Annotated in this window: 39 protein-coding genes, 1 tRNA gene and 1 rRNA gene (2 of these 41 running past the window's edge); 20 read left to right on the top strand and 21 right to left on the bottom strand. The window is 65.7% G+C overall.

The genetic code is table 11. The annotated features are described in order from the left end of the window. The 3 genes from BcFMB_RS02415 to BcFMB_RS09470 form a co-directional block, all read right to left on the bottom strand. Window positions 1–1,140, bottom strand: partial view of an amino acid permease gene (locus BcFMB_RS02415; protein WP_232513854.1) — the 5' portion only. The gene continues 351 nt to the left of window position 1, outside the view; only the first 1,140 of its 1,491 coding nucleotides appear in the window; the start codon lies at window positions 1,138–1,140; its stop codon lies off the left edge, out of view. 98 nt (window positions 1,141–1,238) lie between these two features. Further along, a complete protein-coding gene (locus tag BcFMB_RS02410; RefSeq protein WP_099721697.1) occupies window positions 1,239–2,312 on the bottom strand; it encodes a phosphotransferase enzyme family protein in 1,074 nt (357 codons plus the stop codon). Between the two features lie 72 nt (window positions 2,313–2,384). Next, a complete protein-coding gene (locus BcFMB_RS09470; protein ID WP_024540172.1) occupies window positions 2,385–2,771 on the bottom strand; it encodes a hypothetical protein in 387 nt (128 codons plus the stop codon). Between the two features lie 425 nt (window positions 2,772–3,196). On the opposite strand from BcFMB_RS09470, the gene rsmG reads away from it, so the two are divergent. The 3 genes from rsmG to BcFMB_RS02390 all read left to right on the top strand — a co-directional run bounded on the left by rsmG (window position 3,197) and on the right by BcFMB_RS02390 (window position 6,549). Continuing rightward, a complete protein-coding gene (gene rsmG / locus BcFMB_RS02400) occupies window positions 3,197–3,970 on the top strand; it encodes a 16S rRNA (guanine(527)-N(7))-methyltransferase RsmG (RefSeq protein WP_099720949.1) in 774 nt (257 codons plus the stop codon). A 259-nt stretch (window positions 3,971–4,229) separates the two neighbouring features. Continuing rightward, window positions 4,230–5,174, top strand: coding sequence for a ParA family protein (locus BcFMB_RS02395; RefSeq protein WP_198405435.1), 945 nt, complete (start codon window positions 4,230–4,232; stop codon window positions 5,172–5,174). 1 nt (window position 5,175) lies between these two features. Beyond that, window positions 5,176–6,549 carry a ParB/RepB/Spo0J family partition protein gene (locus BcFMB_RS02390; protein WP_099720947.1) on the top strand — a complete coding sequence of 458 codons (1,374 nt, stop codon included), beginning with the start codon at window positions 5,176–5,178 and terminating at the stop codon, window positions 6,547–6,549. 127 nt (window positions 6,550–6,676) lie between these two features. Here BcFMB_RS02390 and trxB read toward each other — a convergent pair whose 3' ends face one another. The 4 genes from trxB to BcFMB_RS02370 form a co-directional block, all read right to left on the bottom strand. After that, complete coding sequence (gene trxB, locus BcFMB_RS02385; RefSeq protein ID WP_024540175.1) at window positions 6,677–7,627, bottom strand: thioredoxin-disulfide reductase; 951 nt, start codon at window positions 7,625–7,627, stop codon at window positions 6,677–6,679. A gap of 133 nt (window positions 7,628–7,760) precedes the next feature. Next, window positions 7,761–11,696 carry a murein biosynthesis integral membrane protein MurJ gene (locus tag BcFMB_RS02380; protein ID WP_099720946.1) on the bottom strand — a complete coding sequence of 1,312 codons (3,936 nt, stop codon included), beginning with the start codon at window positions 11,694–11,696 and terminating at the stop codon, window positions 7,761–7,763. Beyond that, a complete protein-coding gene (locus BcFMB_RS02375; RefSeq protein ID WP_099720945.1) occupies window positions 11,693–13,942 on the bottom strand; it encodes a DUF6049 family protein in 2,250 nt (749 codons plus the stop codon). Before BcFMB_RS02375 ends, BcFMB_RS02380 begins: the two co-directional genes overlap by 4 nt. 1 nt (window position 13,943) lies before the next feature. After that, a complete protein-coding gene (locus BcFMB_RS02370; RefSeq protein ID WP_024540178.1) occupies window positions 13,944–14,609 on the bottom strand; it encodes an NUDIX hydrolase in 666 nt (221 codons plus the stop codon). Between the two features lie 126 nt (window positions 14,610–14,735). Between BcFMB_RS02370 and BcFMB_RS02365 the strand changes: the two genes are divergently transcribed. After that, on the top strand, window positions 14,736–16,160 hold the full coding sequence (locus BcFMB_RS02365; protein WP_024540179.1) for a CCA tRNA nucleotidyltransferase: 1,425 nt from the start codon (window positions 14,736–14,738) through the stop codon (window positions 16,158–16,160). 177 nt (window positions 16,161–16,337) lie between these two features. On the opposite strand, the gene BcFMB_RS02360 is transcribed toward BcFMB_RS02365, so the two are convergent. The 8 genes from BcFMB_RS02360 to BcFMB_RS02325 form a co-directional block, all read right to left on the bottom strand. Continuing rightward, entirely contained in the window at window positions 16,338–16,964 is a 627-nt protein-coding gene (locus BcFMB_RS02360; RefSeq protein ID WP_024540180.1) for a LytR C-terminal domain-containing protein, read from the bottom strand. Window positions 16,965–17,070: 106 nt separating this feature from the next. Next, on the bottom strand, window positions 17,071–17,964 hold the full coding sequence (locus BcFMB_RS02355) for a 4-(cytidine 5'-diphospho)-2-C-methyl-D-erythritol kinase (protein ID WP_099720943.1): 894 nt from the start codon (window positions 17,962–17,964) through the stop codon (window positions 17,071–17,073). After that, the gene (rsmA, locus tag BcFMB_RS02350) at window positions 17,961–18,932 is read right to left on the bottom strand and encodes a 16S rRNA (adenine(1518)-N(6)/adenine(1519)-N(6))-dimethyltransferase RsmA (protein WP_099720942.1); all 972 of its coding nucleotides are present in this window, start codon (window positions 18,930–18,932) and stop codon (window positions 17,961–17,963) included. Before rsmA ends, BcFMB_RS02355 begins: the two co-directional genes overlap by 4 nt. Before the next feature lie 133 nt (window positions 18,933–19,065). Continuing rightward, window positions 19,066–20,616 (bottom strand): aggregation-promoting factor C-terminal-like domain-containing protein, encoded by a 1,551-nt coding sequence (locus tag BcFMB_RS02345; protein WP_024540183.1) that lies wholly within the window; start codon window positions 20,614–20,616, stop codon window positions 19,066–19,068. Window positions 20,617–21,117: 501 nt separating this feature from the next. Next, window positions 21,118–21,191 (bottom strand) — tRNA-Thr (locus BcFMB_RS02340). Window positions 21,192–21,325: 134 nt separating this feature from the next. Beyond that, window positions 21,326–22,288 (bottom strand): DsbA family protein, encoded by a 963-nt coding sequence (locus BcFMB_RS02335; RefSeq protein ID WP_099720941.1) that lies wholly within the window; start codon window positions 22,286–22,288, stop codon window positions 21,326–21,328. A gap of 104 nt (window positions 22,289–22,392) precedes the next feature. Further along, a complete protein-coding gene (locus tag BcFMB_RS02330) occupies window positions 22,393–24,525 on the bottom strand; it encodes a serine/threonine-protein kinase (protein WP_099720940.1) in 2,133 nt (710 codons plus the stop codon). A gap of 38 nt (window positions 24,526–24,563) precedes the next feature. After that, a complete protein-coding gene (locus BcFMB_RS02325) occupies window positions 24,564–25,601 on the bottom strand; it encodes a potassium channel family protein (protein WP_198405434.1) in 1,038 nt (345 codons plus the stop codon). Between the two features lie 343 nt (window positions 25,602–25,944). On the opposite strand from BcFMB_RS02325, the gene BcFMB_RS02315 reads away from it, so the two are divergent. Both BcFMB_RS02315 and BcFMB_RS02310 read left to right on the top strand, forming a co-directional pair. Further along, entirely contained in the window at window positions 25,945–27,081 is a 1,137-nt protein-coding gene (locus tag BcFMB_RS02315) for an ABC transporter ATP-binding protein (RefSeq protein WP_024540187.1), read from the top strand. A 128-nt stretch (window positions 27,082–27,209) separates the two neighbouring features. Then, window positions 27,210–28,637, top strand: a complete 1,428-nt coding sequence (locus BcFMB_RS02310; protein WP_099720938.1) for a DUF4032 domain-containing protein — start codon at window positions 27,210–27,212, stop codon at window positions 28,635–28,637. Between the two features lie 117 nt (window positions 28,638–28,754). On the opposite strand, the gene rlmB is transcribed toward BcFMB_RS02310, so the two are convergent. Then, window positions 28,755–29,744, bottom strand: coding sequence for a 23S rRNA (guanosine(2251)-2'-O)-methyltransferase RlmB (gene rlmB, locus BcFMB_RS02305; protein WP_024540189.1), 990 nt, complete (start codon window positions 29,742–29,744; stop codon window positions 28,755–28,757). Between the two features lie 270 nt (window positions 29,745–30,014). Between rlmB and BcFMB_RS02300 the strand changes: the two genes are divergently transcribed. Then, complete coding sequence (locus BcFMB_RS02300) at window positions 30,015–33,005, top strand: cation-translocating P-type ATPase (protein WP_099720937.1); 2,991 nt, start codon at window positions 30,015–30,017, stop codon at window positions 33,003–33,005. A gap of 163 nt (window positions 33,006–33,168) precedes the next feature. Here the strand turns inward: BcFMB_RS02300 and BcFMB_RS02295 are convergent, their stop codons facing one another. After that, complete coding sequence (locus BcFMB_RS02295) at window positions 33,169–33,921, bottom strand: alpha/beta hydrolase (protein WP_026644965.1); 753 nt, start codon at window positions 33,919–33,921, stop codon at window positions 33,169–33,171. Between the two features lie 183 nt (window positions 33,922–34,104). Here BcFMB_RS02295 and dcd point away from each other — a divergent pair, with 183 nt between their 5' ends. Both dcd and BcFMB_RS02285 read left to right on the top strand, forming a co-directional pair. Then, window positions 34,105–34,686, top strand: coding sequence for a dCTP deaminase (gene dcd, locus BcFMB_RS02290; protein ID WP_024540192.1), 582 nt, complete (start codon window positions 34,105–34,107; stop codon window positions 34,684–34,686). Between the two features lie 104 nt (window positions 34,687–34,790). Next, window positions 34,791–36,524: a hypothetical protein gene (locus BcFMB_RS02285; RefSeq protein WP_099720936.1), complete on the top strand. Its 1,734-nt coding sequence runs from the start codon at window positions 34,791–34,793 to the stop codon at window positions 36,522–36,524. Between the two features lie 101 nt (window positions 36,525–36,625). On the opposite strand, the gene BcFMB_RS02280 is transcribed toward BcFMB_RS02285, so the two are convergent. After that, window positions 36,626–38,698, bottom strand: a complete 2,073-nt coding sequence (locus BcFMB_RS02280; protein ID WP_024540194.1) for a Na+/H+ antiporter — start codon at window positions 38,696–38,698, stop codon at window positions 36,626–36,628. Between the two features lie 189 nt (window positions 38,699–38,887). Here BcFMB_RS02280 and tadA point away from each other — a divergent pair, with 189 nt between their 5' ends. Next, window positions 38,888–39,364, top strand: a complete 477-nt coding sequence (tadA, locus tag BcFMB_RS02275) for a tRNA adenosine(34) deaminase TadA (protein WP_232513853.1) — start codon at window positions 38,888–38,890, stop codon at window positions 39,362–39,364. A 157-nt stretch (window positions 39,365–39,521) separates the two neighbouring features. Beyond that, complete coding sequence (locus BcFMB_RS02270) at window positions 39,522–41,762, top strand: alpha-galactosidase (RefSeq protein WP_099720935.1); 2,241 nt, start codon at window positions 39,522–39,524, stop codon at window positions 41,760–41,762. Here the strand turns inward: BcFMB_RS02270 and BcFMB_RS02265 are convergent, their stop codons facing one another. Next, entirely contained in the window at window positions 41,763–42,965 is a 1,203-nt protein-coding gene (locus BcFMB_RS02265; RefSeq protein ID WP_024540197.1) for an ROK family protein, read from the bottom strand. Between the two features lie 155 nt (window positions 42,966–43,120). Between BcFMB_RS02265 and BcFMB_RS02260 the strand changes: the two genes are divergently transcribed. The 8 genes from BcFMB_RS02260 to BcFMB_RS02225 all read left to right on the top strand — a co-directional run bounded on the left by BcFMB_RS02260 (window position 43,121) and on the right by BcFMB_RS02225 (window position 53,411). Then, the gene (locus BcFMB_RS02260) at window positions 43,121–44,416 is read left to right on the top strand and encodes an ABC transporter substrate-binding protein (RefSeq protein WP_033491502.1); all 1,296 of its coding nucleotides are present in this window, start codon (window positions 43,121–43,123) and stop codon (window positions 44,414–44,416) included. 73 nt (window positions 44,417–44,489) lie between these two features. After that, window positions 44,490–45,443, top strand: coding sequence for a carbohydrate ABC transporter permease (locus BcFMB_RS02255; RefSeq protein ID WP_051354818.1), 954 nt, complete (start codon window positions 44,490–44,492; stop codon window positions 45,441–45,443). Window positions 45,444–45,447: 4 nt separating this feature from the next. Next, a complete protein-coding gene (locus tag BcFMB_RS02250) occupies window positions 45,448–46,335 on the top strand; it encodes a carbohydrate ABC transporter permease (protein ID WP_024540200.1) in 888 nt (295 codons plus the stop codon). A gap of 377 nt (window positions 46,336–46,712) precedes the next feature. Beyond that, on the top strand, window positions 46,713–48,539 hold the full coding sequence (locus BcFMB_RS02245; RefSeq protein WP_198405433.1) for a Sip1-related alpha-galactosidase: 1,827 nt from the start codon (window positions 46,713–46,715) through the stop codon (window positions 48,537–48,539). A 66-nt stretch (window positions 48,540–48,605) separates the two neighbouring features. Then, window positions 48,606–50,459 carry a glycoside hydrolase family 13 protein gene (locus tag BcFMB_RS02240; RefSeq protein ID WP_099720933.1) on the top strand — a complete coding sequence of 618 codons (1,854 nt, stop codon included), beginning with the start codon at window positions 48,606–48,608 and terminating at the stop codon, window positions 50,457–50,459. Between the two features lie 400 nt (window positions 50,460–50,859). Further along, window positions 50,860–52,125: a threonine ammonia-lyase gene (ilvA, locus tag BcFMB_RS02235; RefSeq protein ID WP_099720932.1), complete on the top strand. Its 1,266-nt coding sequence runs from the start codon at window positions 50,860–50,862 to the stop codon at window positions 52,123–52,125. 267 nt (window positions 52,126–52,392) lie between these two features. After that, a complete protein-coding gene (locus tag BcFMB_RS02230) occupies window positions 52,393–52,866 on the top strand; it encodes a LytTR family DNA-binding domain-containing protein (RefSeq protein ID WP_024540204.1) in 474 nt (157 codons plus the stop codon). A 68-nt stretch (window positions 52,867–52,934) separates the two neighbouring features. Continuing rightward, entirely contained in the window at window positions 52,935–53,411 is a 477-nt protein-coding gene (locus tag BcFMB_RS02225) for a DUF3021 domain-containing protein (RefSeq protein ID WP_024540205.1), read from the top strand. Window positions 53,412–53,500: 89 nt separating this feature from the next. On the opposite strand, the gene BcFMB_RS02220 is transcribed toward BcFMB_RS02225, so the two are convergent. Beyond that, window positions 53,501–54,262, bottom strand: coding sequence for an SIR2 family NAD-dependent protein deacylase (locus BcFMB_RS02220; RefSeq protein WP_024540206.1), 762 nt, complete (start codon window positions 54,260–54,262; stop codon window positions 53,501–53,503). A 200-nt stretch (window positions 54,263–54,462) separates the two neighbouring features. Then, a complete protein-coding gene (locus tag BcFMB_RS02215; RefSeq protein ID WP_157775031.1) occupies window positions 54,463–55,962 on the bottom strand; it encodes a DHA2 family efflux MFS transporter permease subunit in 1,500 nt (499 codons plus the stop codon). A 756-nt stretch (window positions 55,963–56,718) separates the two neighbouring features. Between BcFMB_RS02215 and BcFMB_RS02205 the strand changes: the two genes are divergently transcribed. Beyond that, window positions 56,719–57,671: ribosomal RNA gene (locus BcFMB_RS02205) — 16S ribosomal RNA — on the top strand; it runs 590 nt beyond the window's last position.

Genomic DNA, 57,671 nt, shown 5'->3' with positions numbered 1-57,671 from the left:
GCCGCCGTATGCGATGATGAACAACGCGGCGAAGCCGATGATTGCGCCGACCACAAGACCCCAGTACGGCGTCTTCCTCTTGCCGGTGAGCGAGAGGAACGCCGGATAGTAGCCGGCGCGGCTCAGCGAATAGAGATTACGGCCATAGGCGAAGGTGATGCCCTGCACGGAGGCGAGCAGACCCACAAGCGCGAAGGCCGAAAGCACCGCGGCCAGATTGCCCGGCAGAATCGCACGGAATCCGTCAAGCAGCGGTTCGTCGGAGCCGCCGAGCGCAGCGGAACCCAGGACCGCCGGATTGAGGAAGACGACGATGAGCGCCGAGATGCCGAGCGTCATGATGCACAGGCGCGACGCCTTCGGGATGTTACGTTCCGGCTCACGAACCTCCTCGGCGGCCAGCGGCAGCTGCTCGATGCCGAGGAAGAGCCACATCGCGAACGGCATCGCGAAGAATATCGCCCCGACGCCGAACGGCAGGAAACTGCTGTTGCCGGCGGTGGCCTTGATGTCGAGCAGCGACGAGAAATCGACCTTGCCACTGAACAGGGCATAGACGCCGAAGAAAGCGACGATCGCAAGCGCGGCGATCGAGACGACCTGCGCGAAACGGAACGACGTCTCGGCGCCGGCCCAGTTCAGGGCCACGAAGATCGCGTAGATGCCGAGCCACCATACCCATTGGTAGCCGGCGTCAGTCAGTGAGAAGCCGGTGAGATCCATCAGGATCGAATCGGCATAGGCGGAGGAGAAGTAGACGATCGTGGCCGCCGTCATCACGTATTCGACCGTTTCGGCCAGACCGGTGAAAAAGCCGCCCCATGGTCCCATCGCGGCGCGTGCGAACGAATATGCGCCGCCGGTGTGCGGCATCGCGGAGGCCATTTCGCTGATTGCGTTGAGCATGAGGACGTACATCGCGTAGACGACGACCGCCGCAATGAGGAATCCGCCCCATCCGGCTTGTGCGATGCCGCCGTTCCATCCCGAGAAGTCGCCGGAGACGACGGCTGAGACGCCGATCGCCCATAGGCCGAACGCTCCGGTTGTGCGTTTGAGCTGCCGTTTCTTGAAGTAGTCCTTCTCGGTGGCCACGTATGTGACCGATCCCAGACCGTTTCCCGACACTGTGCTGGACATGATCGTTCCTCTTTTCTCCGATGGTGTGCTGGTCGTGTTGGTATGTCGATGCGGCTTCCTGTGTTGATGCGGTCGTTGACGGTGCGTCGGTCGCGGCGTCAACGCATGAGCCAGAACGAGTCGTCAAGATAGCGGCGTGCGCACATGACGCTTCCCGGCGCCTGCTCGCGCGCGAGGCCGTCGGGAAGTGCATCTTCGCGGTGGTTCGTCGTCCATCCGAGCATCTGCAGACGCCGGATCATCGACAGTGCGGACATGATTTCGCGCTCGACGTCGCTGAAGTCGCCCGCGACGTGTTCGTAGCCGCGGATCCACGCCTGTGCGAGCTGCGGCGCGTACTCCTTGTGTTCGATGAAGCTCAGCGACGATGCGTAGTCGTAGAGATACCAGCCGTATCCGGCATCGTCGAAGTCGATGACGGTGAGCGTCCCGTCGGCGCCGCGGATGATGTTGCTCGGGCGCAGGTCGGCGTGGATGAGTCCCCATGTCCGTGATGTGCGTGGCGCATCGGACATGACGGCGAGTGCCTTGTCGAGCGCGGCCGTGCACAGCTCACGTTGCGCGTCCGTCAGCAGCGCGGTCTCCCATCGCCCCCAGCGCGGCGAGATCCCGACCATGTCCGACAGGTCCCAGTTGAAGCGCTTGAATCCGTATGGTCGTTGCCATGCGCGTGATTGCCGATGGAATTCCGCCGCCCATGAGCCGATGGTCTCGTAGTGGGAGCTGGGGTCGTCAAGATCCTCGAGCACGGTGCCTTCGACGAATTTCGTGGAGACGACCGTCCAGCCTACGCCATTGAGATCGCGAATCTTCGTGACGAAGGTGCCGCGCACGGTGGGCACCGGATCGATCAGATGGATGCCGTCGATGTCATGCAGCGCGTTGAGCCATGCGATTTCCGAGGCGACCGCTTCGGGGCCTCCCACATACCCTGGCTGCGAGACGCGTACGACTCCTTCCGGTTCGCCGTCGATGAGCAGCAGGAACGTCGCATTCTCCGAGACGGTGATGAGGTCGAGCCGCGCACGCGGCTGTTCTATGCCCCATGCGCCGCAGACGCCCCGGAACAGCCAGTACGGGGCAGGCGATCCTTTCGTGAGCGCGCTGAAGGCATTCAGCGAGACAGCATCGATCGGATCGTCGATCAATGGTTCCAATGTGGATGTGCCCATATGCATCACCTCTTCTTTTCCGCCGATGGTTCGATTGTGCCGCAGCGGACCGTTGCGCTCGCCCGTTTGCGGTTACGGTGCGGTAAACAAACGCGCGGCGCTGATTAATGGCCCGTTACCGGAGGTGCCGATGATGACATGTGTCGCGGTACCGGTGTTCGCCAATGGCATCGGGCTCCTGACGTCGAAGTCGTGCTCCGTATAGAAGGCGAAGCCCTCCGGCAGGCGGATTGCGGACGTGTCGCCTTCATGGGCGGTGTTGTTCGGCAGGCGGAACTCCATCGCCGATTCGACACGCCGGTATGGCCGAATGGTCGTGAAGGAGAGCTTGGCGGCAGTGATGATGTTCTCGCTGAGCCCGACGGCATTCGCGTGGGGGAAGCAGCGTGGCGGACTGGCGCCGCCGAGCCCCGTGTCCGTATTCTTTCCATATTCCAGAACCGAGGCCGGTGGGGTCAATCCATCGCACCGATCGACGTTGACGCGCTCGAAGAGTCCGCCGCGGCCTGCTCCGACGCCGTCCCATGCCCGGTGTCCGGCGTTTGGCCGAACGCATGCCGTCGATTTGGGCTGACATAACGCTGAGTATAATGGCGAGGATTGTTCCCTCGATCGGCTTTCCGCCACTGGCCGGCGAAACTGTGCGGATGAGGCGGCGCTGCCTTATATGCGACTGGCGATGCTGTGCGAGGTCGATGTGGCTGTCCGGATAATTTCGACCATTGCGACGTGTCGCCGGACGCCACGCTGGCGTGATGTCATATATGCGGCGCTGCGCAGTCGGTCGGAGAGTTGTTTCACGTGGTGATATCGTGGTGTTTCACGTGAGAAAAGTGCGCCATGGCGGCGATGTTGCCGGTGAAAACGGTATAGGATGGTGCGTTATGAGTGACGAGATCCATACCGACGAACAGCTTGCCGATTCCCCGGTGCTTGAGGCGACCTTCGGCGACGCGCTGGATGCGATGCGTGTGTTTCACGGGAAACTCGCGCAGGAAGGTGAGCCGAGGGGTCTCATCGGCCCGCGCGACGTGGACATCCTATGGGAGCGGCATCTGCTCAATTCGGCGGCGGTTGTGCCGTTCATCCGTGAGGCGACCGAGGGGCGACAGTTCAAGACCGTCGCCGACATCGGCAGCGGCGGCGGTTTCCCGGGGCTCGTGGCCGCCGCGATGCTGCCCGATTGCGCATTCACGCTCATCGAGCCGATGGAACGGCGCTGCGAATGGCTTGCCGAATGCGTCGAGGCGATGGGGGTGCGGAACGTGACCGTCGTGCGGGCGCGCGCCGAAGAGGCGATCGCCGCGCTCGACGAACGGCGGCCGGCGGCGAAGCGCCATGTCAAGGCTTCCGTCGTCGTCCCCGAAGAGGTGTACGAGACGATTCGGCATCCGTTCGCGGCCGTGACCTGCCGCGCCGTCGCGCCGCTGACGAAGCTCGCCGGCTGGACGCTGCCGCTCGTCGAGCCCGGTGGCGAGCTCATCGCGCTCAAGGGACGTTCCGCCCAGGCGGAAATCGACAAGGCGCGCAAGGTGATCGCCCAATACGGCGGCGTGCGCCCGCGCGTCGTGACGGCGCCGGTCGCCGAAGGCCTCGAGGATACGCGCGTCGTTGTCATCAATAAGAAGGCGGCCGGCAAGAAGGCGGCGAAGCGGTAGGTTATCCACATCTCTTGTCGGTTCGGAAAAGTTATCCACAATGCTGATGTGGATAACTTGATTACCACTGATAGCTTGAAAATCAACGGTTTCCACAGTGGAGACGGTATGGGCGGCGAAAGAGTTATCCACAATCATCCACCGGTTATCCACAATGGAGCGGGGCGTGTGCCCTGTCCATACGGCTACACAGACTTGAAGACACTGCGACTCAACTAGGAGGACAGTCCTCGTGACAGATCAAGGGAATATCCCCGGCATGGAAAGCACAATGGAGACGCTGGCGCGCATTTTCAAAGGCAGCGACTCCGGCGTCGGCTCGCAGATCGCCGACGAATCCACGCGCTACGAACGCATCAACGCCGCGGAATTCAAACGACCGGCGCGCACGCGCCGCATCGCCGTCGCCAATCAGAAGGGCGGCGTCGGCAAGACGAGCACGGCAGTCAACGTGGCCGCCGCGTTCGCGCAGACGGGCATGAACGTGCTCGTCGTCGACATGGATCCGCAGGGCAACGCGTCGACGGCGCTCGGCGCGAAGCACAACTCCGGAGATCCGTCGGTCTACGACGTCATCGAAGGGCGTGCGACGATCGCCGACGTCATGCAGACCTGCCCCGACTATGAGACGCTGCACGTCGTGCCCGCGTCGATCGACCTGAGCGGCGCCGACCTCGAGCTCGCCGACATGCCCGACCGCAACAACCTGATGCGCCACGCGCTCGACGACTTCCTCGCCGACAGCGACGTGCACTACGACTACGTGCTCGTCGACTGCCCGCCGAGCCTCGGCCTGCTCGTCATCAACGCGATGTGCGCGGTCTCCGAGATGCTGATCCCGATCCAGGCCGAATACTACGCGCTCGAAGGCCTCGGGCAGCTCATCAACACGATCGGCCTCGTCCAGTCGAACTTCAACCCCGAGCTGCTCGTCTCGACGATGCTCGTGACGATGTTCGACCGCCGTACGCTGCTCAGCCGCGAGGTGTACGAGGAAGTGAAGAGCCACTACCCGAGCATCGTGCTCGACACGACGATCCCGCGCACCGTCAAGATCTCGGAGGCGCCGAGCTTCGCGCAGACCGTCGTCACCTACGACCCGCGCGGCATGGGCGCGATCGCCTACCGCGAGGCCGCGCTCGAAATCAACAACCGGTCGGCCGTAGTGCTGGAGACCATCGCATCGAGAAGAAACGAGGAGTGACATGGCATCGAAATCACGTTTGGGCCGAGGACTCGGTGCGCTGTTCCCCTCGCTGCCCGGCGAACAGCCTGCAAGGCCGGTGACGCCAGCGGCGAAGCCGCAGCCGAAGCCGCAGCCGAAGCCGGCGGCGAAGAAGCCGACCGAAGGAAAGCCGGCCGCGAAGAAGCCGGCGCAGCAGCAGCCGGCCGCCGGTGACCAGTCGTCCGCGCCGATTTCGCCGCTGAGCTCGACGATTCCGTCGATGGGTGCAATGACGCGCCACGGCGACACCGTCTCGAAGCTCGCGGCGCCGATGACGCTGCAGCCGGAGGCCGCCGAACACCGTCCGATCGCGCAGAACGACGTTGATACGTCGTCGTCCGCACAGTCGACGAAGACGTCGTCGAAGCGCGCGGCGATGCCGGCGATCGGCGACATGGCGCATCCGAGCGACATGTTCTTCGACGGCACGCCGATCGTCGCGAAGACCGACGCCAAGACGCAGCCGCAAGAGGACGAGAACGGCCTCAAACCGGTCGAAGGCGGCTATCTCGTCGAACTCGAGGTCACACAGATTGGTCCGAACCTGCATCAGCCGCGGACCGTCTTCGACGACGACGAACTACGCGAGCTGTCCGAATCGATCAAGGAGGTCGGCGTGCTGCAGCCGATCGTCGTGCGCAAGCGCCCGGTCGAGCAGATCCGCGCCGCGCACGCGCGGCCGAAGCAGCAGACGGGCGACCGTTTCGCCGACCAGATGGACAGCGAATACGAACTGATCATGGGGGAGCGCCGTTGGCGCGCTTCGCAGCTCGCCGGACTCAAGACGATCCCGGCGATCGTCAAGACGACGGCCGACGACTACATGCTGCGCGACGCACTGCTCGAGAACCTGCACCGCGTCGCGCTCAACCCGCTCGAGGAGGCGGCCGCCTACCAGCAGATGATCGACGAGTTCGGCCTCACGCAGATGCAGCTCGCGCGCTCCGTCTCGAAGTCGCGCCCGCAGATCGCGAACACGCTGCGCCTGATGAACCTGCCGGCGAGCGTGCAGAAGACCGTCGCCTCCGGCAAGATCTCGGCCGGCCATGCGCGCGCGTTGCTCGGCCTGCCGGACGCCGAGTCGATGGAGGCGCTTGCCAAGCGCATCGTCGACGAGGGCCTGAGCGTGCGCAGCGTCGAGGAGATCGTCTCGATGCAGGCGAGCGACCATCCGAAGAAACCGAAGGCGAACAAGCATAATCCGTGGGCCGGTTCGCCGATCCAGGTCAGCCTTGAGCAGCGCTACGGCACGAAGGTCTCGATCAAGGGCTCGGAAAAGCACGGCCGCATCGAGATCGTGTTCTCGTCGCTCGAGGAGATGGAACGCATCATCGGACTGCTCGACCCGCAGTGATGGGCGCCGCCGGCCGACCGCCGACGGCCAATGGCACAGAGCCCATACGTACGAGGGCCGTGCGAACCGATTGTCGGTTCGCACGGCCCTCTTGTACGTCGCATTGCTCGGCAGTCGCCCTGACGGCTCAGGCGTCGGCCTCCTCGGCGAGCGATTCGAGGTAGGTCTGCACGTCGATCGCCGCGCGGCAGCCGGTGCCGGCGGCGCTGATCGCCTGCTGGTAGACCGGGTCGGCGCAGTCGCCGGCCGCGAAGACGCCGGGCACGTTCGTGCTTGTGCCCGCGCCGGCGACGACGATGTAGCCGTGGTCGTCGAGCGTCAATGCGCCGCCGAGGAACGCGGTCTGTGGGATCTGACCGGCCGCGATGAACACGCCGTTCGCGTCGAGTTCACGCTCCTCGCCGGTGTTCACGTCGCGCACGGTGACCGACGTGACGGCCTTGCCGTCGCCGTTGATGCTCGCGACGACGGTGTTCGTCATCACGTCGATCGCCGGATTCTCCATCGTGCGGTCGATCATGATCCGCGACGCGCGGAACTGGTCGCGCCGGTGCAGCAATGTCACCGACGAACCGAAACGGCTCAGGAAACCGGCCTCCTCCATCGCCGAGTCGCCTCCGCCGACGACGACGATCGGCTTGCCGCGGAAGAAGAAGCCGTCGCAGGTCGCGCAGTACGAGACGCCCTTGCCGGCGTACTCCTCCTCGCCGGGCACATCGAGATGGCGGTAGTACGAGCCGGTGGCCACGATGACGGCGCGTGCGCGGTAGACGTCGCCGCCGTTGCAGCGCACCGTTTTGATCGTCTCGTCGAGTTCGACCGATTCGACGTCGTCGTAGACGAGTTCGGCGTCGAAACGCTCCGCCTGACGCTGCATCGCCTCCATCAGATCGGGGCCGAGCACGCCGTCTGGGAAGCCGGGGAAGTTCTCGACCTCCGTCGTGTTGACGAGCTGGCCGCCCGGCGTGAGCGCGCCCGCGATGACGAGGGGCTTCAGGCCGGCCCGTCCCAGATAGATGGCCGCCGTGTAGCCGGCGGGACCCGAACCGATGATGATGACGTCGCGAATTTCACTCATGCCTTCACAATAGATGCGACCCGCCGATTATTTCGACGTATCGCTCTCGGCGGCACCTGGACATGGAAAACACAAGGGCGCCCGTGGGACGTTGCAGTCCCACGGGCGCCATGGACGATCGGTGCGCTGTGACTCAGAAGGCCTGTACAGAATCGATGTATAGCTGGTTGCCGGGCAGGCTGTCGAGCGGCACCCACATGACGATGTCCTGCGTCTCGATCGGCTTCGAGAACTTGACCTCGGTCGTGCCGCCCTCGGCGAAGGTGAACTCGGCCATCTTCTCGCCGCCGGTCGGATTGTCGGCCGTCGCGTTCGCATAGACGACGCCCTTGCCGCCGGACGACTGGATCTTGACGACGAGACGGTCGACGTTCTCCTTGTTCGTCAGATGCAGATAGTAGCCATAGCCCTGCTGACCGGCCGGACGGTCGAGGAACTGCCCCCGGTCCGTCGGATACGCGGTGTTGTTCGGCGCCTTCGACGGTTTCTGCGTCGGCTTCGGCGTCTCGGTCTGGCGTTCGCCGGACTCCGGCGTCTTCACATCGTCGCCGTTGCGCTTGCCGAAGGGGACGTCGCCGAAGCTGCCGTCGGACGGCCAGTACGTCGTGTCCTGCTTGCCGAATCCGAACAGCGATCCGCTCGTCGCGATGCTGTGCACGGCGAAGCCGAGCGCGACGAGGATGGCGATGATGCCGACGATGATCGCGGCGCGCGTCTTGCCCTTCTTCTTCGGCTTCGGTTCGGTGTAGTTCGGCGCCGGCTGCGTCTTCGGACGCTCCTGCGGCGCGAAGCTCGGCGGCAGCGCCGGCGCGCCCATGACGTAGGTCGCGTCGATGTCCTCGCGTTCCTTGCGCAGTTCGCGCTGCGACTGCGAACCGTCGGGGATGACGTTGCCGTGCTCGTCGATCGCCGGCAGATGGCCGGTCGACGACGTCGACGACGACGTGTCGATCGTGCCGTCGCGCATCGAGGACACATCGAGCGGCACCGTCATGCGCGACGGCGTCATCGGCGTCTCCTGGACGGCGTTCGGGTCGAAGGCGGTGAACATCTCGGTCTCGTTGTTCGGCGAGATCTCCGGAATCTTCGCGGCCGTGTCGTCGGTGCCGCCCATGATCGCCTTGCTCTTGTTCCACAACGCTTTGAACGAACGGCCGGCCGCCGTGTCGGAGGCCTCCTGCTCCTTCGCCTCCTCGGTCTCCTCCTCGAGTTCGGCGAGCGATTCCGGATCGAGCTGCTGCGCCGGGAACATCATCGACGGCATCGTCTGCGATGAGACCATCGAATCGGGGATCGGCAGGATGTCGCCGGGCAGCGCCGGCTGGATCATCGCACGCACGATCGAGCATTCGCCGTCGGCGCCGGTCAGCCGCAGATCGTGGCGCGTCAGCGCATGCAGCGGCTTGCGCGCGCCGAGCAGCGCGTCCATCTCGGCCATCGTCACGAGCGGCACCGTCGGCTTGGCGCCCTCGTTCAGCTCGAGGCCGCGCTTGACGATGAGGCGGAACTCGATAGGCGCGTCCTGCGGCAGCTTGTCGAGCGAGAAACGCGGATGCATCGTCGACGGCGTGCGCGTGAGCATGCCGTAGAGGACGCCTGCGATCTGACGGATCGCGCGGCGCTCGTCGTTGTACGAGGCCGGCGTGTTCGCCGTGTCGGCGAGCGCGGCGCTCACCGGGGTGTCGGCGAGCTGGACGCCGTTGCGCGTCAGGCGCACCGTGTCGGTCGACAGTGCGCGATGCGTCAGGCGGTCGCGCTGCAGGAAGCGGACCGCGTCCATCGTCTCGCCGATGATCGTGCGCATCGCCTCGTAGCTGAGTGGAGGTGCGCCGGCGCCGTCGTCGCGCATGTATTCGCTGATCGAGACGCCACAGTCGAGCCTCGTGAGGATGACGGCGATGTCGCCGTCGTGCTGCAGCTGGATGACCTGCGTGAAGCGCGGGTCGCGGGACGCGGCGAGCGTACCGGCAAGCGCGTTCGTGCTCGCCAGGACGGCGCGGTTGTTGACGATGAACAGCTGGCAGTCGCGCGACAGGACGCGGTCGTTCGACTTCCACACCTGCAGTCCGGCCTCTTCACGCAACGGCGATACGAGCGTGTATCGGTTGAGAATCGTATCTCCCAGATGAGGCTTCATGGTCACCCCTGATTCGTAAGGCCTTGCGGATGTGTGCATCGTCATTCTACTGTCCGCGGTGGTCGTCGGCGCCGGCGTGCGCGGCTCGTCGGCGGCCAGCGCAATCGGCGGTTCGGCGAGCTCCGCGGGCACCGGCGGATCGAGCTGCGCGAGCTCGTCGATCGGCACGGCCGGCGCGATGCGGATCAGCTCGGGGATGACGCGTGTGCTGTCGTCGACGTCGGCGTCGACCGCATGTTCGGCGGCATCGGCCGTCGCGTCCGCGGCGGCGGGCGCACGGTGCGACAGTCGTGCCCGCAGCGAGGCGACGCCGGCCGTCAGCTCCTCGCAGCGCAGCACCCACAGCACGCCCAGATAGACGACGACGATGACGACGAACAGCAGCGCCGCGGCGCCGACCGACTGCAGCCAGCCGACGATGCCGCCGCTCGACGGATCGTCGACGTGCAGCAGATGGTAGATCGGCCGTTGCAATGCGAAGCCGATGACGACGCTTACGATCATCGCCGCGAAGGCCTTGCCATAGGTGAGCGCGATGCGGCGGCCGTCGAGCGAGCCGTTGAAACGCTTGCGCAGCATATGCACGAGCGGGATGAAGGACAGCAGATAGCTCCCCGACGCGCACAGGCCGACGGCGGCCGCCCAGTCGGTCGGCGGCAGCAGGCGCGTGCACAGCAGGCACGACGACAGTTGCAGCGCGTACATGATCAGCATGAAGATGAACGGGGAACGGCCGTCTTCGAAGGCGTAGAACGTGCGTTGGATGATCAGATACGCGCTTGCAAGCGGCAGGCAGACGCACAGGCCCATCAACGGGCCGCAGATGAGGATCGCCTGGCTGACGGAGACGGTCGGCAGCAGCGCACGTGTGATCGCGAGCGGCATGACGAGGAAGAAGGCCGTGAACAGGAACATGATCGCGCCGACCGTGCGCAGCGCGCCACTCAGGTCGTCGCGGGCGCGCGCGATGTCACGGTCGGCGATCGCCGACGAGATCTGCGGGAAGATCGCCGTGGCGACGGAGACGGCGATGAGCGAATACGGCAGGATGTAGATCGTGTACGCGTTCTGGTAGGTCGCGTTGCCGGCGACGTCGAACTCGCTGATATGCATCGTGCGTTCGGCGAGTCCCGGCGCGCTCGTCAGGATGCGCGTGATGACGATGTTGGCGATCTGGTCGATGCCGACGATGCCCATGCTCCACGCGGCGATCGGGCCCATCGTGCGCAGGCCGATGCCGCGCACGCCGAAGCGGAACCGGAAGCGGAAACCGGCGCGCAGCAGCGGCACGAACAAAATCAGCGCCTGGAACATGACACCGAGCGTCCACATGCCGGCCGTCAGCGCGATCTTCGGCGTCGTCCATGCGCCGGCCGATGACTGCGCATGGTTGCCGTAGATCGCGATGAACAGGATGAAGCCGAGACAGCTGATCAGGTTCGCGCCGACCGAACTCCACGCGTAGGCGCCGAACTTGTTCTTGACGGCGAGGATCTGCCCGAGCACCGTATACAGGCCGTAGAAGAAGATCTGCGGCGTGCACCAGAGCGTGAACGCGCAGGTCAGGCTGATCAGCTCGGGGCTGCCGCTGACGTACAGCCGCGTGATCCACGGCGTGAGCACGCCCATCAGCACCGTGACGCCGAACAGCAATGTGACGGCGAAAGTGACGATTTTGTTGAGCTGCTCCTCGGCGTTGTCGCTGTGCAGCGTGCGCACGATATGCGGCACGAGGACGGCGTTGAAGATGCCGCCGGAGACGAGCGTGTAGATGACCTGCGGGATCATCGAGCCGGCCTGGTAGGCGTTCGCCGCCAGACCGGTCGTGCCGATCGCCGCTGCGAGCAGGATCGTGCGGATCTGGCCGGTGATGCGTGACGCCGCCGTGCCGGAAGCCATGATGAGCGAATTGCGGCCTACGGAAGAACTCATTCGTCGGGATCCTTCTTGCGGTGGAACTGCCGCCACAGGCCGAGCAGGCCGAGCGCGACGGCGAAGATGATGATGGCGAGACCACTCTTGTCGCTGATCTGCAGCGAACTGGTGATCGACGTCTGCTGCATGGCGCCGAAGGGCTCGCCGTCCCTGTCGACGAGCTGTTCGCGCGCGACCGCCGTGCCGGAGGTCGTCACACGGATCGAGATTGACGTCTGCGCCTCGCCGCGCGCCGGCGCCGTGATCGGCGTCATGCGCGCCGTGATGATTTCAATCGAGTCGGTGCGCGACGAGATGCGCACTGAGATCGGATACGGCAGGCCGTTGCTCACCGTGACCGGCATCGACGCCGTCTCCGATAGTACGCTGACGTTGCCGGACGGGCTCAGCGTGATCGCGCCGAGCGCCGCGTCGGAGAATGCGGCCGCCGCCTTGCGCATCGACGTGCACAGCGCGGTGTCGCCTTGCAGCGCGAACAATGCGAGCGTGTCATGGGCGTCGAGCAGCCGGCGCGCGTAGGCGGACTCGGTCAGCCGGGAGCCGCCGCCCTCCGACGATCCCGATGATTCCGACTGCGCGTCGACGGTCGCGTCCGCCGTCGCCGACGGGGAGGGCGCCTGCGACGCGTCGTCGTTGCTGTCGCTGGCGTCGTTCGGCTTGTCACCCGACTGCTGCGCGTCGCCGCCGAGGATCGACGAGCCGAGCCGCTTCAGGTCGCTGCGGCTCGCGCCGAGCTGCATGAGCGTCTCGCGGACCGATGCGGCATGGCCGGCGGACAGGCCGACGTTCTCGCCGATGAGCTGCGGCATCAGTCCGGGGTCGATGAGCGCGTCGTGGGCGGTGAGATCGGCGAGCGACGTCAGATCGATCCAGCTCGCGTCGCCGAGCGCATCCATCAGCATCTCGACCTGCTTCGGCGAGGAGTCCTCGCCGAAGCAGACGAGCAGCGTGCGCTGCGCGTACGGCTGCTCCATCTGATAGAACGCGCTCTGTGCGATGAAGCGCGCGATGCGCCCCGCGTCGGTGCGTTCGGCGCGCGCATGTTGCGACGTGGCGTGCGCGTTCGCGAGCGACGTGAGTGTCGGCTGCGCGGCGAGCACGGTGACGTCGCCGTGCTCGGTCGGCGCGCGGTAGACGAGCGTCTGCGCCGTCGCATCGTCGGCGATGTTGAAGTCGCCGGTCGCGATCACCGTGTCATAGCCGGCCCCGCGCGCCGCATCGAGCGCGTCCATCGTCCAGCTGTCGGCGCCCTGCCATGCGATCGCCGGCGCGCTCGCCGACATGTCGCCGAGCGCGCCGCGCAGCTGCGCGAGGCCGCTCGCGGCGCTCCACTTGCTCTTGCCGACGCCGGCGCGCGCATAGGCCTGCGGATCGCCGACGCGTGCATAGGAGGTGATGTCGAATCGGGCGGGCTGCATCAGCGCCGTCAGATGTGGCGTGCCGAGCGTTTCGAGCACGGCCGGATCGGCGACGACCTGCAGCTGCGGATATTTCGTGCTCAGGCGGTCCTTGTCATGCAGCGCCTTGCATTCGTTCTCGTCGAGCGTCGCGATGGATTGCGCGGACAGGTCGCGCGTGTCCGAAGTGATGAGTCGTTGGCGTGCCTTGTCGTCGGCGGACCAGTCGTGCGAGGTGAGCGGCATGACGATGCTGATGCCGATCGACGGCGTGCGCACGCTGGCCGCGCCGTCCTGCGATCGCGTGATGTAGCTGTTGAGCGATGCGTGCACGGGCTGCGCGTCGCCGTCCGACTGTGCCGTGTAGAGGATGTGCAGCGGGCGTGGACCCCACGTCGTCAGCGCGGCGAGGGCGGGATCGTGGGCGGAGAGGACGGCGTGCACGGCGACGCGGCCGCCGGCCGGAATCGCCGCGACATCGGCGTGCACGAGCTCGTGCGTCGTGTCGATCTGCGCGGTGCCGTCCGCCCATTCCTGCACATCGGTGCGCGAGACGAAGTTGTAGTCGGGATTCGTCATGATGTCGATCGCGCCGGCGGACACCGGCTGCGTCGTGCGGTTCTCGACGGTGAGCGTCGCGGAGAATCCGGAGGTCGCCGTGACGACGGCGGTGAGCGATTCGACCGACAGCGCGACGCCGGGCACGTCGCTCGTCGTTGAATCGCCGTCGTCGGCGGCCGCCTGGGGGATATGCACGTCGAGCACCATCGCGATCGCCATGAGCAGCACCAGCAGCGCGCACCAAGCGCGACGCCGGGCGTGCGGATTGGTGTGACGTCGGTTCACGTTAGCCCTGCCTGTTCAGTTTCCTTGCGTACAGCCAAGCTATCTTACGCTCGTTGGGATAACTGAGCACATCGTCCAGATCGGCGAAGTCCACCCAGATGGCGTCCTCGGCCTCATGGTCCGGGTCGCCTTCCACCGTCAGCTCGCCGCCGATCTGGCGCAGCGCGAAGTGGTGGACGAGCTTGTGGACGCGTTGGCTGGTTCCGGTAAACCAATAGTCTATCGTGGCGATCGAATCGACGACCTCGCCGAGGATGCCGGTCTCCTCGTGCACTTCGCGCACGGCCGTCTGCTGGGGCGTCTCGCCTTTTTCGATATGCCCCTTCGGCAGGCACCATTCGAGGTGGCCGTTGCGTGAATGCCGCGCGATGATCGCGACGCGACCGCGCTCGTCGAAGACGAGGCCGCCGGCCGAGTATTCGCGTACGATCGGCAGCTCCTGGGCGTCGAGCGACGCGAAGGTCGTCGGGCGGTCGCTTGTGCGCCGGCGCGGCATCATCGCCGGCGTCGGCGTATGCGGGTCGGGTTTCGCCGGCGCCGTGTCCGTCGTGATGCGCAGCGTCTGTGTCTGCGACGTGTACATCAGCGCGTCCGGTTCGAGCAGATTGCGGGCATGGTTGGCCGCAGCGTTGGCAAGCATGCGTGCAACGTCTGCGGGTGTGGTCATGTAGTCCACCATACTCATGTTTTGCCGCCGATGGGGTACGGGTATGCTTGAAGGGCAGAAATGTGCCGGCGGAAACGCCGATGGGACATGTTCGACATGTGAGGACGATTGGCCGAAAGGGAGCCTGTGAACTTCGAAGTGTGGCCGGAGGCCATTGAGCTGGGAGAGATGTTTGCCGATGCCGGGTACGAGCTCGCGCTCGTCGGGGGTCCGGTGCGCGACCTGCTGCTGCAGCGGCCCTCGCACGATCTTGACTTCTGCACGTCGGCGCGGCCCGAGGAGTTCGAGCCGATCCTCAAACGCTGGGGCCATGACGGGTTCTGGGACATGGGACGCAAGTTCGGCACGCTCGGCGCGCTGCGCCGGCGTCCCGACGGCACCGAGGTCAAGGTGGAGGTGACGACCTACCGTTCGGACGTCTACGACCCCGAGTCACGCAAGCCCGAGGTCAGCTACGGCGACTCTCTCGAAGGCGACCTGTCTCGCCGCGACTTCACCGTCAACGCGATGGCGCTGCGTGTGCCGCAGCTCGAGTTCGTCGACCCCTTCGGCGGCGCGAACGACCTGCAGCGCAAGGTGCTGCGCACGCCCGTCGACCCGCGGCAGTCCTTCGACGACGATCCGCTGCGCATGATGCGCGCCGTGCGCTTCGTCGCGCAGCTCGGATTCTCGATTGAGCCGGAGACGGCCGAGGCGATCTGCGACATGGGTTCGCGGCTCGAGATCGTCTCCGCCGAACGCGTGCGCGACGAACTGACGAAGCTGTTGCTGTCCGACCGGCCGCGCGCCGGCATCGAGGCCTTCGTCGACTCCGGGCTCGCCGACATCGTCTTCCCGGAGATCCCGGCATTGCAGCTCGAGATCGACGAGCATCACCGTCATAAGGACGTCTTCGAGCACACGATGATCGTCATCGACCGCGCGGTCGCGCTCGAGACGGGACCCGACGGCCCGGTGCCCGGTCCCGACCTCGTGCTGCGCCTCGCCGCGCTGATGCATGACATCGGCAAGCCGAAGACGCGCAGGTTCGAACCCGGCGGCAAGGTCACGTTCCGCCATCACGACGCCGTCGGCGCCAAGCTCACGCGCAGGCGTCTCAAGGCGCTGCGCTTCGACCACCACGTCGTCGACGACGTCAGCGGCCTCGTCGACCTGCATCTGCGCTTCCACGGCTATGTGGACGAGCCGTGGACCGACTCGGCCGTGCGCCGCTACGTCAAGGACGCCGGTCCGCTCTACGAGCGGCTCAATCGGCTGACACGCGCCGATGTGACGACGCGCAACCGCCGCAAGGCGCTCGTGTTCAGCACGGCGATGGACGAGATGGAGCAGCGCGTGCGCGAGCTCAAGGAGCAGGAGGACCTCAAGGCGATCCGCCCGGACCTCGACGGCAACGAGATCATCGCCGAACTGGGGATCGAACCGGGGCCGGAGGTCGGCGCCGCGTACCGGCACATGCTCGACTACCGTCTCGACCACGGCCCGGTCGAACACGACGTGGCCGTCGCCGAGCTGCACCGCTGGTACGACGAGCGCAACGCCGACCAGTGACGGCCGGTTTGCGACCATCGTTGACGGAGCATGCGCCGGAGATGGTCGCGAAAAGCGGCTTTCGCGACCGCGGCATCCGCGGATCGCACCCGGAACGTTCGTCAGGACGTCGGTTTGCGAACGCCCCGCACACGGATCGTGTGCGGGGCGTTCGCAAAATCGTACTGTGCGGGAGGTTCAGCCGACCGGCGTGTGGTCGGGCGCCTTCGGCAGCGACGTCATCTTGTCCGGGGCCTTGCAGCCTTCGATGTTCGGGATGTCGGAGCCGGTCTTCGGCAGATCCTCGGTGGGGACGAGATCCTTGAACGTCGCGCCGAGGACGACGTCGACGAGCTTGTCCGCGCGGTCGTCCATGACCATCTGCGCGTCGTTGAAGTTGCTGGCGAGCGTGTACGCCTGCGGGATCGCGTTCTTGCCGAAGATGATCAATGTGCGCTCCACCTTCGCGCTGTCGTAGTTGTCGACGCCTTGCACGACGAACTCGCGGTTCTCGAGCGCCTCGGCGACGGCCTGTGCGAAACCGGAGAACTGCGTGCCGTTGAGCACGCGCACCGTCACCGAGCGGTTGTCCACATACTTCGGCGTCGAACCGTCGGCCGCTGGCGACACGCACGGCGCGGTGCGCCCGTAGTTCGCCGACTCCTTGCTCTGCGCGGTCTCGCCGAGGCCGCCCACATGGAAGAACACGAGCGTCGCGAAGACGAGCGCGACGACGAGCACGACGCCGACGATGCTGAACACGATCGACTGGCGCTTGCGTACGTATGCCTTGCGGGCCTCGCGCGCCCCGTTGTTCTGTGCCATACCTATCCCTTGTTCACGAGGTGACTGTGGTCTCACCTTATCCCATTATGCTGACGCTGCGAGCCCTGTGTGACGGCCGTGCGACGGCCGCTCGCGGCGGCGGTCTTCAGCGTTCCGGCGCATGCACGACCGGCGTCACCGGCGCCTGCGCCACGAAGAGCCGATCGACGGCCTGCGCGTCGAGCCACGCCCGTTCGACGGCCTGTGCGGCGGCGTCGTCGGGCACGAAGGCGCATACCGACGGGCCCGATCCCGAGATGAACGCGCGCGTGGCGCCGGCGTCCTGCGCGAGCCGGATCGCGGCGCCCGATCGCGGGTGCAGCGACACGGCGGCGGCCTGCAGATCGTTCGGCGATCCGTCGCCGCCGAGCACGTCGAACGCCGCATACACCTCCGGTGTGCTCAGCTGTGCGCGGTAGGCGCCGACGAGCACATGGCCGTCGTAGCCGTCGGCGCGCAGCGCCTCGATGCGCGGATCGTCGGCCGCCACCGGCGTGACGATCTCGCCGTAGCCGGAACCGTGCGCGTATCCGCCGACGAGGCAGAACGGCATGTCGGCGCCGAGCGTCGCCGCGATCGGCGCGAGCCGTTCGGGCGGCCAATGCAGATCCCACAGCTCGTTGAGTGCGAGCAACGTGCCGGCCGCGTCCGCCGAACCGCCGCCGAGACCGGCGCCGACCGGGATGTTCTTTTCGATCGTCACGCCCACGTCCGGCTCGCGTCCGCAGGCGCGCGCCATCGCGAACAATGCGAGCATCGCATGGTTGCGCAGCATGTCGCTGCTCGACGCGGCGAGGTCGCCCAGATACTGCCCGGAGATCTCGAGCGAGCATCCGGCGCCGTCCTCGCGCTGCTCGAGTGTGACGGTGTCGTAGACGCCGACGGCGCAGTACATCGTGTCGAGCGCGTGGCGGCCACCCCATTCCCCATGGCGTGCGCCGACGTGCAACGTCAGGTTCGTCTTCGCCGGGCAGTCGACGCTCACGATCGCGCCGCTCATGCCTCGAGCTCCTTCGCGGCGTCGGCGAGGCGCACGAATTCGTCGACGGTCAACGTCTCGCCGCGCCGCGTCATGTCGATGCCGGCGCGCTCGAAGGTGCCTGACGGCACGACCTTCTTCAGCGCCGCATGCAATGTCTTGCGGCGCTGCCCGAAGGCGGCGTCGATGAGTCTGAACACGGCCTCGCGCCCCGACTGCGCGTGCGCGGCCGGGCCTTCGCCCGGCGCGTGGCGGTCGAAGCGCACGAGCGCGGAGTCGACGTTCGGCGCCGGCCAGAAGACGTTGCGGCCGATCGTTCCGACCGATTTCGCGATGCCGTACCAGGCGAGCTTCACGCTCGGCGTGCCGTAGATCTTCGATCCCGGCTGCGCGGACAGACGGTCGGCGACCTCCTTCTGCACCATGACGAGGAACGAGCCGAGATTGTCGAACCGTTCGAGCAGCGTGAGCAGGATCGGCGTCGCGACGTTATACGGAAGATTGGCGACGAGCGTGAACGATGCGTCGTCGTCGAAGTCGGGAAGATTGCGCGGCGTGAGCGTCAGCGCGTCGGCGCGCACGACGCGCAGGCGGTCGGCGGCGTCCGGCATGAACTCGGCGATCGTGTGCGGCAGCCGCTGCGCGACCGGCGGGTCGATCTCGACCGCCGTCATCCGCGCGCCGGTTTCGAGGATTGCGAGCGTGAGCGAACCGAGGCCGGGGCCGACCTCGAGCACATGGTCGTCGGCTCCGACGCCGGCTTCGCGCACGATGCGGCGCACCGTGCCCGGGTCGATGACGAAGTTCTGGCCGAACTTCTTCGTCGGGCTGATGCCGGCGTCGGCGGCGATGCGGCGGATGTCGGCGGCGCCGAGCAGATGGCCGCCGCCGGACGCCGCGGCCGCCTTGGTTGCGGAATCGGCGGAAGCCGTCGATGTGGCTGGCGCGGCGGTCTCGGCCGCGCGGGGTTCGTCGTCGTGTGCGCTCATGCGGATATGTCGTCTTTCCTTCGGAATCGGGATCGTCGTTGCTGATGGATGACTATGAATGACTATGAATGGCTGCGGGTGGTCGCCGGTGGCTGCAGACGCGGCCGGCGTCTCGGCGTCGTCGCACGGCGGTTTAGTACCAGCCGACCCGTTCGGAATGCTCCCAGGCCTTCATCGGCGAGCCGTAGCGGCCGGCGATGTAGCTCAGGCCCCAGTCGATCTGCACGGCGGCGTCGTTGCGCCAGTTCGTGCCGAAGGCGGCCATCTTGTTGCCGGGCAGCGACTGCGGGATGCCGTAGGCGCCCGAATACGGGTTCTCGGCGTTCCAGCGCCAGCCGGATTCGCGGTTCCACAGTTTCACCAGATCGGTCCAGTTCTGGCCGGTCCAGCCGTACTGCGCGGCGGCGCCGGCGGCATAGGCCTGCGCGGCGGACGCCGACGGGCGGCACAGGCGGCAGTCTTCGGCCGGTGTGCTCGGCTGCGTCGGTTGCTGTGTGGGCTTCTGCGTCGGCTTAGGCTTCTGCGTCTGCGTCGGCTTAGGCTGCGGCTGTTGCGTCGGCTGCTGGGTGGGCTGCGGTTTCTGGGTCGGCTGCGGCTGTTGCGTCGGCGTCTGCGTCGGCTGCTGTGTCGGTTCGGCGCTCGGCTGTTGCGTCGGCTGCGGCTGCTGTGTCGGTTCGGCGCTCGGCTGCGCCGACGGCTGCTGCGTGGGCTCGCTGCCCGGCTGCTGTCCCGTCGTATCCGCGGCGTCGCCGGCGGTATCGCCGCCGTTCTCTCCGGTGCCTTCGTCGGCATCCGCGTCGCCGTTACCAGCATCGTCGTCGGGAACCTCGACCTTCTCCGGACCGACGGCGACGACCTCGTCGAGCGCCGTCTTCGTCACGACCTCCTTCGTCTGCGTCGTGTCCACCGGCACGCCGTCGACGTAGGTGACGCGGTAGGTGATCTTCTTCTCGCCGTTCTCACCGGCCATGTCGACGCGTCGCGCGCCGGGGTCGAGCGTGCCGTCGAGCACGGTGCGCGTCGTGTACGGGATGACGACGGTCTCCGTCTTGTCGCCGTAGGTCACGCGCTGCACGCGCAGGATCGTCTTGCCGCCGTCCTTCTGCACGCTGACGCGGTCGTCCTTGCCGAGCGTGATGCCCTTCGAATCGAGGATCGACGCCGCCGGCAGCTTGCCGTTCGGCGCGATCGACGTCTTGCCGTCCGCGATCACCGTGACCGGGCCGTCGGCGTTGATGACCATGCCGCCGGTGAGCTGGTTGTAGACGTTCTTGATGTCGACGGTGATGCGCGACGCGGCGACCTCGTTCTGCTCGAAGAAGTCGAGCAGCTGCTCGGCGCTGTCCGCGACCGTCCAGAACGGCATCTGCTGTCCGTCGATCGTGATCGTCGTCTGGTAGGCGCTCTTCACGGTGACGACGTCGTTGTCGACGAGTGTGCCGTCGCCGGTGTTCTTGACGAGGTCGTGCGTCTTGACGTCGACGCCCTGCTCGCGCAGCAGCCCGCTCACCGTCGTCGCATACGTCGTCAGGTAGCGTGTGTCACCATTGACGTCGAGCGCGACCGACTTGCGTGCCGTGAACGCGAACGTGAGGCACGACGCCAGTACGAGCGCAACGGCGCAGGTCATGACGCGGATGCGGCGCAACGTCACGGTACGTCTCGGTGACCATCGCTTGGGCATAGTTCCCCTTTTCTTTTCCTGCTTTCCTGCACGTTGTAGTCCTGTCACGATTGTACTGACGCGCGCCGCCATTTTCGCCCGCGGTGTCCGTGCTGATGTCCATCGTCGCGCTGCGCGCGCCGCTCCGTTCCGGTCGTCTGCGAGTTCCCGATTCCACCCGGCTTCGCGCATCCATGCTTGGTTTGCGTCCCGTTCCGTCGATGCCGTCGATGATCCGTCCCGCGGAAGGCCTGCCCATCGGAGGCGAAGGAACGGAGGAACAGGAAACCCCGCGACCGATGGGCGCGGGGTTTCCGTTGGAAGGGGTGGGGGCGAGAGAGAAGGGGATGTTCTCGCCCCCGCGAGCGAAGCTGGTTGGGGGGATGCTTCACCCGCACCTGAAGGCTATGGTTGGGGGAGCCTTCAGGATTTGCTTACTCGGAGGTAAGTATTCCTTTGCATGAGGCCAAACTTCTCATACACAATATGAGTATATGGATTCTTCGTCCTCAATGCAAATCGAGCCTCCTGTCGGGATCGAACCGACGACCTGCCGCTTACAAGGCGGCCGCTCTGGCCATCTGAGCTAAGGAGGCTGACGCTGTTGACCGGTGCGCATCGCGCGCCAACTGTGAACAGCATAGCAGTTCATCTGGAACGGTCAAGATGCGGGACGCGCCGAACGCCGAACGCACACGGCATCTTCACGTCATGTGCGTTCGGCATGCCGTCACGGGATGAGCGCCTTGCCCTTCGCGCCGATCGACGGCAGGGCGCCCTTGACGCCGATGTCCGCCGGCTTGAGACCGATCGCGTCGCATAGCGCGTCGGTGAGCGAGTCCTTCGACGTGACCTTCGCGTCGTGGATGTCCCAGTAGCGGCCGTTGATCGTCACCGTCGGCGTCGACATCGAGCCCTTCATCGAGCCGCTCGTGCTCCACAGTTCCTCGCGTGTCGGCGTGTAGGTGTTGACGGCGTCAAGATAGTCGTCGTACTGGCGCGTGATCGCCTTGTTGGCCACATCCTTGTCCACGCCGGCGTCGACGGCGCGCTCGGCGATCTTCTCGTCGCTGATCGGCACGTAGTTCGACTCGTCCGGCTGGAAGTCGGCGGCGTAGAGATTGGACATGAACCTGAGCAGATGGTCCGGGTCCGGATCATGGTCGGCGATGTACAGCGCCGCGTTCGCCGTGCGCGTCGAGTACTGATCGCTCGAGAAGCGGTCCATGAAGGACATGAAGTGCAGATCGAGGTTGATCTGGCCTGCGTCCGCCATCTTCACGAGGTCCTTGTCGAGGTTCTGGTTGAGGCTGCCACAGCCCGGGCACATGAAGTCCATGTAGATGCCGACGGTCGGCACGTCGGCGACCGGCTTGTCGTAGCCGTTCGCCGAGATGAGGATGCCGCCCTGGTCATCGGCGACCGACGGCTTCGACGGCGACGTCGCGAGCGTCGTCTTCGCGTCCTTCGCCTCCTCGGCCGTCGTCGACGACGCGTTGTTCGTCGCCGGATGCGTGCTGCGGTAGACGGCGATGCCGGCGATGACGATGAGCACGACGAGCACGGCCGCCACGATGGCGCCGATGATCGTCTGCTGCTTGCGTTCCTTCGCCGCCTTCGCCGCCTGCGCCTGCTGCGCGGCGGCCTCGGCCTCGCGCCGGCGCTCGCGCTTGGATGGGTTGTTCTGAGCCATCGTGGTCCTTTCCTGAATCTGTCTCGAGTGTAGGTTGCCGTGCCGCCAAAATCCATCGTTTGCACGCATCCATCACGAAGCGCGCACATTGCGGCGCGCGGCCGCTACCACGGCAGCAGCGGCCACCATGCGACGGCCGGCGACACCTCGACGTTGATCGCGGCCGCGCAGGTGCCGGCAATCGCGATCGCGAGCCACACCCACTGCCGACGGTTCTGCTGCGCCGGCAGCTGCACACGTTCGCGTTCACGCTGCGTCAGGCCGAGCAGATGCCCGGCGCCGAGCCGTATCGGCGACGACCACGGGCCGAGCACGACGAACAGCCAGCCGGCCGCGAAGGCGATCGCGCAGGCCGCGCCGGTCATCGACGCCGGCGCCGCGTCCGGCACGGCGACCGTCAGCGAGCCGCCGAAGATCGGCAGCGCCGTCTCGTAGCGCGGCAGCGCGCAGACGAGCGTCGCGAGCGCGGTGACGAGGGCGTCGGCGAGCCACAGCGCGAGGATCGTCGGGATGATGAACAGGACTGATTTGAGCAGATGCCACGGGAACGAGATCGCACGGAGCGCCATGTCGCTGCCGCGGCGCTCGCCCTGACGGCGGCGGATGCGCGTGTTCTGCGCGTCCGCGTTGTAGCCGACCGCCATCAATACCCACAGCGTCATCGACGCGACGATGAGCGCGACGACCGGCATGCTCGCGGCGAACACGGCGAACGGCACGAGCAGCAGCAGGCAGGCGAGCCGTCCGCGCGACATATAGCGTGGCGTCGGATTCGCCGGCGCCGCGTCCTGCGGCGTCTGCGCGAAGGTCGGTTGTACATAGGCCTGTTCCGGCGGCTGCATGTCCGATTGCGGCCGTGCGTCCGTCTGCGTGTCCTGCTGCGTCTGCACGGTCCGCCACGATGGCGCCGACGTCGCCGAGCGCAGCACCTGCGTGGCCTCCTGCCCGGGTCCCGCGGATTGCGGCTGCGCATCCTGCGCCGCCATGTCCGGCGCCGCGGTGAGCGCGACCGTCGGCTGTTCGATCGGTCCGATGACCTGCGTCGCTTCGACGTCGGCTGCATCGGCATCGGTCGGCAGCACACGCGTCGCAGCCGTTCCGGCGGGCATCGTCATCGGCTGCACGAGCGGCGTCGTGGCGGCTTCGAGCGGCCGCGTCGCCGTCGGCGGACGCGGCGGATCGAGCGGCGCGGCGCTCCGCATGCCGGCGCCGGATCGCGCACCGGCATCCTCCTGCGCGGCCGCGCGCGGGCGGCCGCCGGGGAACAGGATCGACGCCGTCGGCATCGATTGCGCACGCCACAGGCTGCGCGGGTTGTGGACGCTTTCGTTCTTCCTGAAGGTCGCTCCGGTGGCCGGGGCGGCTGCCTCAAAAGGGAGATGCGATTCCGCCTCCCACGCGTCCGCCGATATCGCGTCGAGCAGTTCGTCGGGCGTGCATCGCTCCTCGGGATGCGGCGAGAGCGCCGAACGGAACGCCTGCAACGTGCGCGGCGGCAGACCCTGCAGATTCGCGTTGCCGGCCGCCTCGCGCTGCAGCACGGCGAGCATCGGCTGCGTGCCGAAGACCGGCGCGCCGGTCGCCGCGAAGGCGAGCACCGAGGCCGTCGACCACCAGTCGGTCGCCTCGTTCGCCTCCTGCCCTTCGATGATCTCGGGGGCGATGAATCCCGGCGTGCCCATGACGAGGCCGGTGCTCGTCACATGGCTTTCGCCTTCGCCCATCGCGATGCCGAAGTCGACGAGGATCGGCCCGGTGACCGAGACCATGACGTTCGTCGGTTTGATGTCGCGGTGCACGATGCCGGCCGCGTGCACGGCGTGCATGGCGGCGATGAGCTTCTCGGCGAGCCGTTCGAGGTCGCTGCCGGTGTAGCGGCCGTTCTGCGCGACGTCCTGACGCAGATTGTCGCCTTCGATGAGTTCGGTGACGATGAACGCGAGCGAATCGTCGAGTTCCATGTCGACGATGCTGCACACGCCCGGATCCTTGATGCGTTTGAGCGCCATCGCCTCGCGGCGCAGCCGTTCGCGTGCCGTCGTCTGCGCGCGGCGTCCCTCCTCGTCGACGGCTTCGTCGTTGAGCGAATCCCTCAGTATCTTCATCGCGTAGCTGGTGCCGCCGCCGTCCGTCACGCGCCACACCGACCCCATCGCGCCGGCGCCGAGGCGCGCGTCGAGCGTGTAGCCGCCGACGATGTCTCCGGGCTGGAGGTTCAAAGCGTGCAGATCACTCATGGTCACTATCGTAGGTTCGTTACTGTGTCGATGGGCAATTATTGCCGGTGGGCCGGATTCGCCGCGCCGTCGGCGTGCGTCTGCGGCGCGTCGCCGGCGTGATGCGGCGCCCTGCGCTGCCCATGGACGCCGCGTCCGGCGTCGTGCGGCGCGGCCTGCGCGCGGTCGCCATCGGTCGGCGTCGATGTCGTCGTCGTCATCGTGTCGATGTCGACGGCGTCGCCCGACGTTCCGCGGCGCAGCCGGCCGTCCTCGTCGAGGAACACGTTGCCGTGGTGCTCCTGGACGCGCCGATGCGCGCGCTTCGTCAGACGGTGCGTGCGCTGCAGCTCGTGGTTGAGCTGGCCGACCGTGTCGGTGAGCCGCAGGATCTCGGCGCGCATCAGACGGATGTCGGCGGAGTTGTAGTCGTTGTCGGACTGCGCGCGCGTGCCCGTCGCCGGCGCGTCGTCCTTCGTGATGTTGCGCGCGCCGCCGTTGACCTGATCGATGATCCACGACGAGATCATCGCGCTGACGATGCCGATCAATGCGATGCCGGTGAGCATCAGCGCGATGGCGATGAAGCGGCCGGTGAGCGTGACCGGGTAGACGTCGCCGTAGCCGACCGTCGTCACCGTGACGAAGGCCCACCACAGCGACAGCGGGAACGTCGTGATCGTCGCGCCGGGGGCCAGATGCTCGGCCGAGTATTCGGCGAGCGCGGCGACGTAGATGAGCAGCGATATCGCGCTCGTCGCGTAGATCGTGATGCGGCCGCGCGTCGCCGCGCCGGCGGAGCGGTTGAAGATATGCAGCATCGGGATGAGGCGCAGCAGCCGCAGCGGGCGGAAGATCGGCAGTGCGAGCGTCAGCAGCAGCAGGATGTTCCTGCGGAACCAGAGCCACTTGTGCTCGGCGAGGATGAAGGAGACGAGGTAGTCGATGCCGTAGGTGATCCAGACGACGTTGATCGCGATGAAGCAGGCGGTCAGATGCGTCTGCGCGAGGATCTGCCATGAATACGCGAACAGGAACACGGCCGACAGCGCGAACAGCGGTATGTTGGAGATGCGTTCCCATTTCTCAAGCGTCATACCGCTTGATTGTACGGAGGGGCGCGCCTATGGCGCGGCGCGCGGCAGGGCGAATGTCGCGCAGGACGAACACGGCTGGTATCGTTGGGGCGGGCGTCGCCGCCCGCGCGACCGACGATGTTGGCGCGGGGCGCGGAGGAAACGACACGTGCGGCACGCCTGAGGAATTGATAAGTTGAGAGGACCGTGTATAGTGTGGAGCAGCTTGGCGAGGAGCGATCCTCGTCGGGCGAACGTAGAAGTCTGTTGCCGTGTCGAAGTCGACGGCTGCAGGTGGACACGCCACAAGTAATCCCCTCACAACGGATCGTTCGGCACGTACCTGCCGATGAAAGGATGAATAATGGCAGAAGTCATTTTCGACCACGTCACGCGAATCTACCCGGGCAACGACAAGCCGTCGGTGGATGATCTCAATCTCGATATCAAGGACGGCGAGTTCCTCGTCCTCGTCGGTCCTTCCGGCTGCGGCAAGTCGACGACGCTGCGCATGCTCGCGGGTCTCGAGGAAGTCAACAAGGGCCGCATCCTGATCGGTGGCAAGGACGTCACCACGATGCAGCCGAAGGATCGCGACATCGCGATGGTGTTCCAGAACTACGCGCTGTATCCGCACATGACCGTCGCCGACAACATGGGCTTCGCGCTGAAGATCGCAGGCACGCCGAAGGAGGAGATTCGCAAGCGCGTCGAGAAGGCCGCCGAGATCCTCGACCTCACCGAGTTCCTCGATCGCAAGCCGAAGGCGCTTTCCGGTGGTCAGCGTCAGCGCGTCGCGATGGGCCGTGCAATCGTCCGTGAGCCGAAGGTCTTCCTGATGGATGAGCCGCTGTCGAACCTCGACGCGAAGCTGCGTGTGCAGACCCGTACGCAGATCGCGGCGCTGCAGCGCCAGCTCGGCGTCACGACGCTGTACGTCACGCACGATCAGACCGAGGCGCTGACGATGGGCGACCGCATCGCCGTCATCAAGCTCGGCATCCTGCAGCAGGTCGGCGCGCCGACCGAGCTGTACGACCGCCCGGCCAACGTCTTCGTCGCCGGCTTCATCGGCTCGCCGTCGATGAACATCAACACGCACCCGGTCGTCAACGGCAAGGCGAAGATCGGACAGGACACGATGGACCTGCCGAAGGAGGCGCTCGACAAGCTCACGCCGGAGGACAACAACGAGATCGTCGTCGGCTTCCGCCCGGAGGATGCCTCGCTCGCCGGCCCGGACGACACGAACGCGTTCTCGCTCAAGGTCGTCAATGTCGAGGATCTCGGCTCCGACGGCTACATCTACGGCAACATCCTCACCGATGACGCGATCGCCCAGAAGGACGAGCACACGTCGATGATGTCCGACCAGAACAAGCTCACGACGATCCGCGTGAACCCGCGCGTGCTGCCGAAGGTTGGCGACGTCGTCAAGATCAAGGTCAACCCGGCCAAGATGCATCTCTTCGCCCCGTCGACCGAACTGCGCATCAACTGATGCCGGCCGCACGCAAGTGCTGACCTGAGCGTTGTGAAGGAACCCCGCACCATCTGCGGGGTTCCTTCGTATCTCGGGCGTATCCTGTCGGAGAAAACCGCACATGGCTATGAGGTAAAGTGGCGACTATGAGCTTCAATGACAATCCGCAGCTGGATCCGCGCGCGTTGAAGGCGACGAGCGTGAAGGCCGAGGACCCGGCCACGCCCTCCGATGAACCGGCGTCGCTCAAGATCACGTCGGCGAGCGCCGACCCGAAGATGTTCACATTGCCGTGGGAGCAGCCGCTGTCCACTTGGCCGAAGGATATCCTCGTCAACCTGCCGCGAGGTATCTCCCGACACATCGTGCGCTTCGTGCGCGTCGGCGACGCGGTCTACGCGATGAAGGAGATCACGAGCAACGTCGCGGAACGCGAATACGAGCTGCTGCGCCAGCTGCAGAAGCTGAACCTGCCGACCGTGCAGCCGATCGCCGTCGTGACCGGACGCCATGACGAGCACGGCAATCCGCTCGAGGCGATCCTCGTGACGAAGCATCTGCGCTTCTCGCTGCCGTACCGCGCACTGTTCGCGCGCGCATTGCGTCCGGACACGGCGGAGCGGCTCATCGACGCGCTCGCCGTGCTCATGGTGCGTCTGCACCTCGCCGGCTTCTACTGGGGCGACGTGTCGTTGTCGAACGTCCTGTTCCTCAAGGACGCCGACGCGTTCTCCGCGTTCCTCGTCGACGCCGAGACCGGCGACCTGCAGGTCGAGCTGACGCAGGGGCAGCGCGAATACGACATCGATCTGGCGCGTACGAACATCATCGGCGAACTGATGGATCTGAGCTCCGGTGAGCTGCTGCCGCCGGATGTCGACGAGATCGAGGTCGGCAACCGTCTCGTCGACCGCTATCACTCGCTGTGGAGCGCATTGACCGACACCGACAAGTTCAACCCGAACGAGATGTGGAAGATCGAGAAGCGCGTCAACCGGCTCAACGAGCTCGGCTTCGACGTCGACGAACTCGAGGTGACGACGACCGAGGACGGCAAACGCGTGCTCGTGCGCCCGCGCGTCGTCGACGCCGGCTATGCGAACCGCAGGCTGCTGCGTCTGACCGGTCTCGACGTGCAGGAGAACCAGGCACGTCGTCTGCTCAACGACCTCGACGCCTACCGTGCGTCGACGTGGCGCGACGGCGAGGACCTCGAGATCGTCGCGACCGACTGGATGCGCGAGGTCTTCGAACCGACGGTGCGCATGATCCCGCCGGAATACCGTTCGCAGATCGAACCCGCGCAGTTCTTCCACGAAGTGCTCGACCACCGCTGGTTCATGGCGGAGAAGGCCGGCCACGACGTGCCGATGGCCGACGCCGTGCAGAGCTATGTGCAGAACATCCTGCCCAAGCAGATGATGGACGCGAAGACCGTCGACGACCTCAACGCCGAAGCCGACTCCGGCGTCATCGACGACGAATCCACCTACGACGATGTGACCGCGCATCACGACGAGGACGACGACTACAATCCGGAGCTCGACCAGGACGCCGCCGTCTGGGCGCACTGAGCGCGTTTCGCCGCCGCACGGCGGATGCATATGGATATGGCTGTGCCCGGGGTCGTCACGACCCCGGGCACAGCCATATCCATATGCGTATACGCGCGCCACGGCGCGCGCGGGTGCTCAGCTTTCGGCGGCCTCGCGGCGCGCGCGGTCGGCCGCGTACATCGCGATGCCGGCGGCGACGGACGCGTTGAGCGATTCGACGGCGTTCGTCATCGGGATGCTCGCGATGCAGTCGCAGGCCTCGCGCGTGAGCCTGCTCAGGCCTTTGCCTTCCGAACCGAGCACGATGACGAGCGGATCGGTCTCGAAGCCGGTCTCGCCGACGAGCTTGCTGCCGCCGCCGTCGAGGCCGACGCTGTAGTAGCCGCGCTCCTTGAGCGCCTCGATCGCCTTCGTCAGATTGACGACGCGCGCGACCGGCATATGCGCGGCGGCGCCCGCCGACACCTTCCACGCGGTCGCGTTCACCGACGCCGAGCGGCGCTCCGGCAGGATGACGCCGTTCGCGCCGAAGGCGGCCGCCGAGCGGATGACGGCGCCGAGGTTCTGCGGATCGGTGATACCGTCGAGCGCGATGAACAGCGGACGCGCGGCGAGACGCGCGGCCTTCGAATTCGCGGCTTCCATCGCGCGCGCCTTGCGCTCGGCGCGTTCGGCGAGCTCGATGAGCGACGAATACTGGAAGGGCTGCGCCTTCATGATGACGCCCTGATGATGGTCGGAACGCGCGATCCGGTCCATCTCGAGACGGTCCGCCTCGAGCAGGTTGAGGCCATGCTGGCCGGCGAGACGGATGATCTCGCGCGTGCGGTCGTCCGGCTCGATGCGCGCGGCCACGTACAGCGTGCTCGCCGGCACGCCGACGCGCAGCGCCTCGAGGACGGCGTTGCGGCCGATGACCAGATCGTCGGAATCGTTCGCGAACCTGGCGGCGCGGCGGCGTGCGGCCAGACGCGGATCGGAACGCTGGCGCTTCTGCGCCTCCTTCTTCGCCTTGTATGCCTTGTGATAGACGCGGTCCTCGGCCTTGGGCGTCGGGCCCTTGCCGCGCAGCGCGTTGCGGTGCTTGCCGCCCGACCCTTTGGTCGGGCCTTTCTTCGTAACCATGGGCACAATTATGGCAGCGCCCCGCGCCAAACGCGCCCTGCGCGAACCCGTCGCGCCCCCGCCTCGCGTTTTCGCAGATTGTGCGCAGTTCGGCGCGAACGACCGCATATTGACCGGCGCTATGGAATAATGGCAGACGTATGAGGCGCCATGCCAACGTGGCGCCGGAAATAACCGCGCAGTCCGGCGCCCGTTTCCCGGTCCACCCATATCGGGCCGGGGAGCCGCGTCTGGCTGACTACTCCGCGGCTGACCGAGGAGAAACAACCTATGGATGATCGCATCATTGATCCATCCGCGCTGTCCAACGAGCCCCATGTGGAGCCTGAGAACGCCGAAGAGAGCCGTGAGGTGAAGGCTCAGGAGGCGCTGCTGCACGATGTCGATCCGTCGCTCGTCGACGCCACCGAAGTGGCGGCCGCGCTCGACGTGGATCCGCGCACTGGCCTGAGTGCCGCTGAAGCCAAGCGACGACTCGAGAAATTCGGCCCCAACGAGCTTGCGAGCGCGCCGCCGGTGCCGAAATGGAAGAAGTTCCTGCAGCAGTTCCAGGATCCGCTCGTCTACCTGCTGCTCGCCGCGACGGCGATCTCGCTCGTCGCGTGGATCATCGAGAAAGTCAACGCGGCACCCGGTGCCGAAGGCGGCGAAGCGCTGCCATTTGACGCCATCGTCATCGTGCTGATCCTCATCGTCAACGCGATTCTCGGCTACGTGCAGGAGGCGAAGGCTGAGGAGGCCGTCAACGCGCTGTCCGAGATGACGGCACCGACGTCGAACGTGCTGCGCGACGGCCGCGTCGAGCGCATCAACACGACCGACATCGTCCCCGGCGATATTCTTGTGCTCGGTGAAGGCGACACGGTTCCGGCCGATGGCCGTCTGCTCGCCGCCGCGAGCCTGCGCATCGCCGAGGCTTCGCTGACCGGCGAATCCGTCCCGGTGGGTAAGAAGCCGGAGACACTCGAGAAGGCGAAGGCGCTTGGCGACCGTACGAACATGGTCTTCAACGGCACATCCGTCACGCAGGGCACCGGCCGCGCGATCGTGACCGGCACTGGCATGAACACGCAGGTCGGCAAGATCGCCGACCTGCTGCAGTCGACCGACGACGAGGCGACGCCGCTGCAGAAGGAAATGAACCACGTCTCGAAGATTCTCGGCATCGCCGTGTGCATCATCGCCGCCGTCGTGCTGCTCGCGCTCGCGATCCTCGAAGGATTCCACAGCGTCCACGACGTCATCGATTCGCTGCTGCTCGCCGTCTCGCTCGCCGTTGCGGCCGTGCCGGAAGGCCTCGCCGCAATCCTCACCGTCGTTCTCGCGCTCGGCGTGCAGCGTATGGCCGCACACCACGCGATCGTCAAGAAGCTACATTCGGTCGAGACGCTCGGCTCCGCGTCCGTCATCTGCTCGGACAAGACCGGTACGCTCACGCGCAACGAGATGACCGTTGAACGCGTCGTCGTGCCGTCGGGCGAGGTCGAACTGACCGGCACCGGTTATGCGCCGGAAGGCGACATGGTCGCACTCGACGGTGCCGCCGTCCCGGAGAACATCGCGAACGAGGTGCTCGCCACGCTCGGCGCCGGCACGCTCGCGAACGATGGCGAGCTGCGTGAGGGCGACAAGCCCGGCACGTGGGAGGTCGTCGGCGATCCGACCGAGGTTTCGCTCGTCGTGGCCGCGCGCAAGACGCATGCGGACAAGAAGTACGAGCACTTCCAGCGCGTCGCCGAAATCCCGTTCACGTCGGAGCGCAAGCGCATGTCCGTCATCGCGCGCAACGCGACCGACGCCGGCAAGCTCACCGTCTTCGCGAAGGGCGCGCCGGACGTGCTCCTCGGCTACTGCGACCGCATCTACGTCAACGGCGCGATCCGCAAGCTCACCGAAGGCGACCGTCAGGACATCCTCGAAACGGTCGAACGACTCTCGCGTGAGGCGTACCGCACGCTCGGCGAGGCGTACCGTCCGCTCGAAACCGATTCGCTCGCGCAGATCCCTGGCATCCGTACGAACTCGGCCGGCGAAGTCTCCGACATCGCCGAACAGGCCGAAGTAATCGAAGCCCATCTGATCTGGAACGGCATGGTCGGCATCATCGATCCGCCGCGCACCGAAGTGCGTGACGCCGTCGCCGAGGCGCACCGCGCCGGCATCCGCACCGTCATGATCACCGGCGACCATCCGCTCACAGCTGCCCGCATCGCCTCCGACCTCGGCATCATCGCCAAGGACGGCAAGGCGCTCACCGGCGACGAGCTCGACGCGATGGACGAAAAACAGCTCGACAAGGCGACCTCCGAGGTCTCCGTTTACGCGCGCGTCGCGCCGGAGCATAAGCTCAAGATCGTCGAATCGCTGCAGCGTCAGGGCAACATCGCCGCGATGACCGGCGACGGCGTCAACGATGCCCCGGCAGTCAAGGCCGCGGACATCGGCGTCGCGATGGGCATCACCGGCACCGAAGTGACGAAGCAGTCGGCGAAGATGATTCTCGCCGATGACAACTTCTCGACGATCGTCGCCGCCGTACGCGAAGGCCGCGGCATCTTCGACAACATCCGCAAGTTCCTGCGCTACCTGCTCAGCTCGAACGTCGGTGAAGTCTTCACCGTCTTCTTCGGCGTTGTCTTTGCCGGCTGGCTTGGCATCAAGAACCCGGCTTCGGTCGGTGTCACCGTGCCGCTGCTTGCGACGCAGCTGCTGTGGATCAACCTGCTGACTGACGCGGCGCCGGCGCTCGCGATGGGCGTCGACCCGATGACCGAGGACGTCATGAACCGCAAGCCGCGCAAGCTCACCGACCGTGTCATCGACGGCGCGATGTGGGGCGATATCGTCTACATCGGCATCATCATGGCCGTCGTCACGCTCATCGGCATGGACATGCATCTGTCCGGCGGCCTATTCACCGACCGTTCAGTCAGTGCGATGGGTCATGACGCACAGATGGTCGAGGCGCGCACGATGGGCTTCACGATTCTCGTGTTCGCACAGCTGTTCAATGCGCTCGCGTCGCGTTCGCATCTGCAGAGCGCGTTCGTCGGCCTGTTCTCGAACAAGTGGCTGTGGGGTGCGATCGGCCTGTCCATTGCACTGCAGCTGCTCGTCATCTATGTGCCGTTCCTCAATACGGCCTTCGGCACGACGCCGCTGCCGCCGATGGCATGGCTTGAGTGCATCGGCCTGGCCTTCTTCGTGCTGCTTGCCTCGGAGATTCGCAAGATCTTCCTGCGCATGCGTGCGAAGCGCTGACACGTCGTCATCATCATCAATACTGAGTATTGATTGATTGTTGATTACAACTGATGGCCCGAGCGGGCGCCGACCTTGTCCACAAGGTCGGCGCCCGCTCGGGCCATCAGCTGTTTTCCAATCGTTCCGCGGCTGCGGACGGCCGTGGAGTCGTCAGATGATGTCACATGATGCCTGACGAGATGTCGTGGTCGAGCAGCCACTGACGCAGGTCGGCGAATTCGGCAAGGCTGACCGCATGGTCGAGACCGCGGTATTCGTGCGCGGTGAGCCACGTGTACTCCTCGAGCCATGCGAGCGTCTCGTAGATGTCGTACTTCGGCACGACGGTGTCGGCCGAACCGTAGCCGTAGAAGGTCGGGATATTGAGTTCGAGCAGTCGTTCGTCGGCGGGATGGGCGCCTTCGACGATGCCCGGCGCGAGGAATCCAGACAGGCTGATCGCCGCGCGGTAGCGTTCCGGATGCACGCGCAGCAGCTGGATCGCCAGCATGCCGCCCTGCGAGAAGCCGATCGGCACGACGTCGCGGCCGGCGTCGACATTCGCCATCACCCATGCGTCAATCGCCGTGGCCGCCGCGAAGGCGTCGCGGTCGAGATCCTCTCCGACGGGGATCGCATCATGCAGCCACGAGTACGCCCCCGGCTGCATGAGCGACGCCTCCTGCAGCACAAGCGGCGCGCGCAGCGAGACGTAATCGTTGTACGGCGCCACATAGCGCATCATGTCGGCCAGATCGTCCTCGTTGGAACCCCAGCCATGCAGGCACAGGAACAGCGGGCGGCCGCCGGCTGCGGTGGCGCCGTTGCGCGATGTGCGCGCGGAGGTGACGGTGAGCGGTTCGCCGAAACGGCCGGGCACGACCGTCGATGGGCGGCCGATGAGGGCGCCACGGTTCTCGGAAGCATCAGTCATACCGCCAATATACGCGCCCCATATGCGTGCGCATGTGTCCGTGCACACGAATCAGCCGCCGGCGTCGCGGCCGCTCGAACATTGCGAGTGCGTCGGCGTACGCAATTACACTGAATCGAGCATGACCATGTGCATACGGCCATGGCATGGGAACCGATCCGTCACGAAGGAGATGCCCCTAAGATGCTGCTGTCCGATCGCGATATCCTCGCCGCACAGGCCGAGGGCCATATCTCGCTCGATCCGTGGACGCCTGAAATGGTGCAGCCCGCATCGATCGACGTGCGTCTCGACCGTTTCTTCCGTCTGTTCAACAATCATGCGTACACCTACGTGGATCCGGCCGAGAACCAGGGCGAGCTCACCGAGCAGTTCGAGGTCAGACCGGACGAGCCGTGGATTCTGCATCCGGGCGAGTTCGCGCTTGGTTCGACATGGGAATATGTCAAGCTCGACGCGACGCTCGCCGCGCGGCTCGAAGGCAAGAGCTCGCTCGGCCGTCTCGGCATCCTGACGCATTCGACGGCCGGTTTCATCGATCCCGGCTTCGAAGGCCACATCACGCTCGAGCTATCCAACGTCTCGACGCTGCCGGTGAAGCTGTGGCCGGGCATGAAGATCGGGCAGATGTGCTTCTTCCAGCTGAGCTCCCCGGCCGAGCATCCCTACGGCTCGGCGGTGGCTGGCTCCCACTATCAGGGACAGCGCGGCCCGACGCCGTCGCGTTCCTATGTGAATTTCTACCGCGCGCAGATCACCGACTAGTGGTCGGTGCCCCGAACGTGCCCGTCGCGGCGTTCCCGTTATGTGCTGCGGACACGCCCGCGCCGCCTGCGCGTCCGCATGAGATGAAGAGAGGCTGACGGCCAATGGCGAACAATCCCAATCCTTCCAATTCCGATCTGCAGTTCCCGAGCGACCCCGCCGGCGACATCGACCACAGCCTGCAGCCGATCGATGAACGCATCGACAGCGCCGCGCTGCGGTTCCCGTCCTTCGACGACGCGCCGACGCCGAAGCGCGAGACGCCGCATCCGCGAGACGCCGCATCCGCCGCGTCCGCGCAGTCGCCGACTTCGCCGATGCCGACCGCGACGACTTCGCCGGCTGCGACTTCGGCCGCGCACACCGCCTCCGCGTCACCGCAGCCGGCCGTGCCGACGACTACGGCGCCGGCCGGGACGCGCGCGATGCCGACCTTCACGTTTGCGAACTCGAACACCGAGGCGCCGACGCAGGCGATGCCGGCGTCCGGCGTGGCGCCGCTGAACGCGGATGCGGCCTCCGACGACTTCAACGTGCCGGTGTGGGGCGCCGCCGAAGGCAGCGCCGCTGCGGCCGACGACGAACAGACCGAACTGTTCCCGCCGGCGCCGACGTCCACATCGGTCAACACTCACACGCAGCAGATGGCGCAGGACGGCGCGCCGACGGCGACGTTGCCGCCGATCAATCCGCGCGCCGGCATGGACGATGCCGCCGATGGAGGCACGCACGTGCTCGGACGGACCGCGTCTTCCTACACGAACACCGTCATCGAGACGAATACCGAGGGCGCGCCGGCCTCCTTCGAACCGCTCGAGGAGGTCGCCGATGAGGACGACGGCGACGGCGATGTGCCGGACGAACCGGGTAACGGCCATCATGGCCGCGACGGCGGCAGCAGCCGCAACACGAAGGTCATCGTCGCCGTCGTCGCCGCGCTCGTCGTCGTCGCGCTCGTCGTCGTCGGCATCGTGATGTGGCAGCGCGGCAAGTCGGCCGACGCGAAGGACGCCGCGCTCGCCTCCTGCCGGCGCTCGCAGCAGCTCGTCCAGACGGTGTCGGCGACGCTCGACAAGGAGGTGAAGGCGGACGGCTCCCTCGCGTCGACGTCGCAGGACGCCGTCGCCGACGAGTCGACGGTCACGAAGTTCGCCGATGCATTGCAGCAGGCGACGGCGCTGCAGAAGGACACGCAGGGCGTCGACCAGATGTGCGCGGCGTCGCTCGCGCAGCCCGCGCTCGAACAGGCGGCGCGCAAACTCGACGCGCAGGCCACGCAAATCGAGGACGCGACGAAGTCGCTCAAGGACGCCGCATCCGCGCTCAACGCGTCGAAGGACGCGCGCACGAAGTCGGATGGCGTCAGGAAGGACCTGCAGTCGGCGATCGACGAGGCACAGACGCTGTACGACGAATCGGCCGGCCTTGTCGCCGACGAGGCGACGCGCGAGGCGCTGCAGTCGGCAATCGACGATGCGAGGAAGACGGTCGCCGATTCCGGCCTCACGCAGGAGGCCGCCGACAAGGCGCGCGACGCGCTGCGCGCGGCCGGTGACACGGTGCGCGCCTCCGAGGACGCGCTGACGGCGGCGAACGCGGCCGCCGCCGAGGCGCAGCGCCAGCAGGAACAGCAGAACGCGGCGAACGGCGCGCAGCAGCCGGGGGTCAACGGCACCGCCGACGGCACCGTCAACGGCGGCGTCGCCGGTGGCGACACGACCGGTACGACGACCGGTGGCGACACGACCGGTACGACGACCGTCCCGGCTGTCCCGTCGACCGGTGGCGACGGCACGCAGACGTTGCCCGGCGACGCGACCGGCGGCGCGCTGCAGTAGCCGCCGGCGTCCCTCATCGGGCATCCGATGGCTCGGAAACACACGGAGGGCGGCGCCGACCATCGTGGTCGGCGCCGCCCTCCGTGTGTGTGAGGACGAACTCAGAAGTTCGCGTCGGCGGCGACGCTCATCACATAGACGTTCTTGCGCAGCTGCTTCGCCTGCGCGCGCGTGATGTCGCCGTTCTCGAGCATGTCCTGGATGACGCCGAGCTCGATGCCGAAGCTTTCGCGCTTGACGGCGTCGATCAGCGTCGACAGCGACGCCGAGTTGCGCATGTTCGGCCGCGATTTGAGCGACGCCTCGGCGCGGCGGTAGTCGAGCAGCAGCCCCGATACGATTTCGGTGTCGTAGGTCGTGCTCGTCATCTCCTCGTACAGGCGGTCGATGACATGGTCGATCGCGTCGGTCTGCAGGTCGCGCATGCTGCCGTACACCTCGTCCTCGCTGAACATCGGCGTGCTGCGGCGGATCTTGTTCGCCGCGCGCCGCGAGACGATGACGGTGTGCCGCTGCAGCGAATGCACACGTCCCTTGATCTGCCACAGCACATGCGACGAATCGTGTTCGGTGTGCGTGTGGCGCAGCGTCGTCATGATCTGGTCGAGCAGGCGCTCGCAGGCCTCGACGCGGATGTCGCGCTCGTGCGTGTCGAGTGTCGGGTCGATGCGCGTTTCGGCGAGCCGACGTTTGACGTAGTCCTTCTCCCAGTCGAGCGCGGCCAGCTGCAGCTCGGCGCGCGCGTCCGCGTTCGTCTCGCCGAGCCGTTTCTTCAGCCGCGTGATGCGTTGCGTGTACGAGTTGATGACGGCCATGACGGGCGCGCGGTTCTCGTCGGTCGTCAGTTCGGCGAGCTCCTCGACGGTGCGGCGCAGCACCTCGATCGACGCCTCGGTGATCTCGCGGGAATCGTCCGCCGCCTTGTTCGGCGCGATGATCGGCAGCATGAAGTTTGCGAGCAGCAATGTGACGATGATGACGCCGCCGGCGATGAAGATGAGCTCGTCGCGCATCGGGAACCATTCGCCGTCCGCGAGCGTGTACGGGATCGTGAACATCAGCGACAGCGTGATCGTGCCTTTCGCGCCGCCGAAGGTCATGACGGCCGCCGAACGCCAACGCTCCGGCGTCATATGGCGGCGTTTGCGCGAATCCTCGGCGTGTGCGAGGCGCAGCATCGCGGACACCCACAGGAAACGCAGCCCGACGATGACGGCGGAGACGCACAGGATGATCGTCAGCAGCGTCCAGTTGCTGATCGCCGGATTGTCCCAGCTTGCGCGCATCGCGCCGGGCAGCAGCAGACCGAGCAGGATGAACACGGCGCCGTTGAGCGAGAACGAGAGCACCGACCAGACGCTTGACGCGACGATATTCGTGCGCGCGACGTTCGGGCCGATGCCGGTGCGGTCGAAGCGCATCATCAGCCCGGCGGCGACGACGGCGAGGATGCCGGAGACGTGCACGGCCCCGGCGCCCAGATACAGCAGGAACGGCAGGAACAGCTCGAGCAGGATGCGCGACGTCGTCGTCTCCCAGCCGAGCTGGCGCGAGGTCTCGAACAGCCAGTTGGCGAGCAGCCCTACGACGAGGCCGAACAACGCGCCGCCGAAGAAGGAGACGACGACCTCGCCGACCGCCTCGGTCACGCGGAACTGGCCGGTGACGGCCGCCGTGATCGCGAACTGGAAGCCGACGATGCCGGAGGCGTCGTTGAACAGCGATTCGCCTTTGAGGACGCCGACCTGACGTTGCGACAACGAGGCCTCATGGCTCAACGAGCTGACGGCGACGGCGTCGGTCGGGCCGAGCGCGGCGCCGAGCGCGAGCGCCGCGGCGAGCGTGAACATCGGCCAGATCGCATGCACGGTGAATCCGACGACGACCATGATCGCGATCGCTAGGCCGACGGCGAGCGACAATGACAGCTTCAATGATTTGAGCAGCTGGCTTTTGTTGATCTCATGCGCCTCGAGATAGAGCAGCGGCGCGATGAACAGCACCATGAACAGTTCCGGGTCGAGTCTGGTGTCCGGCACGAAGGGCAGCTGCGCCATGAGCACGCCAAGTGCGATCTGCACGAGCGGCGTCGAGATGCGCGGGATGAAACGACTCAGGAATGAGGAGAGCAGCACGGCGGCGACAATGCTCAGAATCAGTTCGAAAACCGCCACAGTCGGTCCTCCTCGTCCTCGTCGTTCATTGTTGGGCCCCACGCACGGCTGAGCCGTATGTCGCGCATGAGGGGATGGGCTTTCAGCATAGCAAGCGGCGCGTTACCGGCATGTGGCGCATCGTATGATGGCTGGAGACAACGAGACGCGTCCGGATGAGGCGCGGCTGAACGACGTAAGGAGCCGCTGATGCCGCTGATGCCGATGGACCGCGCGGCGATGCGCGGATGGATGGAGGATGCGCTCGCGCTCGCCGACGAGGCGGCGGCGCACGGCGATGTGCCGGTCGGCGCGATCATCGTCGACACGAACGGCGAAATCGTCGGCATCGGCCGCAATATGCGCGAGCGGGACGCCGACCCGCTCGCCCATGCCGAGATCCTCGCGATGCGTCAGGCGGCCGACGAACGTGACGACTGGAATCTGGCGGACTGCACATTGATCGTCACGCTCGAACCGTGCCCGATGTGCGCGGGCGCGTGCCTGCAGACGCATATCGGCCGCATCGTCTTCGGCGCCTGGGATGCGAAGCTCGGTGCCTGCGGCTCGGTATGGGACATTCCGCGCGACCCCCATGTGGGCCATGCGCCCGAGGTCGTCGGCGGCGTGCGCGAGGAGATGTGCGCGGAGCGGCTCGCCGACTTCTTCCGGGCGCGGCGTGCGTGATCCGGCCTCCGCATCGTCTTCGGTGGCTGATTTTCTTGCCTTCTGCGCGAACACGCCGACGTCTGTCAAGGAATGCGCGAACCTCTAGGATGATCGGCATCGTATATCGGCCGCGGCGATGACGCATGCGCGGCCCGGATGAAAGGACGGGCATACGATGCCTACGATCAGGGATTTCCACGGAACGACGAGCCGCGACGAGGCGGTGCATGTCGTCTATCTCGAACAGCGTGACGCGCGCGCGGCCTTCGCGTTCGTGATCGTCGGCGACGCGTTGCCGCGCATCGTGCATTGGGGACGCCCGTTGTCCGACCCGTCCACGCTCGTCGCCTGCGTCGACGCGCTGCGCCCGCAGCGCGTCTCCGGTGCGCTCGACGAGACGGCGTGGCCGAGCGTGCTGCCAACGCAGTCCGAGGCATGGACGGGCGCGCCGCGTTTCGTCGTGCGCACCGACGGCGTCGAACTGTATTGCCGATTCGCCGTCACTGATGTGAGCATCGACGATGACGGCGTCGACGTCGCCGCCGAGGACGGCGAGCAGGGCGTGCGCATCGTCTGGCGCTGCGAGCTGCGCGACAGCGGCCTCGTGCGCCAGCGGCTGACGGTGATGAACATGCGCGTCGAGGCGCTCGCGATCGGCGCCGTCGAACTCGCGTTCCCGGTACCCGCCGACATGACCGAGCTGCTGACGACGACCGGCCATCATCTGCGCGAACGTTCGCCGCAGCGCCAGCCGTTCACGATCGGACGCTTCCAGAAGGCGAGCATGGTCGGCCGTCCCGATTTCGACGCGTCGCTGCTGCTCAACGCCGGCCGCCCCGGATTCGGCTTCACCGAAGGCGACGTCTACTCGGTGCATGTCGCCTGGAGCGGCAACTCATTGATGGCCGCCGAACGCCTGCCGTACACGACCGGCCTGATCGGCGGCGGCGAGGTGCTCGCCGGCGGCGAAGTGACGTTGCCCGCGCACGGCGGTGATCGTGCGGGCGACGCCGGCTACACGACGCCGTGGCTTTACGGCTCCTACGGGGAAGGGCTCAACGAGGTCGCCTCGCGCTTCCACGACGAGCTGCGCGTGACGCACGCCCGCTGGCGCGCCGCGCACGGCGTCGCCGACAAGCCGCGCCCGGTCATCCTCAACACTTGGGAGGCCGTCTATTTCCAGCACGACTTCGACACGTTGAAGGCGCTCGCCGACAAGGCCGCCGTCAGCGGCGTCGAACGCTTCGTCGTCGACGACGGATGGTTCGGCGGCCGCCGCGACGACACGGCCGGCCTCGGCGACTGGCAGATCGCGCAGGACGTGTGGCCCGACGGCGAACGTTCGCTCAAGGCGCTCGCCGACTACGTGCACGCCAAGGGCATGGAATTCGGCCTGTGGTTCGAGCCGGAGATGGTGAACCCGGATTCGCGGATGTACCGCGAGCATCCCGACTGGGTGCTGCGCCCCACCGCGCATCGCCTGCCGATGCAGGGACGCAACCAGCAGGTCGTCGACCTGACGAACCCGGACGCCTACGCCTACGTGTACGGATGCATGGACGCGCTCGTCGACGAACTCGGCATCGACTACATCAAATGGGACCATAACAAATACGTGACCGAAGCGGTCTCGCCACGCACCGGACGCCCGGCCGTCCACGGGCAGACGCTCGCCGTCTACCGCATCTTCCACGACCTCAAGGACGCCCATCCGGAACTCGAGATCGAAAGCTGTTCGTCCGGCGGCGGCCGTGTTGACCTCGCGATCCTCTCGCTCGCCGACCGCATCTGGGCATCCGACTGCGTCGACCCGGTCGAACGCGCCGACATCCAGCGCTACACGTCGCTGCTCGTGCCACCGGAGATGATCGGCGAGCATGTGGGCGCGAGCCCCGCCCATTCGACGCACCGCGCGACCAGCCAGCGGATGCGCATGGCGATGGCGTTCTTCGGCCATCTCGGCATCGAATGGAACCTGCTCAAGGAGCCGCAGGCGGCGCTCGATGAACTCGGCGTCTGGGTGGATGCGTACAAGCGGCACCGCGACGACTTCATGCACGGCGTCGTCGTGCACGGCGACGCCGCCGACCCGGCCGTACGCGTCGACGGCGTCGTCAGCGCCGACGGGGCGCGCGCCGTCTACCGCTTCACACAGCTGACGACATCGCAGACCTATCCGGCGGCGCCGGTGCGGCTGCCCGGACTCGATCCGGACGCCGACTATCTGATCCGGCCGCTCGACTGCGACATCGACAGCGGCGAGCCGTTCACGCAGATCGGCAACGGACAGAGCGCGCTCGGCTGGTGGAACGCCGACGGCGTCGTCATGAACGGCGCGGCGCTCGCCGCCTTCGGTCTGCGCCCGCCGTCGATTCATCCGGCGAACGCCGTGCTGTTCTCCGCGACGCGCGTCTGATCAGCTGATGAACGCGGCGATCGCTCGCGCGGCCGCCGCGTCCGACCACAGCCGCCAGCTGAAGTCGGGGATCGTGAAGGACACCGGCGCGGCCTGGCTGTGCCGGTAGACGTCGATGCCCTTGCGGATGAACTCGCGGTTCTTCTTCGCGATGAACGAGCTTTCGCCGCTGATGAGCACCTGCGACGGCATCGCGAGGTTCGCGACGGTCGCGACGAGCACGCCGAGGCGGAAGCAGGTGCGTTCGCCGAGGCGGCGCGCCTGCGGCCGGTTCATCTCGAGGTCGTGCGCGAACTCCTCGAAGGTCGTCTCCCGGCCGACGATGCCCGAATACTCCTCGGCGATCGAATCGGAGGTCAGGCACTGCGAGCAGCCCACATGCCCGGACGAGCAGCGCGGCCCCTCCGGGTCGATGAGCACATGGCCGGCCAGGCCGTAGCTCTTGTCCGGATTGTCGATCGGATTGCCATGGTCGGACAGCGAATAGCCGACGCCGGCGCCCATCGTGATGATGGCGAAGCGTGGGATGCCGATCGCGTCGCCGAACCAGCATTCGTACAGCAGGGTCGAGTCGAGGTCGTTGAACACCATCGTCGGGATGCCGGTCGCATGCTGTACGAGCGCGCCCAGATCGACGGCGGAATCCCAATATAGGAACGGCGCGAAGGTCACGACGCGGTCGTCTTCGATATGGCCGCCGAGCGACAGTCCGATCGCTGTCGGCGCCGGCATATCGGAGGCGGTGGCCGTATGCACCATGCGCGCGATCTGCGCGACGATCGCATCGGGGGAGCGGTCGTCGATGTCCTCGGTCAGGTCGGCGCCGATCGGTCGGCACATCGTGTTGACCTCGGAGACGGTGATCGCGCCGTCGTGGATGTTGACGCCGATGAAGGTGTGCTCGTGCTCGCGGATGCGCAGCGCCGTCTGCGGACGTCCGCGCCGGCCGCTCGTGTCATGCGCCGTGAACCCCTGCGGCAGCGTGCCGCTCTGCGCGACGCCCGCGGGCAGCTCCTCGATGACGCCGTCGTAGATGAGGTCGCTCGTGATGCGCGAAAGCGCGCCCTGCGACAGGTTGAAGATCTGCGCGAGCGGCGTGCGCGCTATCGGTCCGTATTGCATGATGCCGCGCGCGACGTCGTGCGTGGTCTCCGACTTACTGAACCAGTGAGGGAAATCGAGCCGATCAGAATTTGTTTCCATGGGTATATAAATATACGCCGTTTTTCTTGCGCCGTTTCCGGACGCGCGGGGCGGTGGGAATGAAAACCGCGATTCCATACACTGAGGACCACCGGCGGGCGTGATGGAGCGGCTGGCCGGATGAGGAAACAGGAACAACGGACGAGGGAGTCATGATGACATTCGCGACAAACGGCGGGCCATCGACGCTGCGACGGCTCTGGAGAGGAATCGGCGCCGCGGTGTGCGCGGTCGCCGTCGGTCTGGGAACGGCCGGTTGCGGCGCGGCCGGCGCCAGCGGACAGGTCACGCTCGATTTCTTCCAGTTCAAAGCCGAGGCCGCGGACTGGTTCAAGCAGGCGGCCGAGGAATTCGAACGGGATAATCCGGATATCCACATCAACATCAACAATTCCGCGAACGCGCAGACCGATCTGCGCACGCGCTTCGTCAAGGACCGCGTCCCGGACGTCATCACCTTCAACGGCGACTACAGCTTCGGCACCTTCGCGGCGAGCGGCGTCTTCCATGACTTCACCGACGATCCGATCGTCGACGAACTCAACGAAGGCATGGTGGACATCGCGAAGAACCTCGTGCAGACGAAGGATCCCGCGAAGAAGCGGCTGTATGGGCTGCCGTTCGCCGGCAACGCGTCCGGCTACATCTACAACAAGGACCTGTTCCGCAAAGTCGGGCTCGACCCGGACAATCCGCCGAAGACATGGGACGAGTTCACGTCGATGCTGCAGACGTTCCGCGACGCCGGCATCGATCCGGTGCAGGCAACGCTCGCCGATGCGTGGACGACGCAGGCGCCGCTCGCATCGCTCGCCGGAACGCTCGTCCCCGAGCGCGAATACACCGATCTGCAGAACGGCACGACGACGTTCAAGCAGATCTGGACGGAGCCGGTCGCCAAGGAGATTGAGCTGTTCACCTATGCGGACGGCGAGAAGGGCGTCACTTACCAGCAGGGCACGCAGAACTTCGCGAAGGGCGCCGCGGCCATCATCCCGCTCGGCACCTACGCGATCCCGCAGATCACGATGATCGACAAGGACATCGATCTGGGCTTCGCGCAGATGCCCGCCACCAACGATGCCGCCGAGCAGATCCTCACCGCCGGTGACGACGTGATCCTCACGATGGGCGCGAACAGCAAGCATAAGGAACAGGCGATGCGCTTCATCCGTTTCCTGATGAGCAAGAAACAGCTCGAAGACTACGCCGACGCGCAGTCCGCGATCACGCCGCTCAAGGAGACCTATTTCGGCAATCCCGCGCTCGAAACGGTGCGCCCATTCTTCGAAAGCAATCGCGTGGCTGATTTCTGCGATCACTACATCCCGTCGTCGATCAACATCGGCGGCTATCTGCAGTCCGCGATTCTGAGCGGCAACGTCAACCAGTTCGTCGATTCGATGCAGAACGAGTGGGACAAGGTGCAGGCCCGCGACTTCCGCGAATGAGATAGCAAGGACGCAAGGAAAGGAAGACCAGAACATGACTTCGTTGACCAACGCCGGTCAGCAGGCGCGCGCGATGGAGGACGTGCTTGCGAACGACATCGACACCCATCACTCCCGCAGACCCGCGAACAAAGCGCCGCGCAAGAAGAAGGCGTCCGCGTTCTCCAACCGCAAGGTGGACCACGCCTACTATTGGATGGCCGTGCCGGCCGCGGTGATCTTCGCCGTGTTCCTCTACGTGCCGTTCATCCAGGGCGTGCTGTACTCGTTCACGAACTCGCAGGGCTACGGCGACTACGACTGGATCGGATTCAAAAACTATGCGGCGCTGTTCCATGACGAGCGCGTCGGACACGCCTATCTGTTCACGTTCCTGATCGCGATCGCGATCACCGTGCTCATCAACGTGATCGCTCTGTTCCTTTCGGTCGCGCTCAACGGCAAGATCGCATGGAAGAACGGCTTCCGCGCGATCTACTTCATCCCGTACACGTTGGCGGTGCTCGTCATCGGCTACGTGTTCAAGTACATCTTCATGCAGCCGCTGCCCGCGCTCGGCAAGGCGCTCGGCATCGGATGGCTGAGCGAATCGCTGCTGACGAGCGAACGCTACGCATGGATCCCGATCGTCTTCCTCGCCGTGTGGCAGGGCGTCGCCTATTCGGTGCTCATCTACCTCGCCGGTCTGCAGACCGTGGACACCCAGGTCTACGAGGCCGCCGCGATCGACGGCGTCAACGCGTGGCAGAAGTTCTGGAAGATCACGTTCCCGCTGATCGGACCGTTCTTCACGATCAATCTCGTGCTCACGATGAAGAACGCGCTTGGCACCTTCGACCAGGTCGTCGCGCTCACCGACGGCGGCCCGAACTCGAAGACGGAGACGGTGACCTACCTCATCTGGAAGGGCGGCCTCACCGGCGGCGAATACGCCTATCAGACGGCCAACGCCGTGCTGTTCTTCATCGTCCTCGCGATCATCGCGTTCATTCAGCTCAAGTTCTTCAGCAGCAAGGAGAAGGTGTGAGATCATGACCACCGCAACCACCATCACATCCACATCATCCGCACAGCCCACCGCCGGCGCGGCGCCGACGAAGTTCCGCAAGGACCGGCGCATCAATTGGTGGCTCACCGCCGTCGTCGCCGTGTTCAGCCTGACGATTCTCGTGCCGTTGTACTTCACCGTCGTCACCGCGCTGAAGACGCCGGCCGAGGCGGGCACCTTCAGCCTGCCGTCGAGCTGGCAGTGGGGCAACTTCGCCGCCGCATCGGCGAAGGTCGACTATCCGCGCGCCGCGCTCAATTCGGCGATCATCACCGTGCTCGCCGTCTCGCTCACGCTCGTGACGAACACCTTCGTCGCCTATGCGATCGCGCGCAACATGGACAAGCGGTTCTTCCGCATCCTCTATTACTTCTTCATCGCCGCGATGTTCGTGCCGTTCCCGGTCGTCATGCTGCCGCTCGCCAAGCAGATGGGCTCGTGGCATCTCGACAACCAGGCCGGTCTGATCATCCTCTACGTCATCCTCGGCCTCGGCACGAACCTGTTCATCGCGACCGGCTTCATCCGTTCGATCCCGATCTCACTCGAGGAGGCCGCGCGCATCGACGGCGCCGGCACATGGCGCATTTTCTGGAAGATCATCTTCCCGCTGATGGGGCCGATCAACGCGACGATCGCGATCATGACGGCGCTGTGGGCATGGAACGACTTCCTGCTGCCGCTCATCATCCTCACCGACCAGAGCAACCAGACGATCCCGCTTGCGCAGTATGTGTTCAGTTCACAGTTCGCGACGAACTACCCGCAGGCCTTCGCGAGCTATCTGATGGCGATGGCCCCGGTGCTCGTCGTCTACATCTTCGCCCAGAAGTGGGTCGTCGGCGGCGTCATGCGCGGCGCCGTGAAGTAGCCGCGTGCACGTTGCGTTCGTCGCGCGATGTTCGGCCGCATATCTCGATTGTATTTGCGAACAATCGAGATATGCGGCCGTCGTATTGGCGGAGGGTGCATATGGGCGATGAGGATGGGAGATTCTGATCAAGATTGCGCGTATATGCGCGCATGGTCGCCGGCATATGTGCGCATATGTGCCGATGCGCTCCCGCGCGCAGTCGCAGCCCATCCGCGCATTCGCATAACTCGCCTTTTCGTATGAACATCCGAGTAATGCGAGTGCAGACGGAGAGGATATGCATGATGCGGACTGCACGAAGAGGCGATGTCGGGGGGGGGATGTGTGCTGTAATCATCGTACGATTCGACATCGGCGCGGGAAGGAGCATGCATATGACGAGACGACTGCTGGAGGTCACGTCGGTGATCGCACACACGGAATGCGGACCTGCGGGGGAATGCGCCGCGCGCACGCTGCCGCCCGAATCGGTCGATGTACGCGATGACGCCGATCTCGTCGCCGTCGCCGTGCATGCGCAGCTGCCCGTCGGCAATCCGATTCTCGACCATCCGACGTTCCGCGCGTCATGTGCGCTCACGGTGACGTGCGCGCTGCCGATGCCGGGATCGCCGATGCTGTGCCTGTATCAGCACAAGGAATGGTGGATGCGTCCGACATGGGTGAGCGGCTTCGCGGAGGTGCCGCAGCGCACGCAGATGCTGCTGTGGCGTGCCGCGGACAGTCGGTGGCATCTGCTGCTCGCGGTGAGCGATCGCGCATGCCGTGCCGATATCCGCGGTATCGAAGGACGCGCGGACGGCGTGGCGATCGACGTGTCGACGAATCAGGCGGGGCGTACGACCGTGGAGGGGCTGACGCTGCTGTATGCATATGGCGACGACCCGTACATGCTCGTCGAACGATGCGTACGGCGCGCGGCGCGGGCCAACGGCATCGCGATGCGGGACGGGCGTCCGTTCCCCGAGATGTTGCGCGGCCTCGGTTGGTGCACCTGGGATTCGCTCGGCCAGCAGGTGAGTGAGGAGGGCATCGTCGCCAAGATGGAGGAGTTCCGGCGCCTGCGGGTGCCGATTTCCTGGGTACTCATCGATGACGGCTGGTCCCGAACGGCTGACAATAAGCTGACTGGTTTCGACGCCGACCCCGTCCGTTTCCCCCACGGCCTTGCGTATACCGTCGACGTGCTCAAACGGGAGTACGGCGTGCGCCATGTCGGCGTATGGCAGGCCTTCCACGGCTATTGGGGAGGCGTCGATTCCGATGCCGCGGAATTGCGCGCGTGCGGATACATGTTCGAGACGCTGCCGGACGGCATGGCTGTGCCATCGTCGCAGCTGTCACAGGACGCGCTCGCGTGCCCAACGCGTTCCGGCGGCGAACGATTCTGGCGGCGTTGGGATGAAGCGCTCGCTCATGACGGCATCGATTTCGTCAAAGTGGATGCGCAGAGCACGATGTCGGTGCTCACGCGCGGCGTCGAATCCTTCGCCGCGCTGCGCAAGCGGCACGAAGTGCTCGACCAGATCGCCGCCGAGGTGTTCGATTCCGCGCTCATCAACTGCATGGGCATGGCGCCCGAGAACTACTGGAGCCGTCCGACATCGCCGATCGTGCGCACGAGCGACGACTTCTTCCCGCGCATCCCCGAGTCACTGCCCGAGCATGCGATCGAGAACGCCTACTGCTCGCTGCTGATGGGGTGTCTCTACCATTGCGACTGGGACATGTTCTGGACGAAGCATCCCGACGCGCGTGTGCATGCATGGCTGCGGTGGATCAGCGGAGGGCCGATCTACTGTTCCGACGCGCTCGGCGCAACCGATCCGCAGACGCTGCGTCCGTTCCTCGATGTCGACGGCGCGCTGACCCATCCCGACGGCGTTGGCATGCCGATCGAGGCGAGTCTGCTGCACGATCCGGTGCACGGCGACGTCCCGCTCGGCATCGGCAACACGTTCCACGGCGACGACGTCGTGCTCTTCGTCGGACTCAACAAGGATGCCGCGCAGACCGCGCACATCGCCGCCGGCGACGCGGCATGCGACGTGCACGATCTTGAGAGCGGCGCACATGTGCCGCTTGACGCCCATGAGACGTTGGACGTCGAGCTGTCCTATGGCGAATACGCGGTGTTCGCCATCGAGCGTGGCGGAATTAGTTTCCCACACGCCCACAGCGAATGCGCGGTGGGAAACTAATTCGCCGGCGCATACGCTGGTGTGACCAGCGAATCGTTGTATCAGCCACGCAAAGGAGCCGCACCCATGACCACTCTCAACCGTTCCACGCTTCCGGACGATGTGCGCACGAACGGCGCCACGCCGAACCCATGGTGGGCGAACGCCGTCGTCTACCAGATCTATCCGCGCAGCTTCCAGGACTCCAACGGCGACGGCATCGGCGATCTCAAAGGCATCGCGAGTCGTCTCGATTACATCGCCGACCTCGGCGTCGACGTCATCTGGCTGAGCCCCGTCTACCAGTCGCCGCAGGACGACAACGGCTACGACATCTCCGACTATCAGGCGATCGACCCGCTCTTCGGCACGATGGAGGACATGGACGAGCTGCTCGAACAAGCGCATGCCCGCGGCATCAAGGTGATCATGGACCTCGTCGTCAACCACACCTCCGACGAGCACGCATGGTTCCAGGAGTCGCGCGACCCGAACTCGGACAAGGCGGACTGGTATTGGTGGCGTCCCGCGCGCGAAGGCAAGAAGCCCGGCGAGCCGGGTGCCGAACCCAACCAGTGGGGCTCGTACTTCGGCGGCTCCGCATGGCAGTACGACGAACAGCGCGGCGAATACTTCCTGCACCAGTATTCGAAGAAGCAGCCGGATCTCAACTGGGAGAACCCGGCCGTGCGCAAAGCCGTGTACGACATGATGAACTGGTGGATGGACCGCGGCATCGACGGCTTCCGCATGGACGTCATCACGCAGATCTCGAAGGTCGTCGACGCCAACGGTCGCCTGCCCGGCGAACCCGGCAGCACGATCGACGACTACCCGGCGGGCCAGGAAGGATACTCGTCGCCGTACCCGTTCTGCTCCGACGGTCCGCGCATCGACGAGTTCCTCAAGGAGATGCGCCGCGAGGTCTTCGAAAAGCGCGGCGGCTACATGAACGTCGGCGAAGCGCCGGGCGTCGACGCCGTGCGCAATGAATTCATCACCGACCCGGCGAACAAGGAACTCGACATGCTGTTCCTCTTCGACCACGTCGGCATCGACCAGGGCGACTCGAAGTGGGACATCGTCAAATTCGACGTGCGTCACCTGCGCGAACAGCTCAAGGCACAGCAGGAGGCCGTGCATGACCGCGGCTGGGCGAGCCTATTCACCTGCAACCACGACCAGCCGCGTGTCGTCACCCGCTGGGGCGACGACACGAGCGAGGAGATGCGCGCACGCTCCGCGAAGGCCTTCGGCATGCTCATCCATCTGCACCGCGGCACCCCGTACATCTACCAGGGCGAGGAGCTCGGCATGACCGGCGCGCATTTCACGAAGCTCGACCAGTACCGCGACCTCGAATCGATCAACGCCTACCGCCAGCGCGTCGAAGAGGCGAAGGTGCAGTCGAAGGAATCGATGATGAAGGCGCTCGCGCTCTTCGGCCGTGACAACGCACGCACGCCGATGCAGTGGGACGGCTCGAAGTACGCGGGATTCATGGCGGCGGACGCGAAGGGCGAACCGTGGCTGTCGGTGAACCCGAACCATGTCGAGATCAATGCGGCCGCGCAGTTCGACGATCCCGACTCGGTGTACACGTTCTACAAGAAGCTCGTCAACATGCGCCACAACAGCGCGCTCGTCGCGGCCGGCGAATGGGAGCTCGTCGACGACGATGACGAGAGGGTCTACGCGTTCACGCGCACACTGGAACGTACGGACGGCGAAGGCGGCCAGCCGGAACGCATGCTCGTCGTGCTCAACCTGAGCGGCAAGCATGCGGTGCTGCCCGCATCGGTGACGCGTCTGCTCGAACGCCGCGAGCACGGCGTGCGTGAAGAGGACATCGTGCTGAGTACAATCGATGCGATCCACAGCGCGAAGGCGCTCTCGGGCGGGGAGCTCTCCGCGTGGGAAGGCATCGTCGTGCAGTTGTGACGGCGTCGACGACCCTATGACCCTATGACGCTTGAGGGACGGCCCAACTGGGCCGTCCCTCAAGCATATGAGATGCCTCCCGTATCCGAGACCGTGTGGTGCGATTCGCCCCCGTCGCGTTCACTACGGCCTTCCGTAGCGAACGGTCTACGCGCATGTTGCGCCTCTCACGTTCGCAATGGGAGGTCCCAGTGACCGTTCCGCGCGCGACTTGCGCCCGTGATGGTCGCAATGCCGCTCCTTGGCGACCGTGACGGATGCGATATGACACGGTGATGGTCGCCAGCGGCCGCGCCGGAACCGCCGGTGCGGCCGCTGGCGCCGTATCCGTCTCAACCATGCGGCCACTAGGCGGACGCGGTGGCCGCGGAACGCGCATGAAACCCTACAATAACGGCTTATGGAACAAAAAGATGTGTTGCAAGCGATGCGGCATGACCATGCCGCCGAACTGAAGCTGGCCGCCGAACGACTTGAGGGGACTGCGAAGCATACGCAGATCATCGCCTCCCCGGTGCTGTCCGAAATGACCGGCCATACGATTCTGCTCAAGCCGGAGAACCTGCAGGTGACCGGTTCGTTCAAGATTCGCGGCGCTTACAACAAGATCGCCTCGCTCACCGACGACGAGCTCGCCCGCGGCATCGTCACCGCCTCGGCCGGCAACCACGCGCAGGGCGTCGCCTATGCGGCGCGTGAACGCGGCGCGAAGGCGACGATCCTAATGCCGGAGATCACGCCGCCGCTCAAGGTGGACGCGACGAAGGCCTACGGCGCCGACGTCGTGCTGCACGGCGAGGTCTTCGACGAGGCCGCCGCCTATGCGATCGAGCTGAGCCAGAATGAGGGCATGACCTATGTGCCGCCCTTCGACGACTACGAGGTGCTGTGCGGCCAGGGCACGATCGCGATGGAGATCCTCGAGGACGTCCCCGATGTGACCGACATCGTCGTGCCGCTCGGCGGCGGCGGTCTGGGTGCGGGCGTCGCGCTCGCCGTCAAGACCTTCCGCCCCGATGTGCGCGTCATCGGCGCCATCCCCGAGGGGTCGCCCGCGTGGCGCAAGTCGCTCGAGGCCGGCCGTGTCGTCGCCGCCGACAAGGTCGTCACGTCGGCCGAGGGCGTCGCCGTGCGCCGTCCGGGCGATCTGACCTTCGCGTTGCTCAACGAGTTCCTCGACGATCTCATCGAGGTCTCCGAGCGTGACATCAACGAGATGATCCTGCTCATGCTCGAAAAGCACAAAATGGTCGTCGAGGCGGCCGGCGCCGTCTCGCTCGCCGCGCTCGAACACCTCAACCTGCGTTCGCGCAAGTTCGCCGAGGCGGAAGGCGAGCATGTCGTCGTCCCGATCATGTCCGGCGGCAACATCGACACCGTCACGATCGGCGCCGTCATCCAGAAGGGCATGATCGCGCGCGGCCGCATCATGAACTTCGAAGTCGAACTGCCGGATACGCCGGGACAGCTCGTCAAGGTCGCGACGATTCTCGCGAAGGCGCGCGCGAACGTCATCGCGCTCGACCACGACCAGTTCAAGGCGAACGGCCACTACACGAATTCGGTCGCGCTTGGCGTCACCGTCGAGACGAACGGGCCGGAGCACATCGAGCAGGTGATGCAGATGATGCGCGACGCCGGCTACACGCCGAAGCGCATCTACTGAGCGCGGCAGGCGACGTCCCACGCTGATGTTCCACACGGTGTTCCACGTGCAACATCCGTGATGCGGGCAACCGATTGCATTGCCGACGAAGGGCCGGATGCGGGGATTTTCTCCCGCATCCGGCCCTTCGTCATCGTCGGCCATCGCCGATTCGCCGCCGCTTGTCGCGTGAAACCTACCGCTTGCCGGAACGCCGGAGTTTCCGATGCGCGCCGCGGGTACGGTGGCGGTAACGCATCCGAACGGATACCGAGGAGGAACGAAGCCATGCGAGTCGAGTTGTCGATGAATCCGACCGTCGCGCACGAGGAGGCGCGTGTCACGGCGCGCATGCCGAGCGACGCGCTCGACGAGGCGGTGCGACTGCTCGCCTCGATCGGCGACGACGCCACGATCGTCGAACATGACGGCGGCCTGCGTGGCGCCATTGTCGGCAGGCGCGGCGGCGGCGCCGTCGTCGTGCCGATCGCGGACGTCTACGTCGCGCGTGCGGACAACGGCGCCGTGCAGCTCGTGACGGCGAAAGGCGCGCTGCGGACGAACAGCCGTCTCTACGAACTCGAACGGCAGCTGGGCGCCGACTTCGTGCGCATCAGCAAATCCGCGATCGTCAATCTCAACAAGATCGACCGCATCGAGCCCGGCTTCGGCGGCGCATACGGCGTGCGGATGTCCGACGGCACCGTCGAATGGATCTCGCGACGCTACGTCGGCGCATTCAAGACTGCGCTCGGCATGTGAGGATGCGTGAAACAAACGATGGCAGTCGTAGTGACCGCAGCGGCAAACGCAGTCTGAAGGAGGCTGACATGACCACGACCACGAACAACAGCACCAATAACGGCACGAACACCGCCGTCGTCGGCAAGGCGATGGCGAAGTACACAGCGGTCGGCATCGGCATCGCCGCATTCATCGCGATGACCTTCGCGGCGATCACGGGGCTCATCATCGGCGGCGAGACCGGCGCGCTGCTCGTCAAGCAATTCGTCGCGATGCTCGTCATAGGCGTCGCATACGGCGCGCCGGCCGTCGTCTGGCTCAGCGACCGCCTCGCGAAATGGGCGCAGATGCTCATCGCGCTTGCGCCGGGCACCGTCGTCTACATGCTGATCGCCTGGTGGATCGGCTGGATCCCGCGTCAATACGGCCTGTGGGCGGTCGTCAGCGTCGTCGTGTTCATTCTCGTGTTCACGGCGATCATCTCGGCAATCTGCGGCGTCGTGTTCCGCTCTGATGTCCGCCGTATGAACGCGCAGCTCAAGCGGCGCCGCAGCCGTCAGTGAGTCGCGCGCGGCGCGATGCGCGGTCTGTGCGCAGGCGCGCCGATGACATCGTCATCGCCGACGACGCATGTGCGGATGCGCAGATGCGCTCACTGCTGATTTGCGGCGATCGTCTCCTCGACGAGCTTCGGCAATGCGACGGCGATGTCGTCGTGGATGAGACGGTCGGCGAGCGAATCGTACTGCGTGCGTCCCATGTTCATGATCGTGATCGGCGTGCCCGCCTGCGCGGCCGCCGGCACGATGCTCGCCGCCGGGAAGACTTCAAGCGTCGAGCCGACGACCCACAGTTCATCCGCCTGCTGTGCGGCGCGGATCGATCGTTCCATCGCGCCTTCCGGCAGCATCTCGCCGAAGTAGACGACGTCCGTCTTCAGCAGTCCGTTGCAGGGCATGTTGCCGCTGTATGGCAGCCTGCGGTGGCAGTGCGGATCCGGCTCCTCGTCGAGCCGCGCCATGATGTCCGCCGTGTCGTAGCGCGCATGGCATTTGAGGCAGTGCGATGTGCCGATCGTGCCGTGCAGATTCACGATCTTGTCCGGGCTGTTGCCGGCCTTCTCATGCAGCGCGTCGAAGTTCTGCGTCGCGATAAGGCTGAGCAGTCCCGCTTTTTCGAGGTCGACGAGCGCATAGTGCGCCGCGCCGGGTTTCGCGTTCCATACCGGCGATTCCTTCTGCCACCGCCACGAGTATTCGCGCGCCTCCTTGTCGCTGAGGAAGGCGTCGATGTCGTACACCTGCATCTGGTCGGGATGCTTCGTCCACACGCCGTCGGGGCCTCGGAAATCGGGGATTCCCGCCGATGTGGAGATGCCCGCTCCGGTGAACACCATGATCTTCTTCTTCGCCATGTCGCGCTCCTGTTCCTGTGTCCGCTGCCGACGGCCGCCGCATGCGCCGCGCGTCCGTCGCCGTCGTCTACAGGCTTACCATGAACGACGGCGTTCCGGGCGCCGTCTATGCGCAGCGGGGAGGTGCGCGCGGCTTCGCATAGGCCGCGCGCACCTCCCCGCTGCGCTGTGGTCGCCCTGTACGACCGCCGATCGACGTATCAGGAGGCGACTTCGAGCTGTTCGACCGGCTGCGCGGCGTCGATGGCGTCGTCGCTGATCTCGTCCGCCATCGCTGCGGCGTCGGCGCGGCGATTCCTGATGAAGACGACGGCGACGATGAGCAACACGAGTGCGCACAGTGCGCCGAACGCGCTCGACAGATTGAATCCGGTCATGCCGCGGTTGCCCATGATGCCCGCGAATACGGCGGTGCTTACGGCGCCCATCATCTGCGCCAACGCGTTGAACAGCGACGTGCCGTCCGCCGTCTTCGATTCGTCGAGTTCGCTGACCGACCAGGTGAGCAGCGGCATCAGCACGAGCGAGATGCCGATCGTGCGCACGGCGTTGATGCCCGCGAACATGGCGAGCGACGTCGTCGACTGCATGAACACGAGCGCGACCATCGACGCCAACGTGAGCGCGGAGCCGACGATGGCGATGCGGCGCGCACCGATGCGGTCGAACAATGCGCCGCCGATCGGATTCATGACGATGCTGCAGAGCGATCCCGGCAGCAGCATGAGCCCGGAGACGGTCGCGACGAAGCCCATGCCGTCCTGCACTGCCAGCGGAATCGTCGTCATCGGTCCGATCATCACCAGATACAGCAGGCAGGCGGCGATGACGCCGATGCGGAAGCGGTAGCTTTGGAACACATGCACATCGAGGAACGGCGTCTCAAGGCGCAGCTGCCGGCGTACGAAGAGCACGGCGCCGATGACGCCGAGCACGAGCGCCGCGCATCCGACGCGGTCGAAGCCGCCGGTGAGCGTGCCGATGCCGTAGGTGACGCCGCCGAACGCGATCGCCGTCAGCAGGAACGACGGCATATCGAGGCGGATGCGGCTCGTCGGCAGCACGTTCGCGAAGACGGCCGCGGCGAAGACGAGCGCCAGCAGCATGCCCGCGCCGGTGAGCGCGAAGATCGAACGCCAGCCGGTCGTGTCGGCAAGGATGCCGCCCAATGTCGGCGCGACGACCGGCGCGGCGCTCAGCGCGAGGCCGTACCAGCCCATGATCGTGCCGCGCTGTGCAATCGGGAAGATCGTGAACAGTACGATCTGGCCGACCGTCATGATCGCGCCGCCGCCGATGGCCTGCAGCGCGCGGCCGAGCAGCAGCGTCTGGATGTTCGGCGCGCACATGCACAGCGTCGTGCCGAACAGGAAGACGCCGATGACGCCGATGTAGAACGGTTTCGTCGGGACGCGCTTCGCGAGGAACGCGGTCATCGGGATCATGACGGCCATGACGAGTGAGTAGATGCTCGTGATCCATTGGCCGGTGCCCACCGCGATGCCGAATTCGCTGATAATCGGCGGCAGCGCCGTGCTCAGCGCCGTCGACAGCAGCGACGATGCGATGCAGCACAGGATGATGTTGATGAGGATGAGCATGCGCCGCCGCGGCGTCACCGTGACGGCGGCAGCGTTGGCGTTGATGTCGGTCTGATCGTCGCGCATGGACTGGCAGGCCGTGGATTTCGAGGTGGACATGCATCTCTTTTCGTACAGGCATCGCGAAGCTGCGGCCTGACTACAGTGCGATGCACCGGACAATGCGAACAGCCGTCCCCCGTCTCGCCGGAGATGGCGTTGGGCGTCCGCCTGCATGAACAGCGGCGGAAACGCACCAGCGAACAATGATAATCGACGGCTGCATGGCATCGATCATTCGTGTGTCTTCGTCACAAAATCCGCACGGATAGGCGATGCGCGTATATGCGGCCGGCAGCGCATTGATGCCGGGTCGTCATGGCGATGCTGATCGATGGAGGTCATTTATCGGTGGTTGGTGTTTTCGACACGCCGGGTGGTGGGTGTTTTTGGTTGGTTGGTGGTGGTGTTGTGGGTGTGGTTGGGTGTGGTGTGGGGTGGTTTTGGGGTGTTTTCGACACGCCGTTGGTTGTGTGTGTTTGCAAGGGTTTTGGGGTGGTTGGTGTGGGGTGGGTTTGCGTTTTGGTTGGGGTTCGTGTAAGTTATTCATCTTGCTGCCGGTTGGTGAGCTTCTGGACTGGGTCCGGAGGGGTTCGTCGGCCGTGTGTGGTGGTTTGAGAACTCAATAGTGTGTACTGTACTACTTCATCACATGGCCTTTGTTGGTTGTGTGGTGGTCTTTGATTGCCAGTCCGATGCCCGCCCGTGTGGTACCCGAGGGGGTTTGATGGGTGTCGGGGTTTTTGTGTGACCGTCCTTCCTTATTGGATGGTCCGTCTTTTTCTTTTGGGGCCGTTTGGCTCTTCATGAAGGTTTTTTGTGGAGGGTTCGATTCTGGCTCAGGATGAACGCTGGCGGCGTGCTTAACACATGCAAGTCGAACGGGATCCGGCCGGGCTTTGCTTGGCTGGTGAGAGTGGCGAACGGGTGAGTAATGCGTGACCAACCTGCCCCATGCACCGGAATAGCTCCTGGAAACGGGTGGTAATGCCGGATGCTCCGCACCTTCGCATGGGGGTGTGGGAAATGCTTTTGCGGCATGGGATGGGGTCGCGTCCTATCAGCTTGTTGGCGGGGTGACGGCCCACCAAGGCGTTGACGGGTAGCCGGCCTGAGAGGGTGACCGGCCACATTGGGACTGAGATACGGCCCAGACTCCTACGGGAGGCAGCAGTGGGGAATATTGCACAATGGGCGCAAGCCTGATGCAGCGACGCCGCGTGCGGGATGGAGGCCTTCGGGTTGTAAACCGCTTTTGTTCAAGGGCAAGGCGGGTCTTCGGGCCCGTTGAGTGGATTGTTCGAATAAGCACCGGCTAACTACGTGCCAGCAGCCGCGGTAATACGTAGGGTGCAAGCGTTATCCGGATTTATTGGGCGTAAAGGGCTCGTAGGCGGTTCGTCGCGTCCGGTGTGAAAGTCCATCGCTTAACGGTGGATCCGCGCCGGGTACGGGCGGGCTTGAGTGCGGTAGGGGAGACTGGAATTCCCGGTGTAACGGTGGAATGTGTAGATATCGGGAAGAACACCAATGGCGAAGGCAGGTCTCTGGGCCGTTACTGACGCTGAGGAGCGAAAGCGTGGGGAGCGAACAGGATTAGATACCCTGGTAGTCCACGCCGTAAACGGTGGATGCTGGATGTGGGGCCCTTTCCACGGGTTCCGTGTCGGAGCTAACGCGTTAAGCATCCCGCCTGGGGAGTACGGCCGCAAGGCTAAAACTCAAAGAAATTGACGGGGGCCCGCACAAGCGGCGGAGCATGCGGATTA

It is taken from the genome of Bifidobacterium choerinum (genome assembly GCF_002761235.1).
Classification (GTDB): domain Bacteria; phylum Actinomycetota; class Actinomycetes; order Actinomycetales; family Bifidobacteriaceae; genus Bifidobacterium; species Bifidobacterium choerinum.
This window is presented reverse-complemented; position numbering and strand designations above follow the sequence as displayed.

Excerpts from the sequence above, each read along its gene's own strand:
- BcFMB_RS02410 (WP_099721697.1), bottom strand. The coding sequence starts at position 2,312 with ATGGGCACATCCACATTGGAACCATTGATCGACGATCCGATCGATGCT.
- rsmG (WP_099720949.1), top strand. The coding sequence starts at position 3,197 with ATGAGTGACGAGATCCATACCGACGAACAGCTTGCCGATTCCCCGGTG.
- BcFMB_RS02395 (WP_198405435.1), top strand. The coding sequence starts at position 4,230 with ATGGAAAGCACAATGGAGACGCTGGCGCGCATTTTCAAAGGCAGCGAC.
- BcFMB_RS02390 (WP_099720947.1), top strand. The coding sequence starts at position 5,176 with ATGGCATCGAAATCACGTTTGGGCCGAGGACTCGGTGCGCTGTTCCCC.
- trxB (WP_024540175.1), bottom strand. The coding sequence starts at position 7,627 with ATGAGTGAAATTCGCGACGTCATCATCATCGGTTCGGGTCCCGCCGGC.
- BcFMB_RS02380 (WP_099720946.1), bottom strand. The coding sequence starts at position 11,696 with ATGAGTTCTTCCGTAGGCCGCAATTCGCTCATCATGGCTTCCGGCACG.
- BcFMB_RS02370 (WP_024540178.1), bottom strand. The coding sequence starts at position 14,609 with ATGACCACACCCGCAGACGTTGCACGCATGCTTGCCAACGCTGCGGCC.
- BcFMB_RS02360 (WP_024540180.1), bottom strand. The coding sequence starts at position 16,964 with ATGGCACAGAACAACGGGGCGCGCGAGGCCCGCAAGGCATACGTACGC.
- BcFMB_RS02355 (WP_099720943.1), bottom strand. The coding sequence starts at position 17,964 with ATGAGCGGCGCGATCGTGAGCGTCGACTGCCCGGCGAAGACGAACCTG.
- rsmA (WP_099720942.1), bottom strand. The coding sequence starts at position 18,932 with ATGAGCGCACACGACGACGAACCCCGCGCGGCCGAGACCGCCGCGCCA.
- BcFMB_RS02345 (WP_024540183.1), bottom strand. The coding sequence starts at position 20,616 with ATGCCCAAGCGATGGTCACCGAGACGTACCGTGACGTTGCGCCGCATC.
- BcFMB_RS02335 (WP_099720941.1), bottom strand. The coding sequence starts at position 22,288 with ATGGCTCAGAACAACCCATCCAAGCGCGAGCGCCGGCGCGAGGCCGAG.
- BcFMB_RS02330 (WP_099720940.1), bottom strand. The coding sequence starts at position 24,525 with ATGAGTGATCTGCACGCTTTGAACCTCCAGCCCGGAGACATCGTCGGC.
- BcFMB_RS02325 (WP_198405434.1), bottom strand. The coding sequence starts at position 25,601 with ATGACGCTTGAGAAATGGGAACGCATCTCCAACATACCGCTGTTCGCG.
- BcFMB_RS02315 (WP_024540187.1), top strand. The coding sequence starts at position 25,945 with ATGGCAGAAGTCATTTTCGACCACGTCACGCGAATCTACCCGGGCAAC.
- BcFMB_RS02310 (WP_099720938.1), top strand. The coding sequence starts at position 27,210 with ATGAGCTTCAATGACAATCCGCAGCTGGATCCGCGCGCGTTGAAGGCG.
- rlmB (WP_024540189.1), bottom strand. The coding sequence starts at position 29,744 with ATGGTTACGAAGAAAGGCCCGACCAAAGGGTCGGGCGGCAAGCACCGC.
- BcFMB_RS02300 (WP_099720937.1), top strand. The coding sequence starts at position 30,015 with ATGGATGATCGCATCATTGATCCATCCGCGCTGTCCAACGAGCCCCAT.
- BcFMB_RS02295 (WP_026644965.1), bottom strand. The coding sequence starts at position 33,921 with ATGACTGATGCTTCCGAGAACCGTGGCGCCCTCATCGGCCGCCCATCG.
- dcd (WP_024540192.1), top strand. The coding sequence starts at position 34,105 with ATGCTGCTGTCCGATCGCGATATCCTCGCCGCACAGGCCGAGGGCCAT.
- BcFMB_RS02285 (WP_099720936.1), top strand. The coding sequence starts at position 34,791 with ATGGCGAACAATCCCAATCCTTCCAATTCCGATCTGCAGTTCCCGAGC.
- tadA (WP_232513853.1), top strand. The coding sequence starts at position 38,888 with ATGCCGCTGATGCCGATGGACCGCGCGGCGATGCGCGGATGGATGGAG.
- BcFMB_RS02270 (WP_099720935.1), top strand. The coding sequence starts at position 39,522 with ATGCCTACGATCAGGGATTTCCACGGAACGACGAGCCGCGACGAGGCG.
- BcFMB_RS02265 (WP_024540197.1), bottom strand. The coding sequence starts at position 42,965 with ATGGAAACAAATTCTGATCGGCTCGATTTCCCTCACTGGTTCAGTAAG.
- BcFMB_RS02260 (WP_033491502.1), top strand. The coding sequence starts at position 43,121 with ATGACATTCGCGACAAACGGCGGGCCATCGACGCTGCGACGGCTCTGG.
- BcFMB_RS02255 (WP_051354818.1), top strand. The coding sequence starts at position 44,490 with ATGGAGGACGTGCTTGCGAACGACATCGACACCCATCACTCCCGCAGA.
- BcFMB_RS02250 (WP_024540200.1), top strand. The coding sequence starts at position 45,448 with ATGACCACCGCAACCACCATCACATCCACATCATCCGCACAGCCCACC.
- BcFMB_RS02245 (WP_198405433.1), top strand. The coding sequence starts at position 46,713 with ATGACGAGACGACTGCTGGAGGTCACGTCGGTGATCGCACACACGGAA.
- BcFMB_RS02240 (WP_099720933.1), top strand. The coding sequence starts at position 48,606 with ATGACCACTCTCAACCGTTCCACGCTTCCGGACGATGTGCGCACGAAC.
- ilvA (WP_099720932.1), top strand. The coding sequence starts at position 50,860 with ATGGAACAAAAAGATGTGTTGCAAGCGATGCGGCATGACCATGCCGCC.
- BcFMB_RS02230 (WP_024540204.1), top strand. The coding sequence starts at position 52,393 with ATGCGAGTCGAGTTGTCGATGAATCCGACCGTCGCGCACGAGGAGGCG.
- BcFMB_RS02225 (WP_024540205.1), top strand. The coding sequence starts at position 52,935 with ATGACCACGACCACGAACAACAGCACCAATAACGGCACGAACACCGCC.
- BcFMB_RS02220 (WP_024540206.1), bottom strand. The coding sequence starts at position 54,262 with ATGGCGAAGAAGAAGATCATGGTGTTCACCGGAGCGGGCATCTCCACA.
- BcFMB_RS02215 (WP_157775031.1), bottom strand. The coding sequence starts at position 55,962 with ATGTCCACCTCGAAATCCACGGCCTGCCAGTCCATGCGCGACGATCAG.